This window comes from Streptomyces sp. NPDC051662 (assembly GCF_040681655.1).
Taxonomy (GTDB): domain Bacteria; phylum Actinomycetota; class Actinomycetes; order Streptomycetales; family Streptomycetaceae; genus Streptomyces.
Genome location: NZ_JBFAZD010000001.1, coordinates 459,640 through 516,474 on the forward strand (window position 1 = coordinate 459,640; position 56,835 = coordinate 516,474).

Genomic DNA, 56,835 nt, shown 5'->3' on the forward strand with positions numbered 1-56,835 from the left:
AGGATCACCAACAACCCCAAAAGGGGAGGCTTGCTGAATTTCCGTCAGATGCCAGAAACAGAGCAGAACGACATGGACGTCCCCCCATCGTGTGGTGATAAGATCGCCAAGCTTGCCAAGCGGTGCCAAACCCGCTATGGCATAAAGGAAAAGTCAGCGCATCGGCCCAGAATTCCGCCACCCCCCGGGGGAGAACTATGCCATCAGCCGGGACTTCAAGGCAGTCCGGCAGGCGAGCATGCGCCGACCTATCCCATAATCAGTGACCGCGATATGTCTGTGACCGCGAGATCACTCGAACGTACCCTCCAGACATTCAGTACCTGGTGGCCCAGTCGCCCGAAGAGAGTCTTATGACGCAATACTTCCAGGATCCAGCGCTTTGGGGTCTGATCGCTGGTACTCCTGTCGCCGCGACCGCGATCATTCGCGGAAGAAAATCGATCGCCGAGCTACGGAAGGAGAAGCAGGAGCTCAAGGCCCATTACGCCACCCTTGAGGACCACTACGCGGAGGCCGTGGAAGAGGCCAAGGACAGGGCGGAAGAAGCCACCAAGACCGCGCTGAAGTCCGCCATGCGGACACTTCAGGGTCTCGCCAGTGAACAGCAGCTGGCCATCACCAAACTTCAGGACAAGTACGGCGAACTCCAGATCCTCCAGGACCTCCTGGACATCGACCACATGAATTCGCAGTTCGCCCGGCGCGCGCAGTCCATCGCCGTGCTCTGCGACGGATGGCTCGGCCGTCAGCGCGATCCCGCGTCGCTGTACGACGTGGTCCGCAGCGCGAAGGGCCGAATTCGCCACTTCACCCGGGTCGAGATCCGGGCCCAGAGTAATTTCGCGATTGTCAGCCGGGCCGTCGAGCCGGTCGCGCTCACCCTCGCCGAACTGCTGGACAACGCGACCAGTTACTCGGCGCCGGAAACCGTGATCGAGATCAATATCCGGCCCGTGCCCAAGGGCGTCTGCATCATCGTCGATGACGCCGGTGTCGGCATGAACGAGGAAGAGAAGGCCAGGGCCGCCAAGCTCCTGTCGAGCGAACGCTCCCCCGGCGTCTCCGGTCTCGGCAATCCGCCGCAGTTCGGCTTCACCGTGATCGGTGTGCTCGCCGCTCGCTATGGCTTCACCGTGTCCGTGGATTCCACCTCCCCCTACGGCGGTGTGCGCGCGGTGGTGCTGCTCCCCGACGAGCTGCTCACCGCCATGCCAGAGCCCGCGCCCGAGCCCAAGCCCGAGCCCAAGGAGTTCCCCGCTGTGGCCGCGTCCTCCCCGATGCCGCCCGAGGAGAATCCGGTGGCTCCCCCGACCACATTCGGCGGTCTTCCGAAACGTCGGCGGAGAGGCGCGATATCCATCGTGCCGACCGCGGACAGTTCGGAAGCCCCGGCTCGCTCCAGCGAACAAGCCGCCTCCGTCATGGGCGCGTTCCAACGGGGTACGCAGTCCGGCCGCCGTTCCACCAACGTAAGCAGCGAAGGGCATGAGACTCAGTGAATTACGACCTGTCATGGATGCTTGACAGTGCCCTTGAAGTGCCCGAAGCACGGCACGCGATCCTCGTCTCGGCCGATGGCCTGCTCATGGCCCGCTCGAAGGATGTCGGCAAGGATCACGCCGACACCGTCGCGGCGGCGATGAGCGGAATGCAGTCGCTCAGCCGTACGGTCGCCGAGTTCTGCGGCGGACCGCCGAACACGCGGCCGCAGTGGCACCAGACGCTGGTGGAGTTCGACCACGGCTGGGTCTTTCTCATATCCGCCGGCGAGGGCGCCTATCTCGCCGTTTCCGCGTCGCCCGAAGTCGACATGGCCGAGATCACCTTCCGTATGCAGCAGCTCGTCGGCCAGCTCGGCAAATCCCTGACCAGTCCCCCTCGCGAGATTGCTGATACCAAGGCATGAGCACATCAGATGAGCCGGATCAGGAACCAATAGCCCCGACATTAGTGCGACCGTATGTCATCACCAACGGCCGCAGTCTGCTCGGTGACCACGAGTTCTCCTTGATCACTCTGGTCACAGCGGCCGAGGACATACCCAGGGCGGGGAATCTCGATCCTGAGAAGCGCCGTCTGCTCGACCTGTGTTCGGGAGGTTATCTCTCGGTCGCCGAAATAGTCGGACACTCTCATCTTCCCGTGGGTGTCGTCAAAATCCTGCTGTCCGACCTCACGGAGGAGGGGTATCTCTTCACACGCGCCCCCATACCTGCCGCGAAACTTGTCGACCGGCAAATACTTGAGGAGGTGCTGAATGGCCTTCAAGCCCGCTTTGGATGACGGTGTCTATCTGCGCGAATCAGTGCAGACCGCTGCGAAGATCCTGGTGGTCGGGCATTTCGCCGTGGGCAAGACGACATTCATCGGGACCATGTCCGAGATCCCACCGCTGCGCACCGAAGAACTGATGACGCAGGCCGGCGAGGGAATCGACGACCTCAAGGGCACGCCCGGTAAGACCACGACGACGGTGGCCATGGACTTCGGCCGCCTCACCCTCAGCGACAGGCTGGTCCTCTATCTCTTCGGCACACCCGGACAGCAGCGCTTCGTCCAGGTGTGGGAAGACATGTCCCGAGGCGCCCTCGGGGCATTGGTATTGGTGGATCCCGAGCGCCTCGAAGAGTCCTTCCCCGTGATGGACCTGGTCGAACACTACGGAATTCCCTACACCATAGCGGTAAACCGATTCGACGACACATCGACCCATCAGGACGAGGAAATACGAGAGGCTCTCGACCTGCTCCCCGAGACGCCCCTCGTCAATTGTGACGCACGGGACCAGCGGTCGTCAGCGAACGCGCTCATCGTCCTCGTCCGTTACCTCCAGTCACGCCTTCGCTAGGAGTTCGGCATGCAATCTCATTCGGAGTACCAGGCCCCGCCACCTGGCTGCCCGGCGCACAACAGCGGTATGCGCGTGCCCCTGCACGGTCCCGAATTCGCTGCCGACCCGGATGCCTTCTACGAACATATGCGGCACTACGGCCCAGCCGCGCCGGTGGAGTTGGCTCCCGGGGTGGATGCCTCGCTCGTCACGGACTACGCGGCGGCGCTCCATGTGCTCCAGAACCCCGAGGCGTTCGCACGGGACTCGCGCCGCTGGCGCGCGCTCAACGAGGGCCGGGTGCCGATGGACAGCCCCGTGCTGCCCATGATGATGTACCGGCCGAACCCGATGTTCACCGACGGCGCCGAGCACTTGAGGCTCCGTCAGGCCGTGACGGAGAGCCTGGCCAAGATCGACACGCACCGGGTGACCCGGCATGTCGAGCGGGTCGCCTCGTATCTCATCAGCCAGTTCAGCGGCCGGGGCAAGGCCGATCTGATCGGCGACTACGCGCAGGTGCTGCCGCTGCTGGTCTTCAACGACCTCTTCGGCTGCCCGGCCGAGATCGGTGACCGGCTGGTCTTCGGGCTCTCCGGCATCTTCGACGGCATCGACGCGGAGAAGGCGAACGAGGTCCTGACCGAGGCGCTGAGCGAACTGGTCGCGCTCAAGCGGGCCAGGCCGGGCGAGGACGTCACCTCCTGGCTGATGCAGCATCCGGTCGGGCTCACCGACGAGGAGATGATCCATCAGATCCTGCTGCTCATCGGCGCGGGCACGGAACCCCTGTCGAATCTGATCGCCAACTCCCTGCGGGTGCTGCTGTCCGACGACAGGTACGCCGACGGACCGCACTCGGCCGGCCTGCTGGTCGAGGACGCCATCAACGACGTCCTGTGGAACAGCACCCCCATAGCCAACTACGCGGCGCACTACCCGCTGTACGACGTCGACCTCAACGGCAGCAAGCTGGACGCCGGTGATCCGGTGCTCATCAGCTTCGCCGCCGCCAACACCGACCCGAGCCTGTCCATGAGCCGGCAGACGCTGAGCAAGCGGGCGCATCTGGCCTGGGGTGCCGGTCCGCACGCCTGCCCGGCGAAGGACCCGGCGCTGCTCATCTCCGTACTGGCCATCGAGAAGCTGCTCAACGGCCTGCCGGACATCGAGCTCGCGGTGCCCGCGGACACGCTGCTCTCCCGGCCTGGTCCGTTCCACCGGGCGCTCACCGCGCTGCCGGCCCGTTTCACCCCGGTACGGAAAGAGAAGTCGGAATCCGTACCGTATCCGGCCAACGGCGGTCGTACCGCCGGAAACGCCCCTGCTCCGGCCCATCAGGCCAAGCCGCAGAAGGGTAGCTTCTGGAGTGGATTCCTCGCCTGGTGGAAGGTGTGAGATCCGCAACAAAGCGGGGCCCTTTACCTTCGCATGAACGTTCAACCGTAGGGGTAGACAGGGTGGGCGAATCTTACGTGATCCCTTGATAAGGAGTCGCTGTGGAGCCCTCCCTGACTACTTCGTCAGTAGATCGACGCGCTGTAGTCTCGATATTTTCCCGTCTGCGTACATCCAATGGCCAGTCGAATCCGCTGCCTCTCTACGCAGAACTCAGAGCAATGGGAGATATCATCCCCGCTCCCTGGGGCGGGCATCTGGTGACCTCGTACCACCTCTGTGACCAGGTACTGAGGAACAAGACCTGGCAGGTGCCCGACAGTGAGTGGCGCGCCAGGCAGGGCGCGGCGACCCGCTGGAACGCCTCCTCCTCGCAGGAAATGGGAAAGACCCTGCCGGCCCTGAATCCGCCGCACCACACCAGGGTGCGGCGTTCGGTCGGCAATACTTTCGACCGGAAATCTCTCGCGAATTCCAAGGGTTCGATCGAGAAAACCACGGAACAATTGCTCGACCGGCTCACCGAGAAATTGCGGAGCGGCCGGGCCGATTTCAGTTCGCTGGTCAGCGATGAATTGCCCATCATGACGATCGGCGAATGGCTCGGCCTGCCGCCCTCCGATTATCACCTGCTCCGTTCGCTCACCCGCGATCAGGTGTTCTCGCAGGAATTGCTGCCGACGCCGAGCCAGCTCTCGCGGTCGGACGCCGCCACCGCCCAATTGCGCGAGTACTTCACAGCGGTGATACGCGAACGCCGCCGCGCGCCGGGCGACGATCCGATCTCGGAGTGGCTGCGGACCTGGGACGATCTTGAGGACGACCAGGAGACGGCCGACGAGGCCGTGTACTTCCTCTCGTTCCTCTTCCTCCTGGCCGCGCCGGAGACGACGGCGACCCTCCTCTCGAACATGGTGTGGCTCCTGCTGAAGCACCCGCGCCAACTGCGCTGGCTGCGCACGCATCCCGAGCACATACCGGGCGCCGTCGAGGAGGTGCTCCGCTATGACTCGCCGAACCATGTGATCAGCAGGGTCGCCGGCGAGGACACCACCCTGGGCGGCGCGTACATCCAGCGTGACCAGATGGTGCATCTCATGGTCGGTGCGGCCAACCACGACCCCCAAGAGCACGCCGAGCCGGAGCTCTTCGACGTACGGCGCAAGGCCGCGCACCTCAGCTTCAGCGGCGGAATCCACTACTGCCTCGGCGCACCCCTGGCCCGGCTGGAGGCGACGACCGTACTGACCTCGTTGCTGCGGAGGCTGCCCGATCTCCGTCTCGACGGCGACCCGATATGGGCGCCTCGCGTGGGCTTCCGACGGATCATGGAACTCCCGGTGACCAGGGGCTGACCTGGCGTCAGGGAAAATTGAGACGTGTTGGCACAGTGAGAACCGACATATACACAGGGAACGGCGTGGTGGAAGACTTCAAGGCGCTCCGGGTCATTCAGGAAGGGCCCGTGCTGACGGTGGAGCTGAACTCTCCCGAAACCGGCAATGCCGTCTCGGGGACGCTCCTGGACGAACTGCTCTCCGTGCTGAGTGCCCTTCAGGACGACCCGGGAATCCGGGTGTTGATCCTCTCCGGCGTGGGAAACGACTTCTGCCTCGGCGGAGACCGCGCGGAATTCGCCGAGTTCCTGGCCGCGGACCCCAGTGGGGCGAGCCTTCGCACCCTGGGCAAGAAGGCACGCCGGGTCTGCGACGCGCTCGCGACGGCCGACGCGGTCACCATCGCCCGGCTGCACGGCGGTGTCATAGGCGCGGGGCTCGCTCTCGCCGTGTTCTGCGATCTGCGGGCAGGGGCGGACGACTGCCGTTTCCGTATGCCCGAACTCGCCCTGGGTATGCCTCCGGCGTGGGGAGGTGCCCTGCCCCGGCTGATACAGGAGGCGGGCGCGGCCAGGGTCCGTGAGCTGCTGTTGACCGGTAACAACTTCGACGCGGCGACGGCGGCGGAGCTGTCCGTCCTGCACAAGGTCGTCCCGGTGGACGAGCTGGACAACGCTGTCCAGCAGTGGGTCAGGCCGATGGTCCGCAGATCCCCGGCGGCTCTGCGGACCGCCAAGATGATGCTGAACGCGTACGGGGGCGCGAGCCGTCTCGCGGACAGCACCCTTCTCGACCCGGATCTGATGACCTCGGCGCTGGCAGCGGCGGCGGCTGCCTCCCGCCATCGCTGACATCGACGCGCCGGTGACATCGACGCGCCGGTGAGGCCGGCGCGTTGGTGAGGCCGGCGCGTTGGTGAGGCCGGGGAATCAGCGCGGGTTCAGCCGGCCGAGCCCGTGAAGTGCTCCCTCATCAGCGACTGCACCACCGGCAGGTCCCGCGCCATCAACGCGTCGAGCAGCGCGGAGTGTTCGGCCGCGTCCGCGACCAGATCGGCACGGCGTACGGCCGGGGCGCTGACCAGCGGCCACTGCGAGCGGCGGTGCAAATCGTCGGCCGCCATGACCAGTTGCTGGTTGCCCGAGAGAGCGAGCAGCGCGCGATGGAAGGCACGGTCGCACTCCGCGTACGCCGCGCGGTCCCCGACCGCGGCGGCGGCGCCGGTCGCCTCCGCCAACGGGACCAGTGCCGCCCACTGTTCGGCGGACACGGTACGGGCCAGCCGCAGCATCACCGGCACTTCGAGCAGGGCGCGCACCTCGGCGAGCTCGGCCAGTTCACCCGCGCTGCGCGCGATGACCCGGAAGCCGCGGTTGAGCACGACCTCGACGGCGCCTTCCAGCACGAGCTGCTGCATGGCTTCCCGTACAGGGGTGGCGGAGACGCCGAAGCGCTCGCCGAGCACGGGGGCGGAGTAAACCTCGCCCGGGGCCAGCTCACCGCTGACGAGCGCGGTGCGCAGGGCGTCGAGGATCTGCCCGCGTACGGAGTGACGGCGTACCGGCGGGGACGAGGGCGGAGGCGGGGCCGAGGCCGGGGACCGCGTGGGGCAACCCGACCGGTCGGGCTCACTGTGCGTGTGCTCACCACGCGCCTGCTCGGGCACCCGCCGGGACCCGGAGGCGGACGCCTCGGACGCTCCCGACGCCTCCGCCGCTCTCAGCGCCTCCGGCGCGTCCGTCGCGTACGGCCGGGGTACGGCGGCGTCGCGCGCTCTGCCTCGCTCCACTCCGGCCCACCTCCTTATCCGTGCACGATAGGCCGACCGGGCCATAGTTCAAACCTCGATCACATCGGATAAGGTAAGGCTTACCTGCAAACGATCCCGATTCGGTGGTCCCCTGCATGACCCTGCCCACGCTGCTGCCCGGCCTCCCCGCCTCGCCCGTGACGGACGCGTACGCCCGTCTGGCCGAGGTGTTCCCCGCGCTGAGCATCGACCAGCTCACCGAGAGTGAGCGGCCCCCGATGGGTGGCGGCTGGGTGAGCGCGGCGGATCTGGCGGCCGGGGGCGCTGCCCTCGACACGTTCCTCGCCTGGGACGAGGCACAGGTGCGCCGGGACTACGGGCAGGAGGCGCGCCCCGATGTGATCGCCGGCTTCGCCTTCCACCGGTACGCCTGGCCGGCCTGTCTGCTGATCACCATGCCCTGGTTCCTGCGCCGCAGGGTGCCCCGGCTGCCCGTCGAGGCCGTCTCCTTCCAGCGGGCGCTGGGCCGGATGACCGTACGGATCGACGAGTTCGCCTGTCTGCCGGACGACCCCGCCGCGACACTGCCCGGCGCCCGGGTCGTCCCGGACGAGGAGGCACTGCGCGCCGAGGTGCGGGCGGCCGTCGCCGACCATCTCGCACCGGTCCTCGACGGCTTCGCCCCCCGGCTGCGACGCGGCCGGCGGGCGCTGTGGGGGATGGCCACCGACGAGATCGTCGAGGGGCTGTGGTACATCGCCCATCTGCTGGGCGAGGAGCGGTACGCGATGGCGGAGCTTGAGCGGCTGATGCCGGGCACGACCGCGCCGTACGTCGGTGCGGCGGGTTTCCGTGAGCTGACCGGACCGGACGGCGAATCTTTGCCGACCCGTGACCGGGCCAGTTGCTGCCTCTTCTACACGCTGCGCCCCGAGGACACCTGCGTGACCTGCCCGCGTACCTGCGACAACAAGCGGGTCCGGAAGCTCGCCGCGAGCGTCTGACCCCGCGTCACCCTCGCTCCCACGCCACCCGCAGGGGTGATATTAATCGAACATGACAGCCACCTGCCGAACGGCGGTGTCAGCCGTTCGTGCCTCTTCACGTGCTGCACCGCCTCGTTGGTGTTCTCTTGTCCCAAAACCCCCTGAGCGTCACCGTACTTCCGCCAAAATGGCGACCCAAACGCCCTACTGCGATGCAAGGAACACCGCATGCGACTGACAGACATATCGCTGAACTGGCTGCTTCCCGGCGTCGTCCTGCTCGTCGGAATCCTGGTGGCCGTGGCGGTGTTCGCGCGCGGCAAGCGCGCGGCGGCTGACAAGGCCGCACCCGTCGAGGATTCGTGGGAACGCAGCGAGGAGCGCCGCAGACGGAAGGAAGCCATCTACGGCATCGCCTCCTACGCACTCCTCTTCTGCTGCGCGGCGGTCGCCGCCGCGCTCTCGTTCAAGGGCCTGGTCGGCTTCGGCCAGGAGAATCTCGGTCTCAGCGGCGGCTGGGAGTATCTCGTCCCGTTCGGTCTCGACGGCGCGGCGATGTTCTGCTCCGTGCTCGCGGTGCGCGAGGCCAGCCACGGCGACGCGGCCCTGGGTTCGCGACTGCTGGTGTGGACGTTCGCCGGCGCCGCCGCCTGGTTCAACTGGGTGCACGCGCCCACGGGCATCGGTCACGAAGGCGCTCCGCAGTTCTTCTCCGGTATGTCCCTCTCGGCCGCGGTGCTGTTCGACCGCGCGCTGAAGCAGACCCGCCGTGCGGCGCTGCGTGAGCAGGGTCTTGTCCCCCGTCCGCTGCCGCAGATCCGGATCGTACGGTGGCTGCGGGCACCCCGCGAGACCTTCGGTGCCTGGTCGCTGATGCTGCTTGAGGGCGTCCGTACGCTGGACGAGGCGGTCGACGAGGTCCGCGAGGACCGTCGCCAGAAGGAGCAGAACCGGCACCGCAGGCGGGAGCAGGAGAAGCTGGACCGGGCGCAGATCAAGGCGCTCAACCGCCAGCACCGGGCCTGGGGCCGAGGCCGAGGCGGCCGTCAGGTGGCCCTTCCCGCGGCGAACTCGGGATCGGGATCGCCGCAGGCCGTCGAGGCCGCAGCGGAGCCTGCCATAGTGGAGCCCGGACAGCTGAACCAGCACTCCCGGCTCTCCCTTCAGCCCGTGAAGTCCCCTGAGACTCCTCGTACGGTGGACCTGACCGCGGAGGACGACACCATGGCGCTGCCCAGGCTCGACTCCCTGGAGCGCAAACTCAAGGATCTGGAGAAGCAGTTCGGCTGACGCGGACGGTTCTGCTGACGCGCGGTCGGCGGAGCACCACGGGGAACAGCACTCGGACCGGTGTGACGGACAGCCGTCACGCCGGTCCGCTGTTTCGTCCATCCCCGATCCCGCTGATCGCGCACCCTTCCTCACCGTCGTTACGCCGCCTCGCCGTTGAGCTCGAACCAGACCACCTTGCCCACCGGCCTCGCCCGTATCCCCCAGTCGTCCGCGAGGCTCCGGACCAGCGCGAGCCCCCTGCCGTGCGTGGCGTCGTCGGGCACCGGCCGCTCCGGCGCGGGCGGTGCCGGGACGCCCGCGACGAAGTCCCGTACCTCCACGCGCAGCCGGGAGTCCGCGACGGTCGCGGTGACCACGGCGCCGTCGTCCGTATGCACCAGCGCGTTCGTCACCAGCTCGCTGATCAGCAGCTCCGCCACCGCCGCGCTGTCCCGCTCCTGCCAGTGCCGCAGCATCTCCCGCAACGCGTGGCGTACTTCGGGGACGGCCGCGAGATCGGCGCCCCCGACTCTGCGCCGTAGACCTCTCATCACTCTGTCCCCCCGCTCATTGACGTCCCTCTCCTCGCCGGTCCTGACCCACCCCACGTTCGTACGCGTACAGGAGATGCATTCCCCACCCGGAATGGACCACTCATGGTGTTCATCACCTGATCGTCGCGGTGGGGGCAGACGGCGCGCGACCGGTGCGCGAGGACTGTCCGGGGATGTGAGGGGGGAGTGAAACCGTGCGAGCCGATCCCGAGGAGCGAGGAGCACCGATGCACGACGACCGATCCCTGGTGGAAGGGCGGCTGGAGCGGGCGCTGCGCCAGTTCATCCGTCCCGCGCAGTACGCGGCGCGGGAGCCGCTCTCGCTCTCCGTCTGGCACGCGCCGGGCGAGCCGGTGCCGGTGGAGCGTGCGCTCCGGGGCACATACGAGCCGTTCACCACGGGTACGGAGTGGGGCTCGCCCTGGTCCACCCACTGGTTCCGGCTGGAGGGCGTGGTCCCCGAGGCCTGGGCCGGGCTTCCGGTGGAGGTGGTCATCGACCCGGGGTTCACCGGCGAGGGGCCCGGTTTCCAGGCAGAGGGGCTGGTGTACGACGCCTCGGGCGTCCCGCTCAAGGGCATCCATCCGCGCAACCGGTATATCCCGGTCGCGTCGCCCGCGGCCGGTGGTGAACCCGTCCAGCTGCTGCTGGAGGCCGCCGCCAACCCGGCCGTCCTGCATGACTTCCAGCCGACGTCCCTGGGTGACGTACTGACCGCGGGCGACCGGCCGCTCTACCGCTTCGCCGCCGCCGAGCTGGCCGTTCTGGACGAGGAGGTCTGGCATCTGATCCTCGACATCGAGGTGCTCACGGAGCTGATGCGCGAGCTGCCCGTGGACCGCTCGCGGCGCCATGAGATCCTGCGCGCCCTTGAGTCCATGCTCGACGCGCTCGATCTGCACGATGTGGCGGGCACGGCCGCCGCCGCGCGCGGTGAGCTGACGGAGGCGCTCTCCCGGCCCGCGTCCCCGAGTGCCCACCGGATCTCGGCGGCGGGGCACGCCCACATCGACTCGGCCTGGCTCTGGCCGCTGCGCGAGACCGTACGGAAGGCATCGCGGACCTTCGCCAATGTCACGGCGCTCGCCGCCGACTACCCGGAGCTGGTCTTCGCGTGTTCGCAGGCGCAGCAGTACGCCTGGGTGCGGGACCATCAGCCGCGTATCTGGGAGCGGATCAAGCAGGCGGTGGCGGACGGGACATGGGCGCCGGTGGGCTCCATGTGGGTGGAGTCCGACGCCAATATGCCGGGGGGTGAGGCGCTGGCGCGGCAGATCGTGCACGGCAAGCGCTTCTTCCAGGAGGAGCTGGGCGTCGAGACGGAGGAGATCTGGCTGCCGGACTCCTTCGGCTACACGGCGGCCTTCCCGCAGTTGGCGAAGCTCGCCGGGGTGAGGTGGTTCCTCACCCAGAAGCTCTCGTGGAACCAGACCAACAAGATGCCGCACCACTCCTTCTGGTGGGAGGGCATCGACGGCACGCGCGTCTTCACCCACTTCCCGCCGGTCGACACCTACAACTCGCAGTTCCACGGCTCCGAACTGGCCCACGCGGAGCGGAACTTCGCGGAGAAGGGGCGGGCGTCCCGGTCACTGGTGCCGTTCGGCTGGGGCGACGGCGGTGGCGGCCCCACCCGGGAGATGATGGAGCGGGCACGGCGGCTGAAGTCCCTGGAGGGCTCGCCCCGGGTCGAGATCGAGCCCCCGGCGGCCTTCTTCGCGGCGGCCGAGGAGGAGTACGGCGCGCGGGCCCCGGTCTGGTCGGGCGAGCTGTATCTGGAGCTGCACCGCGCCACCTACACCACCCAGGCCAAGACCAAGCAGGGCAACCGTCGCGCCGAACATCTGCTGCGGGAGGCCGAGTTGTGGGCGACGGCGGCGGCGCTGCACTCGGGGGGCCGCGCCGCTCCGTACGCGTATCCGTACGAGGAGCTGGACCGGATCTGGAAGACGGTGCTGCTGCACCAGTTCCATGACATCCTGCCGGGCTCGTCGATCGCCTGGGTGCACCGTGAGGCGCGCGCGACCTATGCGGCGGTCCAGGACGAGCTGACGGGCATCATCGATGACGCGCTGGCCGCGCTGGGCGGCCACGACAGCGCGGTGGGGGTCTGGAACGCGGCCCCGTACCCTCGGCGCGACGTTGTCGCGGCGCGCGCCTCCGATGTGGCGCGGGGCGTGCCGACCCAGCCGCTCGCCGACGGTGAGGTGCTCGCTCCGGCCCTCGTCAGGGCGTTGGCGCCGGGCACGTTCAGCACGCTCGCCCCGGCCCCCGTGGCGGCCGTACCGGCCGACGGCGGTTTCACCCTGCGCAATCAGCGGTTGGAAGTGGTCATCGACGCCGACGGGCTGCTGTCCTCCGTACGCGATCTCGTCGCGGACCGCGAGGTGCTGGCGCCCGGCGGCCGGGGCAATCTGCTGCAACTGCACCCCGACCACCCCAATCAGTGGGACGCCTGGGACATCGACCGGCACTACCGGCGCCGGCACACCGATCTGACCGCCGCGGACTCCGTCGAGCTGATCGAGGAGGGTCCGCTGAGGGCGGCGGTACGGGTGGTGCGGACGTTCGGATCGTCCCGGATCACGCAGGAGATCCGGCTCACCGCCGACACCCGGCGGGTCGATATCGTCACCGAGGTCGACTGGCAGGAGTCGGAGAAGGTCCTCAAGGCCGCGTTCCCGCTCGACGTACACGCCGAACGGTCCACCGCCGAGGTGCAGTTCGGCCATGTGCACCGGGCCACGCACGACAACACCGGCTGGGACGCCGCCCGGTTCGAGATCTGTGCGCACCGCTGGCTGCGGGTCGCGGAGCCCGGCTACGGCGTCGCGGTGCTCAATGACTCGACCTACGGTCACGACGTGACGCGGGCACCACACCGGGACGGTCTCGGCACGACGGTACGGCTGACGCTGCTGCGCGCCCCGCACAGCCCGGACCCGGAGACCGATCTGGGCACGCACCGCTTCCAGTACGCCCTGCTGCCGGGCGGAACGGTGGAGGAGACCGTGGAGGAGGGCCTGGCGCTCAATCTGCCGCTGCGCGTGGCACCGGCGCCGGAGCAACTGCCGTTGGTGAATGTCGACAATCCGGCGGTGACCGTGGAGGCGGTCAAGCTCGCCGAGGACCGGAGCGGGGATGTGATCGTACGGCTCTACGAGTCGGCCGGCGGCCGGGCCGGGGCGACGCTGCGGGTCGGCTTCCCGGTGATCGGCGCGCGGGTGACGGATCTGCTGGAACGGCCGCTGCACGACGCTGAGACGGACGAGGAGGGACTGCGACTGCGGCTGCGGCCGTTCCAGATCCTGACGCTGCGGCTCACGCCCGCGTAGCACGTGTACGGGACGGGACGGAGCCGACGGCGGTGACGCGCGTCGGCCCTTTCCTTGCCGTGGGGACCTTCGGGAGCCGTGCGCGGTCCCGGTCCCGCACGGTCCGCGCCGGGCGCGCTCACTCCTCCCAGACGCCGACCGCCGTGCGGTCGTCGGCGTAGCCCTTCACCCTCAGCCCGGTGTCCGCGAGGAACCCGGCAAGACCCGGTGGGGTGGTCGGCCCCCACCGGTCGGCCAGTTCGCGGGCGAGCGCGGGTTCGGCGCGCAGTGGTTCCGACAGCCCGGGGCCGCACAGCAGGAGGGTGTCGCCGGGCCGGGCTACCGAGGCGCGGAACCGGAACGGCTCGGGCGGCGGCGCGAGCGGCCCTTCGGCGTACGGAGAGGTGGCATGCGGGGAGGTGGCATGCGGGGACGCGTCGCGCCGGGACGTGTCGTATACGGACGGGGGTTTCGTGATCTCCAGGTCCATCGTCAGCCGGTCGCCCTCGGGCGTCTCGGCGGGCGGGGAACCGAAGCCGGCCACGGGCGGGCCGGCTGAGGCGCCTGGCTCGGCCACCGGCGGTTCCAGGTCCTGCCACGCGCCGTCCCTGAGCCGGAAGAGGCCGCCGTCACCGACCCCGAAGAACACGCGCGTACGGCAGTCGGGGTCGGCGGAGAGCAGCAGACAGCGCAGGCCGGCGGTGTACTGCCCGGGGCGCAGCCCCAGTTCGGCCGCGCGGGCCCGGAGTTTGCCGAACCCCCGGTCGGTCAGCCGGTGCAGCCCGGACTTGAGGTCGTCCCTGCGGCCCGCTCTTATATCCGCGGAGAGGCTGCCGTGGCTGCGACCGACGGCGCCGGCGATCCACCGGCACACGTCCGCCGCGGCGCGATGGGAACCCTCGGTGGCGCGGGCGCCGCTGGCGACGGCGACAAGGACGAGCGCGTCGGCGCCGTCCCCGAAGCGGGCGGTCAGCAGGGCGTCGCGGCGGGGCTCGCCGCGGTGGCGCGCGTCGTCGCCCCGTACGGACACGGCGCGCAGGGTGTACGTCCCGTAGCGCGCGCCGTCGAGGACGGTGTCGGCGGCGATCTCGTCCAGCCGGTCCGCGTGCGCGGCGGGCAGGGCGGTCGGCTCGGGGTCGCCTGTGGGCGACCCGTCGCCCTCATACCGACGCGGGTCCGGAGGCCGGGGCGGAGGTGCGGGTGCGGATGCGGATGCGGGTGCGGGTTCGAGCGACTCCGTCGCGGCGGACGGCAGGGGGCGTGCGTCGCTGGGCGCGTACGGCGCGACGGGCTCCCACGGCGCCCCCACGACGGGGGCCTGGGGCTGAGGCCGCGATCGCTCCGGAGTCACGGCTTCCGGCTGGGTTCCGGACGCCTCCGACACCGCGTGGGCCGCCGAGTCGAAGCGGTCGTCGAGCGTGTCACCCGCCGCCGGCGCGGGGCCCGCGTCCGGCGTGGACTCGTCGTACAGCCGGTTCCACCAGTCGCCGTCGGGCGACCTCTCCCCCTGCTGGCTCATGACCCTATTGTCGACCGCGCCGGGCACGAGAAAACGGGACGCGGGGAAAAAGGCGCGGGGAGAAGGCGCGGAGACGCGAGGCGGGCTCTCAGCCTCGGAGCCCGCCGGGCGACCCCACCCCCCACGGGAAGGACGCCCGGCGGGCATTCACAGATTCGAGCAGAGCCCGGTCATGCATACCCAGGGGGAATATGACCGGGTCTGTTGCAGCTGTGATGGCGCCACCTTGGCAGACAGACGGCCTGTACAGGGATGATGGGGAGCGGCGGGTTTACGCCGTGGCCGGTTTCCGCCACGGCCCGTGGCGGAAAGGGTGCGGCCGGGGAGGCCGCGCGGGCGTCCAGGGAGGGGTTGGCAGGGATGCTGGGAGCGATAGGTCTCGACGAGAGACAGGAGTCCGCGTACCGCGCGCTGGTGGCGATCGGCGCCGCGGAGGTGGCGGATCTGGCCCATCGGCTCGCGCTCCCCGAGCCGGACACCGAACGGGCCCTGCGCCGGCTGGAGCGGCAGGGTCTGGCCGCGCAGTCCTCGTCCCGTACCGGACGGTGGGTCGCCGCGCCGCCCGCCGTCGCGCTCGGCGCGCTGCTCACTCAGCACCGCCATGAGCTGGAACAGGCCGAACTGGCCGCCGTACTGCTCGCGGAGGAGTACCGCGCGGAGGCCACCGAGCCGGCGGTGCACGATCTGATCGAGGTGGTGACGGGCGCGAGCGCGGTGGCCCACCGCTTCCACCAGTTGCAGCTGGGCGCGACCGATGAGGTCTGTGCCCTGGTCACCGGTCGGCCGGTGGCCGTGACCGGGATGGACAACGAGGCCGAGGAACGGGCGTCCACGCGCGGGGTCGCGTACCGGGTGGTGCTCGAACGCGAGGTGCTTTCGCTGCCCACCGGAATCACCGAACTGTCCGCCGCGCTCGGCCGCGACGAGCAGGTCCGGGTGACCGAGCGGGTACCGACCAAGCTGGTGGTGGCGGACCGGGCCCTGGCGATGGTCCCGCTGACGGGCCGTGGGGCCGGGCCCGCGGCGCTGGTCGTGCACGCCAGCGGACTGCTGGAGTCGCTGATGGGGCTCTTCGAGGCGGTGTGGCGCGAGGCGCTGCCACTACGGCTCGGTACGGACGGCACGGTCACGGAGCTGGGACTTCCCGGTCCTGACACGACCGACCTGGAGATCCTGTCCCTGCTGCTCGCCGGCATGACCGACGCGAGCGTGGCCAAACAGCTGGACCTGGGGCTGCGCACCGTTCAGCGCCGGGTGAAGGGGCTGATGGAGCTGAGCGGGGTGACGACCCGTCTCCAGCTGGGCTGGCACGCCTACGAGAAGGGCTGGGTGGCGCGCGACCTGCGGCCCTGAGCCCGATCCTGCACAGTGGGGCAGATGGAAGTGTGGCAACTCGTCCTGGTGGGTCTGGTCATGCTGCTCGGCCTGTTCGGTGTGCTCGTCCCCGGGGTGCCGGGACAGGCGATCGTATGGGCCGCGGTGCTCTGGTGGGCGCTGACCGACACGTCACGGCCGGCCTGGGCCATCCTGATCGGAGCATCGGCGCTGCTGCTGCTCAACCAGGCGCTCAGACCTCTCCTGCCGGCCCGCAGGACCCGCGGGACCGGAGCCCCGCGCCACACCCTGCTGGTGGGCGGGGTCTCCGGGATCGTCGGGTTCTTCGTGGTGCCCGTGCTGGGCGGGATCGCCGGGTACGTCGGGGGGATCTACGGCGCGGAGCGCGCACGGCTCGGCAGCCACCGGGACGGCTGGGCGTCGACCCGTACGGTCATGCGGGCGGCGGGCTGCTCGATCCTGGCGGAGCTGTTCGCGTGTCTGCTGGTGGTGGGCGCGTGGCTGGTCGTGGTGATCCGGGGGTAGCCCCGGGGACGGTCTGATCCGTATTCACCCCCGGAAGATCCACAGCTGGGGTCTCGACCGACCCGTCACGCGGAGCCCGGCTCCCCGCCCCTGCCAGTGGATACGACGCCGGTGGATACGGCACCGATGGGTACGGCGCCGATGGGTAGCGCCTGATCCGCGTCGAGGACTTCGAGACCTTCGAGACCGTCGAGTCGCAGATGCCGCGTCGCGTAGGACCGCCACGGCCGCCACACCTCGTCGTCCCGCTCCCCCTCGGGTGCCACATCGGGGTCGCCGAGCGCCCGCATCCGGATCAGCGCAGCCGTCCGCCGGGTCACCCCGGGCACGGTCAGCAGGGTCCGCTCGGCCTCGTCGCGGTCCGCTCCGGGGTCGAGCCGTACGGTCCCGTCCGCGAGCGCGGCGGCGAGGGGGCCCGCCACCGGGTCGTCACGCAGGGCCGCGGGCTCGGGGAACAGCCGGTCGAGCCGTCCGCAGGGGCGATCCACCGGCTCGCCGTATCTCTCGACGAGCCGGGCGGCAGCCGCGTGGCCGACGAGCGCGCGCAGGGCGTACTCCTCCGGTTCGGCGGCGCCGGGCGAGCGCAGCCCGGGGCGTGCCGCGACGAGCGGGGCGAGCCGCGGGTCGGCACCGAGGCGTTCGTCCACGGAGTACGGATCGGCGTCGAGGTCGAAGAGTCGGCGCAACCGCTGTACGGCGGTGGTGAGATCGCGCAGCTCGGTGAGATGGATCCGCGCCTCCAGCCAGCCGCTCCGGGTGTGTGGGTCGCGTGCGTCCCCCGCCGGCCGGGCCTCGTCCACCGAGACGAAACCGGGGCCGTGCGGCAGCCGTAGCGTACGGCGGTAGGTGCGGGCGCCGGCTTCACCGGTCACCTCTTCCGTGTGCGGGAGGGCTTCCCTGGCGAGGAGGTCGAAGACCTCACGCGCCGCGTAGGGGCCCCGGTAGGCGAGCCGCAGGGGGATGCCGGTGAGAAGAGGCACGTCGGTGCGGGGAGCCGGGTCCGCGGGGAACGCCCGCACCCTGGCCGGGGCGCGAGTGCCGGCCGCGGTCGTAGTGCCCGCCGCCGCCCTGGTCCCCGTCGCGGCCCCCACCGCCGTCCCGGTCCCCGACTCGACGCGCAGCGCGCTGGGGGTACGGGCGTAGATCTGCCGGATCGTGTCATTGAACTGGCGCACGCTCGCGAAGCCGGCCGCGAACGCGATCTCCGTGACCGGCAGCCCGGTCGTCTGGAGCAACATCCGTGCCGTATGGGCACGCTGGGCTCGGGCGAGGGCGACGGGTCCGGCGCCCAGCTCCGCGGTGAGCTGGCGCTGCACCTGCCGGGCGCTGTAGCCGAGGCGCCCGGCCAGCCCCGGCACCCCCTCCCGGTCCACGATCCCGTCGCCGATCATCCGCATCGCGCGGCCGACGACATCAGCGCGTACGTTCCACTCCGCCGACCCGGGCACGGCGTCCGGCCTGCACCGGCGGCAGGCACGGAAGCCATGGCCCTGGGCGGCGGCGGCGGTCGGGTAGAACCGCACGTTCTTCCGCTTCGGGGTCACGGCGGGGCAGCTCGGCCGGCAGTAGATCCCCGTCGTCTCGACGGCGAAGAAGAACGCGCCGTCGAAACGCGCGTCGCGACTGGCGACCGCCTCGTATCTCGTCTCCTCGTCCATCACGGTTCCCAGTGTGCGACGGCCCGCCCCACGGGGCTCGCGGATTTCGGACACCACGTTCCGCGAGCTCGACGGCGCGGCCGGATGCCCGGCGGCCCAGCAGCCCGTCCCCAGGCGGCCGGGCTGCCGGGCGCCCGGCCCGCCGCTACCGGATCCGTCCGCGCTTGGCCTCCATGGCCGCGCGGCCCTCCGCGCCCTTGCGCTTCCAGTCGCGCCGGATCTCGCCGCGCAGCCTGGCATCGGTCTTGGCGACGATGCGCTGGTTCTCGCGGAGCAGCTTGCGGTAGCTCTCCAGCCGCCGCACGGACAGCGAGCCGTCCTCGATCGCGGCGAGCACGGCGCATCCCGGCTCCGCCAGATGCGCGCAGTCATGGAACCGGCACTCCTCGGCGAACTCCTCGATCTCCGAGAAGACCTGTCCGACCCCGGTCTCGGCGTCCCACAGCCCGACCCCGCGCAGCCCTGGGGTGTCGATGAGCACGCCGCCCCCCGGCATGGCGAGGAGATTGCGGGTCGTGGTGGTGTGCCGGCCCTTCCCGTCCACGTCACGGGTGGCCCGCACATCCATCACGTCCTCCCCGAGCAGGGCGTTGGCGAGGGTCGACTTGCCGGCCCCGGAGATACCGAGGAGGACGCTGGTACCGCCCGACAGCACGGCGGAGAGCACATCGACGCCCTCCCCCGTGGCCGCGCTGACGGTCAGCACCTGGACTCCGGGCGCGGTGGTCCGTACGTCCTCGACCAGATGGCCGAGGACAGCGGGGTCGTTCACGAGATCGGCCTTGGTGAGCACGATGACCGGAAGCGCGCCGCTCTCCCAGCCGAGGGCGAGAAAGCGCTCGACCCGTCCGAGATCGAGTTCGACGGCGAGGGAGATCGCGATGACCGCGTGATCGACATTGGCCGCGAGGACCTGTCCCTCGGAGCGGGTGGAGGCGGTGGACCGTACGAACGCGGTACGCCGCGGCAGGTACTCCCGTACGAACCGGGGATCTCCGCCCGGGTCGACGGCGGCCCAGTCGCCGGTGCAGATCACCCGCAGCGGATCGCGCGGGGTCACGAACTCGGTGTCGGCCCGCACCGGACCGTCCGGGGTGACGACATCACACTGACCGCGGTCGACCCGCACCACACGGCCGGGCACCAGGCCGCGTTCGGCGTAAGGGGCGAACTCGGCTTCCCAGCCCTCGTCCCAGCCGTACGGAACGAGCGGGTGGGAGGAGGGGAAAGCCAGCAGAGAAGAGAGAGACAAGGGGGACCCTTCACAAGGGTGGCCCCGGCACGCGCGCGTGGGCGCGGGAGATGAGGTGGAAGGTCAGCCGGAGACCACGGGGGTGGGATTGATGAACTTCTGCTCCTGGGCAGCGCCCAGCGTGGTGACAGTCATCAATGTCCTCACCTCCTGATTCCTCGGTCCGGTCCGGTCCGTTCCGTGACGGCCGACGGCCGACAAGCGTCGGTCGGCTCTACGGCGCTCACCCTAGCGTCACCGGAAGAGATGGCGCGAGTTATTTATCCGGGCCGTCCGACCCCGCGGACGACCGCGTCAACGAGCGGCCCGGTGCCGGTACTTACGCGGTTATCCGCGCAGGCGGTCGGCCTCGACCGGCAGGCCGATCCGGTCCGCCGCCCCAGCGGGGGCCGCCGTATCCGGCGCCGCCACGGCCGCGGACGCCGCCGCGTGGCAGGCGCCGCGCCCGTCGGCGCGGGCGACGATACGGCCCGCCTCGACCCGTACGGCGGCCTCGGTCGCGTCGCTGACGGCGGGCAGGCCGGCCGCCGCCGCGAAAGCGCCCGACTCGTCGAACACCACTTGCAGCCGGGGCCAGGCCGAGGGCGGGAAGGCCTGGCGCAGGCAGTTGCAGAGTCCGGCGACGGTCAGCCGCGCCAGCGGCGCCAGTTCGGCGGGGTCGCCGGTGACCAGGACGGCGGTGATCCGGGCGCCGGGCGGTGCGGCCCGTACCGCCTCTTCGACGGCCTCGATGCGGTGCAGCCCGAGAATCGCCACCACGCCGTCGCCCGTGAGCCGCGCGGGCTCGCCGCGTACGGCGTCCCGCACCGGCGGCGGGTCCCACGGCTCGTCGGTCGGCCATGCCTGGGTGATCACATGCGGGGGCGGCCACCAGTCGTGGAGCGTGAGGCCGGCCAACTGCTCGACGGCGCTGACGACATTGAAGGGCTCCACGAAGCCGGGCGCGACGGCGGCGAGCCGGCTCGCGCCGTGCAGGGTGGTGAGCGCGGCCTCCGCGACCCGCACCTGACTGCCGGACCCGGCGTGCCCCGCGGGCGGCCGAAGGCGCTCCAGGGCCAGCCCGAGCAGAATCGCGTCCAGCTTCATCAACTGCGCGAAGGGCCGGCGGATCCGTCCCTCGGCGAGGACTTCCGGCACCACATACATATCGAGCCGGGCCGGGCCGTGTTCCTCGTCGCTGTCGGCGAGCGGCAGCCGGGCGACCCAGGCGCGGGCCAGCGCGCCGAGCGCGTCACGGGTGGTCCCGGACGAGGTCTCGTCAGGGGACTCGGACGCGGATATGGACTCGCGCTCGGCCAGACAGGCCAGGACCGCGAAGTAAAGTGCTCTTTTCCCGGGGAAGTTGGAGTAGACCGCCCCGCGTGTCAACCCGGCGCGCTCGGCGATACCGTCGACCTTGGCGTCCCTGAACCCGCGTTCGTCGAACTCGTCCCTGGCGGCGGCCAGTACCTTGGCGCGGTTGTGCTCCTGCAGCTCCGCCCTGCTGAGCCGGCCCATCGCCCTCACTCGTCCCCGCTTTGCTGTTCAGTGCCGCTTCAAGATACCGTGACCACTCAGATGGTGATGTCATATGGTCCAACCATGCGAATGCCGCACAACCGTTGAGGAGACGCTTCCCAGTGGCACACATCGGTGACGGCGGCGAACTGCTCAGATGTACTTTCTGCGGGAAGAACCAGAAGCAGGTCAGGAAGCTCATCGCGGGTCCGAGCCCGGTCTGCATCTGTGACGAATGCGTCGGACTCTGCAACGAGTTGATCGCGGAGGAGCTCGACGGCGCGCACGGGAACGGGTTACGGGAGCTGCCGAAGCCGCGCGAGATCCATGCCTTTCTCGACCAGTACGTCGTCGGGCAGACGAACGCCAAGATGGCCCTCTCGGTGGCGGTCTACAACCACTACAAGCGCATCAGCGGGGACGAGCGGGCGGAGACGGCGGACGGGGCCGAGCCGGTCGAACTCGGCAAGTCCAACATCCTGTTGATCGGTCCGACCGGCTGCGGCAAGACCTATCTGGTCCAGACGCTGGCCCGGATGCTCGACGTACCGTTCGCGATCGCCGACGCCACCGCGCTCACCGAGGCCGGATATGTGGGCGAGGACGTCGAGAACATTCTGCTGAAGCTGATCCAGGCGGCCGACTACGACGTCAGGAAGGCCGAGCGCGGGATCATCTACATCGACGAGATCGACAAGGTCGCCCGCAAGAGCGAGAATCCGTCGATCACCCGCGATGTCTCCGGCGAGGGCGTCCAGCAGGCCCTGCTGAAGATCCTGGAGGGCACCGTCGCCTCCGTACCGCCCCAGGGCGGCCGGAAACACCCGCAGCAGGAATTCCTCCAGATCGACACGTCCCATGTGCTGTTCATCGTCGGCGGCGCCTTCGCCGGCCTGGAGCGGATCGTCGAGCAGCGGGCCGACCGCGGGGGCATCGGCTTCGGCGCGACGATCGCCGGCAAGGAGGAGCGGGAGCGGCGCGATGTCTACGCCGAGGTGATGCCCGAGGATCTGCTGAAGTTCGGGCTGATCCCGGAGATCGTCGGCCGCCTCCCGATGGTGACGACTGTCCAGCCGCTGGACCGGGCGGCGTTGACGCGGATCCTCACCGAGCCGCGCAACGCGCTGATCCGGCAGTACCAGAGGCTCTTCGAGATCGACGGGGTGGAGCTGGAGTTCACCGCCGACGCCATCGGCGCGATCGCCGAACAGGCGCTGCTGCGCCGCACCGGCGCCCGCGCGGCCCGCGCGATCCTCGAAGAGGTACTGCTCAATGTGATGTACGAGGTACCGAGCCGGGACGATGTGGCGCGGGTCGTGGTCGACCGCGACACCGTGCTCGACAACGTCAACCCCACACTCGTACCGCGCGAGAAGCCAGTCCGCACCAGGGAACGCCGCGACCGCTCCGCGTAGAGCGCGTGGGCATGGCGCGCGGTCGGCATGGAACGCGGTCGGCCGGGTGGCTGGAAAATATGCCCGGCCGGGGCGCCTCTTGGGAACCGCTTTACCTCCTGGGGTAGTTCTGATGGCGTTCAACACCCCTATGAAGGAGTGGACGCCACGATGGTGTTCAAGAAACTGCTCGGAGCCGTCGGTGTCGGCGGACCGTCTGTCGACACCGTGCTGGACAACGTGGCCGCCGTGCCGGGCGGCCCGCTGTCGGGTCAGGTGCGGCTGCGAGGCGGCCGTACGGACCTGGAGATCGAGCAGATCACGCTGGACCTGGTCGCCCGGGTCGAGGCCGAGGGACACGACGAGGAGACCGAGGGCACGGTCGTCTTCGACCGGGTCACCGTCGCCGGTGGGTTCCGGCTGGCGGAGGAGTCGGAGCAGACGATTCCGTTCACGCTGACCCTGCCGTGGGAAACGCCCGTGACCGAGCTCTACGGCCAGCCGCTGGGCGTGGTACTCGGAGTACGGACCGAGCTGGCGGTGTCCGGGGCGCGGGACAAGGGCGATCTCGACCAGCTCAGCGTCTCTCCCCTGCCGGTCCAGGAGGCCGTTCTGGAGGCCCTGGGGCAGCTCGGCTGGGGCTTCAAATCGGCCGATCTGGAACTGGGCCGTATCAATGGCACCGATCAGCGGCTGCCCTTCTACCAAGAGCTCGAACTCACCCCGCCGGCGCACTACGCGCACGCGCTGAACGAGATCGAGGTCACCTTCCTCGCCACCGCCGGCGGGATGGACGTCGTCATCGAGGCCGACAAGCGCGGCGGGCTCTTCTCCGGCGGACACGACACGGTCAACCGATTCACGGTCTCGCATCACAACGTCCAGCACGTGGACTGGAACACCGAGGTCGACAGGTGGATCAAGCAACTTGTCGACAGCCGCGGCGCGCACCCGGGCCACTACGGCGAACATCACGGGGAGGGGCACTACGGGGAGCGGCATCACGGAGAGCACCACTCCGGCGGGCATCGGTCCGGCCCCAGTACGGGCGCGATGGTGGCCGGCGTAGCCGCGGGCGTGGCGGTCGGTGTGGTCGGCGGCATGGTGGCGGCCGAGGTCATCGACGAGATCGGTGACGCGTTCGAGGGCGAGGAGGACGAGGGCGGCGACGAGTAGCGGCCCGCCCGCCCTCGGCCCGGGCGGACGCGTGCGGGGCGGTGGCCGTCGGCCACCGCCCCGCGTGTCATCTCGTTCCGCGGTCCCGCGGTCCCGTCAGGCGCGCCAGGTGCACCAAGCACGCCGGGCGCGTCAGTCGCGGGAGTTGCCGAAGAGCAGCCGGTAGAGGATGAGCAGCACGAGCGAGCCACCGATCGCCGCGCCCCAGGTGGCCGCGTCGAAGAACTCGTTCTGCACCGGGCGGTCGAAGATCTTCGCGGAGAGCCAACCCCCCACGAAGGCACCGGCGATACCGATCAGCGTGGTGCCGACCAGCCCTCCGGGATCCCGTCCGGGCAGCAGGATTTTCGCGATCACCCCGGCCAGCAGCCCCAGAATGATCCAGCTGATGATGCCCACGTCGTTCTCCCCAGTCCGCGTACGTTGCTTAGTTGCGCAACTGTACGCATACCCCGGGATCGTGTCTTCACCGCCCGGACCGTCAGACCTCCTTGGATCCCCTTCCTCCCTGGAGCTCCCTCGTGTCCAGCCAGACCGCCGTGTCCGGCGGCAGCAGGGTGATGTCCTGCCCGGCGTCGGCGGTCAGTTCGCCGCTCGCCAGCAAGGGCCTCGCCCCGGCGGGCAGGGTCAACGGCACCGGCGCGTTGGAGAGATTGACCCGGCAGACCAGGCCCTCGCCCTTTCTGAAGGCCAGTTCACCCGGGGCCGACGGCAGCCACGCGAAGCTCTCGTCGCCGCGGAAGCCACGGCGCAGGGACAGCGCCGTACGGTACAGCTCCAGGAACGAGGCCGGCCGGCCGGACTGGCTCTCCACCGACCACACGCCCCACCCGTCGGGCTGCGGCAGCCAGCTGCCGCCGGGTCCGAAGCCGTACGAGGAGCCGGCCGTGGTCCACGGCAGCGGCACCCGGCAGCCGTCGCGGCCCTTGACCCGGTGCCCCGTGCGCTCCCACATCGGGTCGCGCAGCGCGTCCGCCGGCAGGTCGACGACCTCGGGGAGGCCCAGTTCCTCGCCCTGGTAGAGGTAGGTCGTACCGGGCAGCGCGAGGGTCAGCAGCGCGGCGGCCCGCGCCCGTCGGCCTCCCAGGGCGTCATCGGGCTCCGGATCCCGGCCGTCGGTCCGCAGCCAGGCACGGAGGTCCGTGCCCTCCGGCAGCCCGTACCGGCTGCGGTGGCGCACCACATCGTGGTTGGAGAGCACCCAGGTCGGCAGGGCCCCGGCCGAGGCCGCGCCGGTGAGTGAGGTGTCGATGACATCGCGGAAGGAACCGGCGTCCCACGGGCAGCGCAGATGGAAGAAGTTGAACGCCTGGTGCAGCTCGTCGGGCCGGGTGTAGAGCGGCAGCCTGGCGGCGCTCACCCCCGCCTCCGCGACCATGATCCGGGGCGGGGCGTACGAGTCGGTGATCTTCCGCCAGACGCGGTAGATGTCATGGACCTCGTCGCGGTCCCAGAAAGGGTGGTTCTCACCGCTCGGCGGGGAGTTGAGGGGCGCGGTGTCACCGCCCCGGGTGTCGCGCAGCGGCGCGGTGAGGTCCTTGCGCAGGCCATGCGCCACATCGATACGGAAGCCGTCGACCCCGAGGTCGAGCCAGAAGCGCAGGATGCTCTCGAACTCCGCCGTGACGTCGGGGTTCTCCCAGTTCAGATCGGGTTGCTCGGCCGCGAAGATATGCATGTACCACTGGCCGTCGGGCACCCGCGTCCAGGCGGGGCCGCCGAACTTCGACTGCCAGTCCGCGGGCGGCTCGGCGCCGTCGGGACCGCGTCCCTCCCGGAAGACGAAGCGGTCGCGGGCGGCCGAGCCGGGCTCGGACGCCAGCGCCTCGGCGAACCAGGGGTGCTGGTCGGAGCAGTGGTTCGGCACGATATCGACGATCGTGCGGAGTCCGAGCGCACGGGCCCGGCCGAGCAGCGCGCGGAAGTCGTCGAGGGTGCCGTGCCGCGGATCGACATCCCGGTAGTCGGCGACGTCATAGCCTCCGTCGGCCAGCGGGGAGCGGTAGAACGGCGTGAGCCAGACGGCGTCCGCGCCGAGTTCGGCGACATGGCCGAGCCGGTCGGTGATCCCGCGGAGGTCGCCCATTCCATCGCCGTCCGCGTCGGCGAAGCTGGGGACATAGATCTGGTAGACGACGGACTCCCGCCACCAGTCGCGCCCGTGGTCTCTTGCGCCGTCGCCGTCGCCGCCGCTGCCGCCATGGCCGTCGCCGCTGCCGCCGTAGCCGTTGCCGTCGCCATTGCCGTCCGGGAACGCGTGCTGAGTCACAGATACCTCTCGTGCCGAGCTGAGGGGGCGCTGAAACTGTAGTGGCGCGGTGCGATCATCCCTTCACCGCACCGGAGGTCGGACCGGAGCGGAAGGTCTCGACCCGAATTCCCGGCGTGCTGTACGGCTCGCCCAGCGGCGGCGCGTGCGGGAGTGACCCGCGTGACGACCCGGCGCCGCGCGAAAAGCATGGCGAGTCTGCGCCGTACGGTCGATCTCGGGTGGCCCGGCCGGGCGGCGATCCGGGCCGGGCGGTCTGCCGCGCGCCTCCGGGGCGACGATCATGGCGTCGTCCTGGGCATCGGCATGTGGTGGCCGTTCGGCGGCCGTTGGGGCGCCGGGCGCGGACATGGCCGGCGGCGGCCGGCGTACGCCCCGGGCCCCCCTCGGCCCCCCGGGTCCCGCCGGCCGCCTTGAGCGGGTCAGTGCCCCAGTTCGCGCTTCAGCTCGGCCTTGTTCATGGACGAGCGGCCATGCACCTTACGGCGCTGCGCCTCGGCGTACAGCTGGTCGTACGTGGGTCCCGCGGCCCCGCTGTGCGAGCGCTGCCCGCCGCGCCTGGAGGAGGCCATGTCCTGGGTGGACGACTTGCTCGCCGTACGGGACTCCCCCGCCCGGGCCCGCTCCTTGTTCACGGTGCGTGCGGCGATCTCCTCCGACCGCGCCGCGCTCTCGCCGCGCGCCCGCGCGCTGTCCTTGATGTGCTCGTACTGGCGCTCACGTTTGGGGCTGGAGCCTCGTGGCATGTGAATCACTCCTCATGGTCCGTTTCGTGGTGGATTGCACGCTAAGGCTCACCCTCCTACCCCCTTTCAGGACCGGCAACTTGATGCCGTCGCGCTCCGACAGGTGACCTGCCGCCATGTTGGTTCAACGATGAACCAACACGAATCGCGCCACACATCAGACGTTCCGTACGGCACCGTCCGACATCTTCCCGCCGGTCCGACCAGTCGGTACGTTTCCTGGCAACCGGATCCGCCAGCGGGCCGCCCGGCCCGCCCGGGGCGACGGAGGGGCCAGATGACATCACGCGTACCGCGGATACAGGGGCACTGCGACGAACGGTTCGCCGCCGTGCGCGCCGCGTTCGAGCGGAACTTCGACGAGCGCGGCGAACTGGGCGCGGCCGTCACCGTGCTCGCCGACGGCGAGCCGGTCGTCGACCTGTGGGCGGGGTGGGCGGACGGCGCGCGGACCCGGCCGTGGGAGCGCGAGACCCTCGTCAACGTGTGGTCGACGACCAAGGGTCCGACGGCCCTGTGCGCGCATCTGCTGATCGACCGCGGAGTGCTCGACCCGGACGCGCCGGTCGCCACGTACTGGCCCGAGTTCGCCGCGGCCGGCAAGGAGTCCGTGCTCGTACGGCACCTGCTCGCGCACCGCGCGGGGCTGGCCGGGCTGCGCGAACCGCACTCCGTCGAGCAGCTCTACGACTGGGAGTCGACCACGTCCCGGCTCGCCGCGACGGAGCCCTGGTGGGAGCCGGGCACCCGGTCCGGCTATCACGCGATCACCTACGGCTTCCTGGTCGGCGAGGTCGTCAGACGCGTCACGGGCCTGCTGCCCGGCGAGTTCCTGCACCGGGAGGTGACCGGGCCGCTCGGTATCGACTTCACCATCGGGCTGCCGGAGAAGGAGGCCGCGCGCGCCGCCGAGCTGGTGCATCCGCGCGCCCCGCTCACCGGTGAACAGGCCGCCGCCTTCGCGCGGATGGAGCCGGTCGCGCTGGCGGCCCTGGGCAACCCCGCGACCGGCGCCGCCGAGGCCAACACGCCCGCGTGGCGCGCCGCGGAGATCCCCGCGGCCAACGGTCACGGCACGGCACGCGCGGTCGCCGCGCTGTACGGGATCTGGGCCGGGCGGGGGCGCCTCGGCGTCCACCGCGTGCTCTCCCCGGAGGCGGTCGAGCGCGTCCGCGAGGGCCAGGGCGGCTGCCGGGACCTGGTGCTGGGCGCGGGCTTCGCCCACGACACGGAGATCGGCCTCGGGCTCTGGCTGAGCGGCCGGAACGGTTCGTACGGGCCCAACCCCAGGGCGGTCGGCCACGACGGCTTCGGCGGCTCCTGCGGACTCGCGGATCCGGAGGCGGGCATCAGCCTGGGTTATGTGATGAACCGGATGGGGTCGAACATCGCCGACGATCCACGCAAGATGGCGCTGATCGACGCGTTGTACAGCGCGCTGTAACCCCGCCAGGACCTCTTGACCGCCATGCGTCCGACGGACGGGGGCGGGCGGAGACGCTCGCCCCCGTCCGTCCGAGGGGCCGAACGGTCGTCCGCCCCGGCCCACTGGCAGCACACGTCACTCCGGTACGCAAGAGCGCTCCGCCGGTCGAATCAACGTACGGTCTCGGGCTGTTGCGTACCCGTTCCATGCCTCCACCGATGAAATTCAGCCATGATCAACACGAGGGCAATTCGGTGGTACGGCACCTAAACGGGCGGCGGACGCGCATAGATACGATCGATCAGCCATCTCTCCCCCGCCAGTTGAAGCCACTGCGTCATACATCCAGCACCCTCGGTGAAGCATGTGTGTTTGTGATGAATCTTCGCGTGGCCGAATGACGTCAGAACACAAACCCCCGCCTGGCGTGGGCTTTGAGGGATATTTGCCGGTGCTTTGCCGTCGGCACGGGCTTTGCAGCAGTTTATGTACGCACCCTCCGCCGGACTTACGGAGCCGGCCAACAGGGTTGTCAACCCCCTGACTTCGGGGGAACCCGGGCCGCCGTCGGCCGGTCCCCGCCGTCGGTCCAGAACTCGGCCTTGCTTCAAAAGCAAACGGAGTCAACGATTCGGAGCATGCGGTTGACAGGTCCACGGCTAAAACCGAATGGCCGTGGACGATCGCATCCCCAGCGGCCCGCTCACCCAACGGGCCACGCGGTTCCCCCACCAATGGAGGATTTTGTGACCTTCAAGCGCTTCTCCCCCCTCGGCGCGGTTTCCAGACGAGCTCGGCTTCTCGCCGTCACCTCCGGTCTGGTGACCGCCGTCGCGCTTGCCCCGGCGGCCGTCGCTGCCCCCGCGCCGGCCCCCCAGCCGACCGCGGCGCAGTTCGCCACCGCCAGCGCCGCCATCGCTGACGCGGACGTCGCCGGTACGGCCTGGTACACGGACAAGGCCTCCGGCAAGGTCGTCGTCACCGTCGACAGCACGGTCACGGACTCGGAGATAGCCACGATCAAGGACTCCGTGGGCGACGCCGCGGGCGTCACGATCAAGCACACCCCCGGCAAGATCAACAAGCTCATCGCCGGTGGCGAGGCCATCACCACGGGCGGCAGCCGCTGTTCCCTCGGCTTCAACGTCCGCAGCGGCTCGACGTACTACGCCGTGACCGCCGGACACTGCACCAACATCAGCAGCTCCTGGAGCATCGGCACCAGGGCCGGTACGAGCTTCCCGACCAATGACTACGGCCTGATCCGCCACTCCAACTCGGCCGCGGCCGACGGCCGGGTCTACCTGTACAACGGCTCGTACCAGGACATCACCTCCGCCGCGAACCCGTCGGTCGGCCAGAGCGTCCGGCGCAGCGGCTCGACCACCGGTGTCCACAGCGGTACGGTCACCGGCCTGAACGCGACCGTCAACTACGGTGGCGGCGACGTCGTCTACGGCATGATCCAGACCAACGTCTGCGCCGAGCCCGGTGACAGCGGTGGCGCGCTCTTCGCCGGCAGCACGGCGCTGGGCCTGACCTCGGGCGGCAGCGGCAACTGCTCCTCCGGCGGCACCACGTTCTTCCAGCCGGTCGTCGAGGCCCTCAACGCCTACGGCGTCAGCGTCTTCTAAGCGACACCTCCCTCGGACCGCCCGGCGGGCCGCGCACCTGGTGCGCGGCCCGTCGTGTCGTGTCCCGTCGTGCCGTTCCGTGTCCCGTCGTGCCGTGTCCCGTCGTGTCGTGTCCCGTCGTGTCCGGCCGCACAGACCCGTGCCGTGCCGGTGTCAGCCGGTGGCCGCCGCGGGGAGCGTGACCTCGAACCGGCAGCCGCCCGTCACATTGCGCACCTCGGCCCGCCCCTCATGCGCCTCCACGATGCCCCGGACAATCGCCAGACCGAGGCCCGCGCCCGCGGGCGGGGTGCGCGCCTGGGTGCCGCGCCAGCCCGTGTCGAAGACCCGCGGCAGATCCTCGGCCGGGATACCGCCGCAGCCGTCCGTCACGGAGAGGACGACGGAGTCCGCGCGCCGTTCCGCTGCCACCGCGACCGTGCCGTCCGCCGGGGTCCGGTGGATCGCGTTGACCAGGAGATTGGCGAGGACACGGGTCATCTCCTTGCCGTCCACCTCGACCGGCACGGCCTCCACCCGGCCACCGACCAGCCGTACCCCGTGCTCCCTGGCGAGCGGATCGACGCCCGCGAGCGCCTCGCCCACCAGGTCGTACACCGACATCCGGGTCGGGGCGAGCGCCAGCGCCCCGGCGTGGATCCGGGACAGTTCGAAGAGATCGCCGACCATCGAGTTCAGCCGCTCCACCTCCGCCCTGATCTGCCGGAAGTAGCGGTCCGGGTCCTGGACGACACCGTCCTCCAGCGCCTCCGACATGGCGCGCAGTCCGGCGAGGGGCGTCCGCAGATCGTGCGAGATCCACGCGACCAGCTCGCGCCTGGACGTCTCCAGCGCCCGTTCGCGCTCCCTGGAAGCGGTCAGTCTGGCGCTGGTGGCCGCCAGCTCGCGCCCCAGCGCGGCGAGTTCGGCGGTGGAGGCGCCGTCGGGCGCGGCGAAGCTGCCGCCGTCGCCGAACGAGCGGGCGGCCAGCGTCAGATCGCGACTGCGGGCGACCACCCAGCGCCCCAGCAGCAGCGCGGTGGCCAGCGAGACGACCGCGGCCATCGCCACGACCGTGGTGACGACGGAGAGGTCATGGGCGGACAGGAACATCGCCTGGGCGACGACGAGCGTGCCCGCGAGCATCGCGGTGACGGTGACCGCGGCGACGACGGTCAGGGCGACGGCCACCGAGCGGTCCCGCAGCAGCCGCAGCACCAGCGCGCCGAGCAGACCGGCGGCAGCCGCGCCGAGGAAGGCGAACAGCGCGATCAGCGCCATGTCACGCACGGCGCGTTCAGCTCCCGTCGGAGGGTACGGAGACGGGCGCGGGTACGGGTAGGGGCGCGGGTACGGAGACGGGCGCGGGTACGGGTACGGGCGCGACCTCCACCGGAACCGGCTCGGAGGCCGGGCCGTCGCCCGGGCCGTCCAACGGCCCGTCGGCCCCGTCCTCGGCCGGCACGTCGAAGCGGTAGCCGACACCCCAGACCGTCCGGATCAGCCGGGGCCTGGCCGGATCGTCCTCGATCTTGCCGCGCAGCCGCCGTACATGCACCGTGACGGTCGACAAGTCGCCGAACTCCCATCCCCAGACGTCGTGCATCAGCGTCTCCCGGCCGATCGCCAGCCCCGGATGGCGCATGAGGTGCGCGAGCAGATCGAACTCGCGCAGCGTGAGCGCGAGCGGCCGGCCGTCCTTGGTGGCGCGGCGGCCCGCCGGGTCGAGGGTGATACCGGCCCGGCGCAGTTCGGGATCCGCGGCCCCGGTCACACGCCGCTGGTCGCCGCCGTGCCGGCGCAGGACGGACTCGACGCGGAGGACCAGTTCCCGGGGGCTGAAGGGCTTGGTGACATAGTCGTCCGCCCCTATCTCCAGCCCGAGGATCCGGTCGTCCTCGTCACCCCGGGCGGTCAGCATGATCACCGGCACGGGCGCGGCGGCCCGCAGCCGCCGGCACACCTCCAGGCCGTCCATGCCGGGGAGCATCAGATCGAGCACCACCAGAGCGGGCGGGCGGGCGGCGGCCAGCCGCAGCGCCTCGGGGCCGTCGGCCGCCCGGTCCACGGAGAGACCGGCCCGTTCCAGATAGCCGGTGACGACCTCGGCGACGGTCGGATCGTCATCGACGACCAGGATGGTGTGCATACGTCCAGTCTCCTCGGGCGGTGGCCGGTGCATCGCCCCTCACCCCTTACGAAACCATGACGGCCGCCGGAGCCATGACGGCCATGGATCGGGCCCCGCACGTCAGAACCGCCACGTCCGGGCCGCCACGTCCGATTCGTTCAAGACCCGCCGGGCCCGCGGTCCTACGGTGACCGCATGACTACCGCTCCACGTACACCACGACTCGACGCCATCGGCCTGGTCGTCTCCGACATGGCCGCCTCGCTCGCCTTCTACCGTCTGCTCGGGGTGGCGGTCCCCGCCGACGCCGACGCCGCGCCCCACGCCGAGGCGACGCTGCCCAGCGGGCTCCGGATCCTCTGGGACACGGAGGAGACCGTCCGCTCCTACGATCCGGGGTGGACCCGGCCGCAGGGCGGCGAGCGGATCGGACTCGCTTTCCTCTGCGCCGGCCCCGCCGAGGTGGACACCACGTACGAGGCGCTGGTCGCGGCCGGGCACACCGGGCATCTGAGGCCCTGGGACGCGGTCTGGGGACAGCGTTACGCGGTGGTACTCGACCCGGACGGCTGCGCGGTCTCCCTCTTCGCGAGCGCCGCGTAGGCACCGAGGGTGAGCCCGGCCAGCTCGCGGGTCTCCCGGGCGAGATGCGCCTGGTCGGCGCAGCCCGCGGCGAGCGCAGCGTCGGTGAAGGGCACCCCTTCCCGTACGAGCGTCAGCGCGCGCTGGAGCCGGAGCACCCGGGCCAGGGTCTTGGGCCCGTAGCCGAAGGCGTCCAGCGAGCGGCGGTGCAGTTGCCGGGCGCCGAGGCCGACGGCGTCCGCGCTGGCGGCGACCGTACGGCCCGCTTCCAGAGCGTCGACGACCGCCCGGAGCCGCGGGTCCGGCGGTCCCGTCACGGCGGCCCGGCGCAGTGCCACGGCTTCCAGGGCCGCCGCCGGGTCCGGGGCCGCCGCCAGCCGGGCGGTGAGCAGGCGTACCTCGGCCGGGGACCACAGGTCGGCCAGCTCCACCCGCCGGTCGCGCAGTTCGTGCGCCGGTACGCCGAGCAGCGCCGGGGCGGTCCCGGGCGCGAAGCGCACTCCGGCGCAGTACAGCCCGGCGATCCCCTCGGGGGCGTACGCGCGGGTGTCGGGGCCCGCGACGAGCAGTCTGCCGCCGATCCACAGCAGGTCCATACAGCCGTCCGGCAGCACGGGATAGGGAGGGGCGCCGTCGTCGGCCCGCGCCGTCCGCGTCCAGACCATCGCGCCGTCCAGCCGCGATGTCCGTTCCTCGTACATACGGATCAGGTTAGTACCCCTCGTCCGGATCTCGGCTGGCTCGTGTGCCCCGGCACCGCGCCTCGCGGTCCGATCCGAACGAAAGGGCTCAAAGCCTCGCCGGGGAGAGGGCCATTGATCCAGAATGGGCGTCCGGCGGGTCCGGCAGGACGTGGGATGTTCCGATCGCGGGGGCGATGATGACGGCACTGATGGAGTTCACCACCGACAGCGGTGCCACCGTCGTGGTGGAGGTCGACCGTGACACACCGGGCGCCAGACCGGTGGCGCGCGGCAACTCCCTCGCGCAGGCGGGGCATACCTTCGGCGAGGCGCTCCAGGGGATCCGGTCGGCCGCGGAATCCGCCCTCGCGGTGTTCCGGGACGGCTCGCTCAAACCGGACGGTGTGGAGCTGGAGTTCGGGGTGAAGCTGATGGCGGAGGCGGGGGCGGTGATCGCCAAGACCTCGGCCGAGGGCCATATGACGGTCAAGCTCTCCTGGAACCCGGGCGCGGTCGACGGCCCGGCCCCCACCGGGGACCCCGGATCGGCGGGGAGTCCGGGAACGGCGGGCCGGTGACGCGCTCCCCGGCCTGGCACGCCAGGATCGACGCCGGCGGGGCGGTGGGCTCCGGCTTCCTCATCTCCGACCGTACGGTGCTGACCTGCGCCCATGTGGTGGCCGGCGACCGGGCCTCGGTGGTCTTCCCCGGTGCCCCGGGGCTCGCCCCCGTACCGGCCAGGGTCGTCGTACGGGGAGACGCCTGGGCGGGCGGGGACCGCGATCCGGGCGATCTGGCCGTGCTGGAGCTGGACCGGCCGCCGGCCCTCGCCCCCGCGGCCTTCGCCCCGCTCGACGCGCCGTACGCCTCGCCCGCGCCGAGACTGGTGGCGTACGGCTTCCCCTACGGGTACGGCGAAGAGGGCGTGCAGAGCGAATTACGCGCCGTCTCCAGCCAGTTGATCCGCGACGAATGGGCACAGCTGGGGGGCTGGCGCGGCTACGGGCAGGAGACCGACCACGGGTTCAGCGGCGCCGCCGTGATGCTGGAGGGCACCGGCACGGTGGCCGGCATGGTCGTCTCGCACGACCCGGTGAGCCACACCAGCCGGATGATCCCCGCGCGGATCCTCGCCCGGCACTGGGCGCCACTCGCCGATCTCGTCCCCACCCCCGGCTATCCGGCGGAGGAGAAGCGGCGGTTGCGCGAACTGGTGGCCCGCGTCGGCTTCCCCGCGCGCGCCGGGGCCCTCGGCGGACTGCTGCGCGCCGCCGCGGGACCGCTGGGCGTCGAGCCGCCGCCCGGTGAGCCGGGCAGCCTCTGGGAGGCGGTCTGGTTTCTGCTGTCGGAGACGCGGCGGCCCGACCCGGGAGCGCTGCCGCTCGCCGAACTCACGGTACGGCTGGCCGGGCTGGTCGATGACGAGACGCTGGGCGCGGAGCTTCGCGACTGGTCCCGGGCGCACCGCGCGCGGCACGACCCACCGCCCGTGGCGCCGCCCGTCCAAAACCACACGGCCATGGGCCTGCTGAGCCACGCGGCACCGGCGCCGTCGTACACGGACGAGCACACGGCGGCGCACACCGCTCCGCACGCGGCGGCGCACGCCGTACCCCTCGCGGCCGAGCACGCCGCACCGTACGCGCCCGCCCCGGCCGTGGCTCCGGTCCCGGGACCTGCCGTCGGGACGCCGCCCGTTCACCCCGCCACCCGCCGCTGGTCGCCGATCCTCGTCGAGATCAAGCGCAGCGGGGCCGACCGCGGCGCGCTGCTGGTCGAGGTGTCCGCGTACCGCGACGGCGGCCGGCGGCTGGTCGCGGAAGAGCGGCTGGCGGAGCGCGAGGTCCGGGCTTGGGTGCTGGACCGTATCGACGACGCGTTCGCCGAGATCGACACCGAGGGCAGGGAGCTGATCGCGTTCGCCCTGCCGCGCCGCTGGCTCAACAAACCGGTCGACCAGTGGAGCGCGCGCAAGGGGATGGGCACACCGCTGGGGTGTGTCGCGCCGGTGGTGGTGATGGATCACGACCGGCGGGCCAACAAGCGGCTCCAGTTCAGGCTGAAGAAGATGTGGGACGTACTCGACCGGCAGCCGGGCTCGGCCGTCTACGGGGTCAACTGCGCGGGCACGGCCAGGCCCGAGTGGCTGACCGTACAACTCCAGGACGTGGTGGGCCCGGTGGGGCTGACCAGACCGCCCAAGGGCCCGCGCGACCGGCTGCACACCGCGGTGCTGGACGCCCCGGCCCCGATCGTGCTGTGGCCGCGCACGGGCTGCGCCGACGGCGCGGCGTGCGGTGGGTCCTGCCGGGGCGCCGCGTTCCTGAACACGCTGGCCGACCAGCTCTCCGTGCTGCCGCCCGGCGATCTGCCCGAGCTGATCTTCGAACTGCGCAAGAGCGCCTTCGGCCATGACGGGCCCGAGCCGCACTGGGCCGCCGACCTCTCCTTCGTCTGGGAGGATCCGCGGTGGTTCCCCGATGTCCCCCCGCTGAGCACGATGCCGGTCGGCTGAGCCTCGGCCGGACAGAGAGCCCGACGCCGCCGAAGCCGAGACCTGGAGAACACGATGCCCCTGTGGCCGGTCTACACCGGAGCCGATGAACCCCACGACGGCATCGGGCGGTTGCCCGAGCCGCCGCCCTGGCGCGCCTTCAACGGCGGTCCCGTGATCGAGCCGCCGCGGGACGACCCGGCGCCCTCGCCGGACCGGGTGCACCGCGCGCAGGCGTACCGCGCGACGCAGGAGAGCGTCCAACTGGTCAATGCCGCCCTGTACTTGCGGCGGCCCCTGCTGGTGACGGGCCCTCCGGGCAGCGGTAAGTCGAGCCTCGCGTACGCGGTGGCACGGGAGTTGGGGCTCGGTCCCGTACTGCGCTGGAACATCACCAGCCGGAGCGCGCTCGGCGACGGCCTCTACCAGTACGACCCGCTCTCCCGGCTCTACGCGGCGGGCCGGGGCCCGGAGGGCGGCGATCCCGAGCACACCAACATCGAGGACCATCTGCGGCTCGGCCCGCTGGGCACGGCGCTGCTGCCGTACGAGCGGCCCCGGGCGCTGCTGATCGACGAGATCGACAAGAGCGATCTCGATCTGCCGAACGATCTGCTGAACGTCCTGGAGGAGGGCCAGTACGAGATCCCCGAGCTGGTGCGCGCCGCGCGGACCCGCTCCACCGCGGAGGTGCTGGTCGCCGACGCGGACCGGCTGGTGGCGCTGGAACGGGGCCGGGTGCGCTGCCGCGCGTTCCCGTTCACCGTCCTGACCAGCAACGGGGAGCGGGAGTTCCCGCCGGCGTTTCTGCGGCGCTGCGTCACGCTGGAGCTGAAGCAGCCCGAGGCGGCGCATCTGGAGGCCATCGTCCGGGCGCATCTGGGCCCGCTCGACGGGCAGGCACGGGAGCTCGTCCAGCGCTTCCTGGAACGGGGCAGCGGCGGTGAGCTGGCGACGGACCAGCTGCTCAACGCCATCTATCTGGCGCGGACTTCGGGGCTCGAAGCGCCCACTCGCGACGAACTCGCGGACCGGCTGATGAGCTATCTGAGCCGGACGCCGGAACCCGATGACTTCTGACCGGGCGCTCTCCGGACCGGCCGCGCTGCGCGAGGTGCTGATGGCGGCGGGCGGTGACCCGCCGACCGGCAGGGAACTGGCCGAGGTGCTGTGGCTGGCGTCTCATGTACGGCCCGAGCCGGACGCCGAGCCCGAAGCCGCCGCCGAGCCCGAGGACGTTCCTCCGCCGCCCGTTGTGGGTGCCGCCCAGCGTAGGCCTATGTTCTCCGACGCCTTTCGGGGCCCGAACCCCGGGGGGATCGCGATGAGCGGGGGGATTCCCCCGGGAGGGGCCGTGCCGGACCCGCCTTCCGGTGCTCCCCGTTCCCCGCACGACTCGGACGACATGTTCGCCCTGTTCAGCCGGGCGGTGCCCCTCCGGCCCCGACCGGCTTCACCGTCCCCGGCTCCGGACGCGCGGACCGAAGTGCTCGCCCCCGCCCCGCCGATGATCTCCCATCCGCTCGCGGTCCAGCGGGCGTTGCGTCCGCTGCGCAGGACCGTGCCGTCGCCGCGCGAACGGGAGCTGGACGAGACGGGCACCGCGCACCGCATCGCCTCGCTCGGCGCCCGGCGCGGGCGGTGGCTGCCCGAGCTGCGGCCCGCACCGGAGCGCTGGCTCCATCTGCGGCTCGTCCTGGACTGCGGCCCGACGATGGCCATGTGGCAGCCGCTCGCGCGCGATCTGTACACGGCCTTCGGGCAGACGGGCGCGTTCCGTACGGTGGAGCTGGTACGGCTCGGCGCGGACGGTTCCGTACCCCCTCGGCAGTGGACCCCCGGGCGGACGATCGTGCTGGTCCTCAGCGACATGATGGGCCCGCAGTGGCGGCCGGAGCTGTTCGGAGCGGCGGGGGACGCGGGACGGCGGTGGTACCCGACGCTGCGCCGCTGGACCCGTGAACTGCCGGTGGCCGTGGTCCAGCCGCTGCCGGAGCGGATGTGGCGGCACACCCCGCCGGAGCCGGTGCCTGGGCTGTTCACGGCGGCCGGTCCCGGCGCCCCCACCACCGCGCTGCGCTTCACACCGTACGACGGCGAGGCACGGGGCATTCCCGTGCCGGTACTCGAACCGACAGCGGAGTGGCTCGGCCACTGGGCCGGGTTGGTGGCCTCCCCCGCCGGAGCCGAATTCCCCGGAGCGGCGGCCCTGTTGCCCGCCGGACCAACGGCCGGTCGTTCCGTAACGCTCCCGGAGGAGGACGGGGAGGACGGGGAGGCCGAGGCCGGCGTGATGTATCTGAACCCGTCGGCCAGGGAGTTGGTGCTGCGCTTCCGCTCGGTCGCCTCCCCGCAGGCGGTCCGGCTGGCGGCCCATCTTGCGGTGGGCCCACCGCACTTGCCGGTGATGCGACTCGTACAGGCGGCCATCGAGGAGCGTCCGCAGCCGCAGCATCTGGCGGAGGTGGTGCTGAGCGGCATGCTCACGGCCGTACCGGGCCCCGCGGGCTCCTACGACTTCCGCCCCGGCGTGCGGGAACTGCTGCTCGGCGCGCTGCCGCGTACGGGACTGGCCCACACGGTCGGCCTGCTCGAACGGGTGGGGGCCGTGATCGAGTCGCGCGCGGGGTCGGCGCGCGGAGAGTTCCGGGCGCTGCTGGCCGGCGGCGGCCCGGCGGGGTACGGCCGGGTGGCGGGCGAGCCGTTCGCGCTGGTGAGCCGCGAGAGCGTACGGCTGCTCCGGGGGGCCGAGCCGGAACCCACGCGGGAGCGCGGTGAAAGGCTGTTGAGCGGGCGGTACCGAGTGGTGGATGTCATCGGACGCGGTACGCGCGGCTTTCTCTGTTGGGCACAGGACCGGGACCGTACCGTCGCCCTCAAGATCTTCGACGGGCCGAGGACGTCACTCGATTCCCAGCTGGCGATGGCGTGGTCGGAGTACGCGTCCACCGCCGAGCTGCGGCACCCCGGTGTCGTGAAGGTCCAGGAGCCCGGCGTGGACGGCGGCGTCGTCTACCTGGTCAGCGAGCCCCTGGAGGGGAGCACTCTCGGCGAACTGCTGGCGGAGAACGGGCACCTTCCGCTCGCCGTGACCGAGATCATCGGTATCGCGTCACAGGTGCTCGACGTTCTCTCCCATGCCGGGGAGAAAGGCGTCCGGCCGGAGCCACCCTCCCTGACGAACATCGTCCGGCTGTCTGACGGCGCGGTGAAGTTCCTCGGGTTCGGGGTCGCACCCCCGGACGACGGAGCCCACCACGAACTCCATGCCTTGGGCCGGGTGCTGCACGAACTCGCCACCGGCTTCGGGTTCGTTGACGCCATGCACGCCCGGATGACGCCGCGTGGGCTGCTGCCCCCCTCACTGGAGGCGCCGATCCTGGATCTCCTCTCCGACGCCCCCGAGACCCGCCGACGCGGCGCCGACGCGCTGAGGTCGCGCGTACCGGGGAGCACCTGGCGGTACGGCGTACTGGGGCCGCTGAGGGCGGTACACGGCGGGCGCGACCGTACGCCCGCCTCGCCCACGGGGCGGGTCGTCCTCAGCAGGCTGCTGCTGGCGAGCGGCGAGCCGGTGTCCCAGGAGGAGTTGGCCCTCGCCCTGGGGATCGAGCGATCGCCGTGGGACGGGACCATTGTCACGGACGCCCTCGATGTCCTGCTGCACGACGGGCATGCCGTGGAGGGACCCGACGGGGCCTACCGTCTCCGGCTCGAAACCGAGTTGGACCTCTCCGTCACGGAACGGCTGGCCGCCGACGCCCGTCTCGCGGCCGAGGCGGGCGATACACAGCGCGCGGCCGGGCTGTACGAGGCGGCTCTCGGGCACTGGTACGGCGAGCCGCTGGCCGGCGTCGACGGCGCGTGGGCGAAGCGGGAGCGCGAGCGGCTGCGCGTATGGCGGCGCTCGTTGGAGGCCGCCCGCGCCGCGCTGCCGGAGCCGGGCACGGCGTGGCCGCAGGCCATGCCCCCGCAACAGGCCTGGGGGTGGCCGCAGCAAGCCGGGGCGTGGCCGCAGCAGGCCGGAGGGTGGCCGCAGGCCATGCCCCCGCAGCAGGCCCCGCAACAGGCCGGGACGTGGCCGCCGGCCATGCGGCAGGCCCCGCCCGAGACCGTCCGGGGCGACGATGTCCACCTCGCCATCGGTGGCGCCGAGTTGTTCGGCATCCCCCGGGACACCCGGACCGAAGCCTCGCTGTTCTTCATCCCCCGGCTCCGGCAGGCGTGCCGGGAGGCGTTCGGCGACCCGGGCGTCTTCGAGGAGCGTGGCACCGCCATGGTGCCCGACACCCTGCTCCGGGTCACCGCCGCACCGGAATACACCCTGGCCCAGGTGCTCGACCGGCTCACCGACCCGTTCGCCCCGATCCTGACCGAGGGGATGTCGCGTCTGCTCTTCCCGCTGCCGGTGGCGCTGACCATCCATCTCCACTCGGGGCCGCCGGACCCCCTGGCGCTGGAACTGGAGCGAAAGTCCCCGGCTCTGGGATCGCTGGGCGGCCTGGGGTTCGGGAAGATCGCCATGACGCTGGGGCTACGGGACGACCTGTACCGGCGCGCCGGCGCGCCGGCGGATTTCCTTCCCTTCGACATCGAGACCGAGGACGGCAGCACGCATGTCGTCTGGTACCGGGTCATTCACTACGCGCCGCCCAAGCCCGCCTCGCGGCCCTCCTGGCTGCGCCGCCTGTTCGGCGGTGGTACCGCCGAGGACGAGGACCCGGAGAGCCGGGGGAATACCGAGAGGCCGCCGGACGGGCGCTGACTCAGACCCGACTCCGGCGCTAACTCCCCTGGCCGTCCCCGCCCTTGTCGCGGCTGTCCCGTGTCCCGTGCAGCCCCGATCTCATCCGCGACTTGAGATCGTCCGGCGGCAGGAACCTGGACCATCGCTCCGGGAACTCCGAGGGCATGTCCGGGTCGGTCACATCGTCGTCCTGCGGCCCGTCCGGCGCCTCCACCCCGGCCGAGCGGGCCACCAGCTCCGCCGCCTGGGCGGCGCGCAGCCGCTCGTTGGCCGCCCGCGCCGCCGCGGTGGCGACCGACGGCCAGACCCGGTCGATGGCGGCGTTGACCGCCGCGCCCACCAGTACCGCGAACGCTGAGACGCCGATCCAGAGCAGCACGGCGATGGGGGCGGCGAGGGAACCGTAGATGGTGGGCCCCTCGACCGCGTTGGAGAGATAGATCCGGAGCAGGAAGCTGCCGAGCACCCACATCCCCAGCGCGACCAGACCGCCGGGAAGGTCCTCGATCCAGCGTGAGCGTGCCGGTACGGACACGTGGTACAGCGTGGTGAGGAAGACGATGGAGAGCAGGATCACCACCGGCCAGTAGAGGACGCTGACGACCTCCGTGCCCCAGGGGATCAGCTCGACGACCCGGTCGGGGCCGACCACCGCGAGCGGCAGCACCACCGCGCCGATCACGATCGCCACGAGATAGAGCAGAAAGGCGAGCAGCCGGGTCGCGACGATGCCGCGCCGGCCGTCGAGCCCGTACATCACGGTGATGGTGTCGACGAAGACATTGACCGCGCGCGAGCCGGACCAGAGGGCGATCGCGAAGCCGAGCGAGATCACATCGGGCCGCCCGCCGTGCGTGATGTCCTTCAGCAGGGGTTTGGCGATCTCGTCGACGCCCCGCTCCGAGAGCACCGTGCCGGCCGCCGAGAGGATGTTCTTCTCGATGGAGGCGACCGTGGTGGTGTTGGTCCAGTCGTCCACATAGCCGAGCAGCCCGATGAGTCCGAGCAGCAACGGGGGCAGCGAGAGCAGTGTGAAGAACGCCGCCTCGGCCGCGAGCCCCAGGATGCGGTACTCGATGCACGAGTTGACGGTGTCCTTCAGCAGCAGCCAGGCCATCTTCCGTTTGGATACGTCGCGATAGAGGACTCGGGCCCGGTGGAGTCGACCCGCTGGTCGCTCGGGTGTTTCTTTTGCTGCCTGCACCTCCTTACCGTATCGGCATGGCAGCGAGCACCCACACAGTGACCAACCAGGTTCCGCCCCTGGTGGGGTACGACGTCTTCAGCGCCGACCGTGCCCTGACCGAGGGCGTGGAGCGGCACAGCGCGCCCGCACTCCTCGACGAGACCCGCGCGGAGCTGACGGCCCTCGGCCGGGCCGCCGGAACCGCCGAGGTCCAGGAGTGGGGTGCGCTGGCCAATGAGAATCCCCCGAAGCTGCGCACCCATGACCGCTACGGGAACCGGATCGACGAGGTGGACTTCCATCCGGCCTGGCATCAGCTGCTGGGGCGCTCGGTCGGCGCGGGGCTGACGGACGCCTGGGGCCGGCCCGGTGGCCATCTGCGCCGTGCGGCCGGCTTCTTCGTCTGGACGCAGGTGGAGGCCGGGAACGGCTGTCCGGTGTCGATGACGCACGCCGCGGTGCCCGCGCTGCGTACGGAGCCCGCGCTGGCCGCCGAGTGGGAGCCGAGGCTGACCTCCCACCGGTACGAGCCGGGGCTGCGGCCCGCGGGTGAGAAGGCCGGCGCGCTCTTCGGGATGGGCATGACGGAGAAGCAGGGAGGCAGCGACGTACGGGCCAACGCGACGCGGGCGGTGCCGCTCGACACGGCCGGGGAGTATCTGCTCACCGGGCACAAGTGGTTCTGTTCGGCGCCGATGTGCGACGGGTTTCTCGTGCTGGCGCAGGCGCCCGGCGGTCTGACCTGCTTCCTCGTACCGCGTGTGCTGGCCGACGGCACCCGCAATGTGTTCCGTGTCCAGCGGCTCAAGGACAAGCTGGGCAACCGCTCCAACGCGTCCGCCGAGGTCGAGTTCGACGGGACGTGGGCGCGCCGGGTCGGCGAGGAGGGCCGCGGGGTGCGCACCATCATCGAGATGGTGGCGGCGACCCGGCTGGACTGTGTGGTGGGCTCGGCCGCGCTGATGCGGCAGGCCCTGGCGCAGGCGGTGCATCACACCACGTATCGCAGCGCGTTCGGCGGTGAGTTGATCGACAAGCCGCTGATGCGCAACGTACTGGCCGATCTGGCGCTGGAGTCGGAGGCGGCGACGACGCTCGCGCTGCGGCTGGCTTCCGCGTACGACACCGTCCAGAACGGCGGCGACGGCGCGGACCGGGAGCGGGCCTTTCTGCGGCTCGCGGTGCCCGCGGCCAAGTACTGGGTGACCAAGCGCTGTACGCCGGTCGTGGCCGAGGCCCTGGAGTGCCTGGGCGGCAACGGCTATGTGGAGGAGTCGGGTATGCCCCGGCTGCTGCGCGAGTCGCCGCTCAACTCGATCTGGGAGGGCTCGGGGAATGTGCAGGCCCTCGACGTACTGCGGGCCCTCCAGCGCGAGCCCGAGGCGCTGAACGCGGTGCTCCGGGAGGTCGGCGAGGCGCGGGGGGCCGATCACCGGCTGGACGGCGCGATCAAGGGGCTGCTGACCGAACTGGCCGACCTGTCCGGCATCGAGGCGCGGGCCCGGCGGCTGGTGGAGCGGCTGGCGCTGGTGCTCCAGGGCTCGCTGCTGGTGCGGTGGGCGCCGCCGGAGGTGGCCGACGCGTTCTGTGCCTCACGGCTGGGCGGGGACTGGGGCGCGGCCTTCGGCACGCTGCCCCACACGCTCGATCTGGCGTCGGTCGTGGACCGGGCACGGCCGGCCGGCTGACGCGGCCCGCCGGACAGGGCTGACGCGCTGTCCGGCGGCAAGCCGGGGTGGCGCCGCGCCGACACGGCACCACCCCTGACTTGTTCTCACTTTCACGTACTCGCCGGTGGTCCGCCAGAGTTGCAGGCCGTTGCAAGCGGGTGCGCTGGATATCCGTAGCGCCGCAGCTGACCCGGGGGCCCGATGAAGGACGTACCGCTGAAGGACATACCGCTGAAGGAGGGGCCGCTCGATCTGACGCGCCTCATGGCCATGGACGGTGCGCGGGCCGCCCGGCTGCTGCATCGCGTACGGGAGGCCGCGCTCGCGGGTGAGCCGCCGCCGGTGGCTCCCCGGCAGGTGATCGAGGCGTCCTGGCGGCGGATGCTCGGGATCGGTCTCGACCCCGACCGGGCCGCTTACGGTGTGCTGCTGGGGCCGGACGAACTGGAGCGGCGCAGACGTGCCTCCGTGCTGAGCGGGGCGATGGACACGCTCAGCGGCGCCCTCCGCGAGATCGTCCACTCCTCGCACCAGGTGATGGTGGTGACGGACGACGAGGGACGGGTGCTGTGGCGGGAGGGCGGTCCCGCCATGCTGCGGCAGGCGAACGGCATCTGTCTGGAAGAGGGCGCCGCCTGGTCCGAGCGGGCCATGGGGACCAACGCGATAGGCACGGCGCTGGCGATGCGCCGGCCGGTACAGGTCCACGCGGCCGAGCACTTCGTGCACGATCTGCACACCTGGACCTGCGCGGCGTCGCCGGTGCACGATCCGCGCGACGGGCGGCTGCTGGGGGTCGTGGATATGAGCGGCCCGGCCACGGGCTTCCATCCGACGACGCTGGCGCTGGTCAGTTCCGTCGCCCGGCTCGCCGAGAGCGAGCTGCGCCAGCGGCACGGCAGGGCCGTGGAGCGGTTACGTTCGGTGGCGGCGCCGATCCTGTGCCGGCTGGGGGGCCGCGCCGTGGCGGTCGACCCCCATGGCTGGACGGCGGCCGTGACGGGCATGCCGCCGGTGGACCGGCTGCCGCTGCCGAAGACGCTGCGGGCCGGCCGGCTGTGGCAGCCCTCGCTGGGCATGTGCACCGTGGAGCCGCTGCCGGGCGGCTGGCTCATACAGGTGGACGAGGAGCGTCCGCCCAGCGAGACGATCAGCCGGGTGGTGCTGGACCTGAGCCGCCCCCGGCGCTGGTCGGTCGCGGTCTCCGGGGCGGCGGGCGGCTGGGCGCAGGAGCTGACCCCGCGCCATGCCGAGCTGCTGTACATCCTGGCGGTGCACAGGACCGGCCGCAGCGCGGCGGAACTGGCCGGCGATGTCTTCGGCGACCCCACCAGGACGGTGACCGTACGGGCCGAGATGTCGCGGGTGCGGCGCCATCTGTCGGGTGTGCTGGCGCACCGGCCCTACCGCTTCAGCGAGGAGGTCGAGGTGGAGGTCGTACGGCCGGCGGACCCCGCCGATCTGCTGCCGCACTCGACGGCCCCCGCGGTGCTCGGCGCACGGCGGCTGCCCTGTCCGTGAGGGGCCGGGTGGTGGCGGGTACGGGGCCGCGTCCCGGGGCGTTACGGCGGCGTGGTTCGCTGGCCGGTATGAGCATCTCTGTGACCACCTGGTCCCTGGAACAGACCTCGCCCGACGATCTGCGGCCCGCCGCGGAGCCCCCGGGCGAGGTGCGGATCGTACGGGCGGAGGTGCCGTCGGCGGAGTTCAGCCGGTTCCTGTACACGGCCGTCGGCGACGATGTGAGCTGGCACGACCGGCTCTCGCTGACGCGGGAGCGGTGGCAGGAGATCGTCGCGGCGCCCGGTGTGGAGACATGGGTGGCGTACGAGCGGGGCACCCCGGCGGGGTATATCGAGCTGGCGGCGCAGGACGGGGCCACGGTCGAGATCGTGTACTTCGGGCTGATCCCGGCCTTCCGGGGCCGACGGATCGGCGGTCATCTGCTGTCGTACGGGGTCGCCAGGGCCTGGGACCTGGCCGAGCGGTGGCCGGGGACGGAACCGACGAAGCGGGTCTGGCTGCACACCTGTTCCAAGGACGGGCCGTATGCCATGGACAACTATCTGCGCCGGGGCTTCAGGCTCTTCGACACCAAGGTCGAGGAGGAGTCCCCGGCCAGTGCGTAAACCCCGGGGGCCCGTGATGGGCGCCACATTGTCTCGCGATATGGGACGACTGAATCCACATAATGGATAGCAGTGGACTGCCCGGAGATCTGCGTGCCACGCTTCCGTCATGTCCCGAGCTGGAATTGCCTTGGTGAGTCGGCTGCACGTCGACCTCGGCCGCATGTCCAGCGCCATCTGTCCGGCGGGCTGAGAGTCCCAGCACCGCCGCGATCCGGAGCGCTCCCGCTCTCTCGTACTTCTCGATTTTCTCGATTTCCTCTCTGAACCATGCCGCGCACCGCCGCGCCCACGCGCGAGTGTGCGGCTCAGAGCCGCCCTCCTGCATGTCTCGAAGGACGTATCCGCCATGGCCGCCACCCCGGAAAAGCCCGCCAGCGCCACGCCACGCCGCAAGGTGAGCCGTCACCGCGGCGAGGGCCAGTGGGCCGTGGGTCACTTCACTCCGCTCAACGGCAATGAGCAGTTCAAGAAGGACGACGACGGCCTCAATGTGCGGGCGCGCATCGAGAACGTCTACTCCAAGGCCGGGTTCGACTCGATCGACCCGAATGATCTGCGCGGCCGGATGCGCTGGTGGGGTCTGTACACCCAGCGCAAGCCCGGGATCGACGGCGGCAAGACCGCGATCCTGGAGCCGGAGGAGCTGGACGACGAGTACTTCATGCTGCGGGTACGGATCGACGGCGGCCGGCTGACCACCGAGCAGCTGCGGGTCATCGGTGAGATCTCGCAGGAGTTCGCGCGCGGGACGGCCGACATCACCGACCGGCAGAACATCCAGTACCACTGGATCCGGATCGAGGACGTGCCGGAGATCTGGAACCGGCTCGAAGCGGTGGGGCTCTCCACGACCGAGGCCTGCGGTGACACCCCCCGGGTGATCCTCGGTTCGCCCGTGGCCGGTATCGCCGAGGACGAGATCATCGACGGCACCCCGGCGATCGACGAGATCCAGCGCCGGATCATCGGCAACCCCGACTTCTCCAATCTGCCGCGCAAGTTCAAGTCCGCGATCTCCGGATCGCCGTCGCTCGACGTGGCGCACGAGATCAACGACATCGCGTTCGTCGGGGTGAACCACCCGGAGCACGGCCCCGGTTTCGACCTCTGGGTCGGCGGCGGGCTCTCCACCAACCCCAAGATCGGCCAGCGGCTCGGTGCCTGGGTGCCGCTCGACGAGATCCCGGACGTCTACACCGGTGTCATCTCGGTCTTCCGTGACTACGGCTACCGCCGGCTGCGCACCCGCGCCCGGCTGAAGTTCCTGCTCGCCGACTGGGGCGCGGAGAAGTTCCGCCGGATCCTGGAGGAGGAGTACCTCAAGCGCGCGCTGGTCGACGGCCCCGCGCCCGAGCAGCCCGTACACCGCTGGCGTGACCATGTCGGTGTGCACCGGCAGCGGGACGGCCGCTTCTACGTCGGGTTCGCGCCGCGCGTCGGCCGGGTCGACGGCGCCACGCTGACGAAGATCGCCGAGCTGGCGGCGGCGCACGGCTCGGGCCGGCTGCGTACCACCGCCGAGCAGAAGATGATCGTCCTCGATGTGGCGGAGGACCGGATCGACTCGCTGGTGACCGGTCTTGAGGCGCTGGACCTGCGGGTCAGTCCGTCACCGTTCCGGCGCGGCACGATGGCCTGCACCGGTATCGAGTTCTGCAAGCTGGCGATCGTCGAGACCAAGCGGCGCGGTGCCACGCTCATCGATGAACTGGAGCGCCGTATCCCGGAGTTCGACGAGCCGATCACGATCAACGTCAATGGCTGCCCGAACGCCTGTGCCCGTATCCAGACCGCGGACATCGGTCTCAAGGGCCAGTTGGTGCTGGACAAGGACGGCAATCAGGTCGAGGGCTTCCAGGTGCATCTGGGCGGCGCGCTGGGCCTGGAGGCCGGATTCGGCCGGAAGGTCCGCGGTCTGAAGGTCACCTCCGAGGAGCTGCCCGACTATGTCGAGCGGGTGCTCGGGCGGTTCCAGAAGGAGCGCGAGGACGGCGAGCGTTTCGCCAGCTGGGCGGCGCGCGCGTCCGAGGAGGCGCTGTCATGAGTGAGCGCGCGGCACCCTTCTACTGCCCGTACTGCGGCGACGAGGACCTCCGTCCGAATGAGCAGGGGCATGGCGCCTGGGAATGCGCGGCATGCAATCGCGCCTTCCAGTTGAAGTTCCTCGGGTTGCTGTCCCGTGGACTCCAACGGAGCGACGGAGGCGAAGAGATATGACGGCACGAACGGAGACCGACGATCCCCGGGCCCTGGCCGAGCGCGCGGGCCGCGAGCTCGAAGACGCCCCGGCCCTGGAGATCCTGACCTGGGCCGTCGACACCTTCGGCGCGCGGTTCTGTGTGACGTCCTCGATGGAGGACGCGGTGGTCGCCCATCTCGCCTCCCGGGTGCGGCCCGGGGTCGATGTGGTCTTCCTCGACACCGGTTACCACTTCCCCGAGACCATCGGCACCCGGGACGCGGTGGACGCCGTGATGGACGTCCGGGTCATCACGCTCACCCCGCACAGGACCGTCGCCGAGCAGGACGCCGAGCACGGCCCCCGGCTGCATGACCGCGACCCCGATCTGTGCTGCGCCCTGCGCAAGGTCGCGCCCCTTGAGGAGGGCCTGGCGGGATACGACGCCTGGGCGACCGGACTGCGCCGCGACGAGTCCCCGACCCGGGCCAACACCCCGGTCGTGGGCTGGGACGAGAAGCGCGGCAAGGTCAAGGTCTCCCCGATCGCCCGGTGGACGCAGGCCGATGTCGACGCCTATGTCACCGAGCACGGGGTGCTCACCAACCCGCTGCTGCTGGACGGTTACGCCTCGGTGGGGTGCGCCCCCTGCACCCGCCGGGTGCTGGAGGGCGAGGACGCGCGCGCCGGCCGCTGGGCCGGACGTGGCAAGACCGAGTGCGGGCTGCACGGATGACGGACCTTCAGGAGGGGCGTGTGAGCACGACGGAGCAGGGCGCGACGGTCTGGCTCACCGGACTGCCGAGCGCGGGCAAGACGACCATCGCGAACGCGCTGGCGGACCGGCTCCGCGCCGAGGGCCACCGCGTCGAGGTGCTGGACGGCGACGAGATCCGGGAGTTCCTCTCCGCGGGCCTCGGCTTCGGCCGCGAGGACCGGCACACCAATGTGCGGCGCGTCGGCTTCGTCGCCGAGCTGCTCGCGTCGAACGGCGTCAAGGCGCTGGTGCCGGTGATCGCGCCGTACGCCGACAGCCGTGAGGCGGTGCGCGAGCACCATCAGGCCGAGGGCACCGGGTATCTGGAGGTGCATGTGGCCACGCCGGTCGAGGTGTGCTCCGTACGCGATGTGAAGGGGCTGTACGCCAAGCAGGCGGCCGGCGAGATCTCCGGGCTGACCGGGGTGGACGACCCCTACGAGGCGCCGGACTCGCCCGATCTGCGAATCGAGTCGCACACCCAGTCCGTTGGGGAGTCCGCCGCCGCGCTCCACGCACTGCTCACCGAGAGGGGTCTCGCGTGACCACCACCGTCGCCGCCGTCACCGAGGGCACGGACGCCCCGTACGCGCTGAGCCATCTGGACGCCCTGGAGTCCGAGGCGGTCCATATCTTCCGCGAGGTGGCGGGCGAGTTCGAGCGGCCGGTGATCCTCTTCTCCGGCGGCAAGGACTCGATCGTCATGCTGCATCTGGCGCTGAAGGCGTTCGCGCCCGCGCCGGTGCCGTTCTCACTGCTCCATGTCGACACCGGGCACAACTTCCCCGAGGTGCTGGACTACCGCGACCGTACGGTGGCCGCTCATGGACTGCGGCTCCATGTCGCGTCCGTCCAGGAGTACATCGACGCGGGGAAGCTGCGCGAGCGGCCCGACGGCACCCGTAATCCGCTCCAGACCGTGCCGCTCACCGAGAAGATCCAGGCCGAGCGGTTCGACGCGGTCTTCGGCGGTGGCCGGCGCGACGAGGAGAAGGCCCGCGCCAAGGAGCGGGTGTTCTCGCTGCGTGACGAGTTCTCGCAGTGGGACCCGCGCCGTCAGCGGCCCGAGCTGTGGCAGCTCTACAACGGCCGGCACGCCCCCGGCGAGCATGTCCGGGTCTTCCCGCTCTCCAACTGGACCGAGCTGGACGTCTGGCAGTACATCGCCCGCGAGGGGATCGAACTCCCGGAGATCTACTTCGCGCACGAGCGCGAGGTCTTCAAGCGCACCGGCATGTGGCTGACCGCCGGGGAGTGGGGCGGCCCCAAGGAGTCCGAGACCGTCGAGAAGCGCCTGGTGCGCTACCGCACGGTCGGTGACATGTCCTGCACCGGCGCCGTCGACTCCGATGCCACCACGCTCGACGCGGTGATCGCCGAGATCGCCGCCTCCCGGCTCACCGAGCGCGGCGCGACCCGCGCCGACGACAAGCTGTCCGAGGCCGCCATGGAAGACCGTAAGCGCGAGGGGTACTTCTAGCCATGACGAGCACGAGCACCAGCGACAGCGCCGCGGAGCGGTTCACGGAACGGCTGTCGGAGACCACCCTGCTGCGGTTCGCCACCGCTGGCTCCGTCGACGACGGCAAGTCCACGCTCGTCGGCCGGCTGCTGCACGACTCCAAGTCGGTGCTGACCGATCAGCTGGAGGCCGTCGAGCACGCCTCCCGCAACCGCGGCCAGGAGACACCCGATCTGGCGCTGCTCACCGACGGGCTGCGGGCCGAGCGCGAACAGGGCATCACGATCGATGTCGCCTACCGCTACTTCGCCACGCCCCGGCGGCGGTTCATCCTCGCCGACACCCCCGGGCATGTGCAGTACACCCGCAACATGGTCACCGGAGCCTCCACCGCCGAACTGGCCGTGGTCCTCGTCGACGCCCGGAACGGCGTGGTCGAGCAGACCCGCCGCCATGCCGCGGTCGCCGCGCTGCTGCGGGTCCCGCATGTGGTCCTGGCCGTCAACAAGATGGACCTCGTCGCGTACGCGGAGCCCGTGTTCGCCGCGATCGCCGAGGAGTTCACGGCCTACGCGGCCTCCTTGGGCGTCCCGGAGATCACGACGATCCCGATCTCCGCGCTGGCCGGTGACAATGTCGTGGAGCCGTCCGCGCACATGGACTGGTACGGCGGCCCGACCGTGCTGGAGTATCTGGAGACCGTCCCGGTCAGCCATGATCTGGCCGACTGCCCCGCGCGCTTCCCGGTGCAGTACGTGATCCGCCCGCAGAGCGCCGAGCACCCCGACTACCGCGGCTACGCGGGCCAGATCGCCTCCGGGGTGCTGCGTGTCGGCGACCCGGTGACCGTCCTGCCCTCGGGCCGTACGAGCACGATCGAGGGCATCGACGCGCTGGGCGTCGGCGTGGGCGCGGGCACCACCGTGGACGCCGCGTGGGCGCCGCAGTCCGTGACGGTCCGGCTCGCCGACGACATCGACATCTCGCGCGGCGATCTGATCGCGCCCACCGCGCAGCTGCCCGCCACGACCCAGGAGGTCGAGGCGACGGTCTGCCATGTCGCCGACCAGCCGCTGACCGTGGGCCGGCGGGTGCTGCTGAAGCACACCACCCGTACGGTCAAGGCGATCGTGAAGGACATCCCGTCCCGGCTGACGCTGGACGATCTCTCCCAGCATCCGGCGCCGGGACAGCTCGTGGCCAATGACATCGGGCGGGTGAGGGTCCGTACCGCCGAGCCGATCGCGCTCGACAGCTACGCCGACTCCCGGCACACCGGCTCCTTCCTGCTGATCGACCCCGCCGACGGTACGACGCTGAGCGCCGGTATGGCGGGCGACGCCTTCGCGGCGGCGGCCACCGCGCGCGACGGCGCCACCACCGGCGCCACCACCGACGACGAGGGCTGGGACTTCTGATGCCTGCGGTCGAAGACGTCTTCGCGACGTTCGCGAAGGAGGGCGGCCGGGTCGGCAGCGGCGCCCTCGGCGCGGGAACGGGCGGGGTGGCGCGATGTGCGCGATGACGTACGCGCACCGCACGCGCGCCCGCACCCCCCACCCGCAGTACCCGTACGACCCGTTCCGCCGAAGACCTGCCGACTTCCCGGCCGCGCCCCTGACGTAGAGAAGAGGGCGTGAGCACCGGGCCAACGAGAGGAACCCCTCCCGTGCCTGTCTCCCGCACCACCGCCCGCCGCGGACTCACCCTCGTGGCCGCACTGCCGCTGCTCGCCGTCGCGGTCACCTCCTGCGGCTACGGCGCCGAGTCCGACAAGAGCGACAACGCCGCCCCGGCCGCCGAGGGCAAGGCGCTCTCCGCCGACACGGTGAAGATCGGCTACTTCCCGAACCTCACCCACGCGACCGCCCTGATCGGGATCCTGGACGGTCACTTCCAGAAGGAGCTGGGCGGTACGAAGGTGGCGCCCTCGACCTTCAACGCGGGCCCCTCCGAGATCGAGGCCCTCAACGCGGGCAGCATCGACATCGGCTTCATCGGCCCCTCGCCGGCCATCAACGGCTACACCCAGACCGATGGCAAGAGCCTGCGTATCATCGGCGGCTCCGCCTCGGGCGGGGTGAAGCTCGTGGTCAACCCGGCGAAGATCAAGACCCTGGACGATGTCAAGGGCAAGAAGATCGCCACCCCGCAGCTGGGCAACACGCAGGACGTGGCGTTCCTCAACTGGATCTCCGAGAAGGGCTGGAAGGTCGACGCCCAGTCCGGCAAGGGCGATGTCTCCGTCGTCCGTACGGACAACAAGATCACCCCGGACGCCTACGCATCCGGTTCCATCGACGGCGCGTGGGTGCCGGAGCCGACCGCGTCCAAGCTGGTCGCGGAGGGCGCCAAGGTGCTGCTCGACGAGTCGGACCTGTGGCCGGACAAGAAGTTCGTGATCACGAACATCATCGTGTCGCAGAAGTTCCTCAGCGAGCACCCGGACGTGGTCGAGGCCGTGCTGCGCGGCTCGGTGAAGACCAACGACTGGATCAACGCCAACGAGGACAAGGCGAAGGTGTCCGCCAACGAGGCGCTGAAGAGGCTCTCCGGCAAGGCGCTGCCGCCCGAGGTCCTGGACCCCGCGTGGCAGTCCATCGAGATCACCAATGACCCGCTGGCCGCGACGCTCCAGGCGGAGGCCGATCACGCGGTCAAGGCCGGGCTGCTCAAGAAGCCGGACCTGAAGGGCATCTACGACCTGGGGCCCCTCAACAAGGTGCTCAAGGCCGCCGGCCGGCCCGAGGTGGCCGACGCCGGTCTCGGCGCCGAATAAGCCGGCATCCGGACCGTATCCAGCCGTTCCCAGGAGGTGACGACCATGGCCACAACCTTCGTCAAGGCCGCCGAGAGCACCCCGGCGGTGGACCACGCCGCCCGTATCGCGCACGTCTCGAAGTCCTTCGTGACACCGGCCGGGCAGCAGCTCGTGCTGGACGACATCACGCTCGATGTCGCACCGGGCGAGTTCGTCACCCTCCTGGGAGCCTCAGGATGCGGTAAGTCGACCCTGCTCAATCTGGTCGCCGGGCTCGACCGGCCGTCCGCCGGGTCCATCGAGACCCCCGGCGGCCGGCCCGCCCTGATGTTCCAGGAGCACGCGCTGTTCCCGTGGCTGACCGCGGGCAAGAACATCGAACTGGCGCTGCGGCTGCGCGGCGTGCCCAAGCAGGAGCGGCGCGACGAGGCGGAGCGGCTGCTCGGTCTCGTACGGCTGGGGGGCTCCTACGGCAAGCGTGTGCACGAGCTGTCCGGCGGGATGCGGCAGCGGGTCGCGCTGGCCCGCGCGCTCGCCCAGGACAGTCAACTCCTGCTGATGGACGAGCCGTTCGCGGCGCTGGACGCGATCACCCGGGACGTCCTGCACGACGAGCTCACCCGTATCTGGCGGGAGACGAGTCTGTCGGTCCTCTTCGTCACCCACAACGTGCGCGAGGCGGTACGGCTCGCGCAGCGCGTCGTGCTGCTGTCGTCACGCCCCGGCCGGGTGGCCCGTGAGTGGCGGGTGGACATCCCGCAGCCGCGCCGTATCGAGGACAGCGCCGTCGCGGAGCTGTCCGTCGAGATCACCGAAGAACTGCGTGGGGAGATCCGCCGCCATGGCCAGCACTGAGACGACGCGGAAGGGCACGTCGCCGAAGGACATACCGGCGGAGGACTCCTCGTCGGAAGGCGCCTCGCCGGAGGACGCGTCGCGGCATGGCGACATGGCCGGTCTTGAGGCCGGACTCGACGCGCTGGACACCGTACAGACCGGGCGTCCACCGCTGCGCCAGACGCTCGTCCAGAAGGTGCTGCCGCCGGTCGTCGCCGTCGCGCTGGTGCTGGTGGTGTGGCAGGTCCTGGTCTGGGCCGAGGTCACCGACGGCTACAAGCTCCCCTCGCCCGGCGCGGTGTGGGGAGAGGTGTCCGACGCCTGGGCGCAGGGCACACTGCTCGGCTATATCTGGACCAGTGTGTCGCGCGGTCTGCTGGGCTTCCTGCTGGCGCTGGTGATCGGCACACCGCTCGGACTGCTGGTCGCCCGGGTGAAGTTCGTCCGCGCGGCCATCGGCCCGATCCTCTCCGGACTCCAGTCGCTGCCGTCGGTGGCCTGGGTGCCGCCGGCCGTGATCTGGCTGGGGCTCAACGACTCGATGATGTACGCGGTCATCCTGCTCGGCGCGGTCCCCTCGATCGCCAACGGCCTGGTCTCCGGGGTCGATCAGGTACCTCCGCTCTTCCTGCGGGCCGGGCGTACGCTCGGCGCCACCGGGCTGCGCGGCACCTGGCACATCGTCATGCCGGCCGCGCTGCCCGGCTATCTGGCCGGACTGAAGCAGGGCTGGGCGTTCTCCTGGCGCTCGCTGATGGCCGCGGAGATCATCGCGTCCTCGCCCGATCTCGGCGTGGGTCTCGGGCAGCTGCTGGAGAACGGCCGTACGGTAGGCAGTATGCCGATGGTGTTCCTCGCCATCTTCCTGATCCTGATCGTCGGTATCGCCATCGACCTGCTGATCTTCAGTCCGCTGGAGCGACGGGTGCTGCGGGGCCGCGGTCTTCTGGTGAAGAGCTGATTCCCATGCACCACAGACATCCCGGGCACCACGGAGAGCCCGCGCGCCACGCGCGCCCTCCCGTACTGCTGGTCATCGCCCACGGCAGCCGCGACCCCCGGCATGCCGCGACCGTGCACGCCCTCACCGGACGGCTGCGGTCGCTGCGGCCGGGGCTGCGCGTGGAAACCGGGTTCCTGGACTTCAACGCGCCGTCCGTGCCCCAGCTGCTCGATCGGCTGGCGCTGGAGGACGTACGGGACGTGATCGCCCTGCCGCTGCTGCTGACGCGCGCCTTCCACGCCACGTCCGACATCCCGGCGGTGCTGCGCGAGGCGTCGGCGCGCCACCCGCGGCTGCGGATCCGGCAGGCCGAGGTGCTCGGTCCCTCGCCGCTGCTGATGGACGCGCTGGAGCGGCGGCTGTACGAGGCGGGGCTCACCCCCGCCGACAAGGGCTCGACCGGGGTCGTCCTGGCCGCGGCGGGCTCCTCGGACCCGGAGGCGATCGCGGTGATCGCTGAAATCGCGCGGGAGTGGCGGCACACCGGTTGGTGCGCCGTGCGGCCCGCGTTCGCCTCCGCATCACTGCCCCGCACCGAGGACGCGGTGCGGGCACTGCGCGCGGAGGGCGCCCGACGGGTCGCCGTGGCCCCGTACGTCATCGCCCCCGGCTTTCTGCCCGACCGCATCGCGGCCGGCGCCCGGGAGGGCGGCGCGCAGGTGCTGGCCGGGGTGCTCGGCGCCGCCCCCGAGCTGGCGCGACTGCTGCTGCGCCGCTACGACGAGAGGGCGTCGGCCCCGGAACACTTCACCACGCTGGCCCGCCCCGCGTAGCCACGTCACGGAGTCACGCCGTCCCTGTCTGTCATGGGCCGGCCCATACCCGGCGGTACCGTTCGGCCCTATGCGTGGCGCTCATCTGTGCGGAGACTCGGAAGAGCGGAAGGGTGATAGCCATGGAATCCAAGGAATGGACCGTGCGAATCCACATCACGGAAGAGGGCAACGAGACCAAGGCCGATGCCGTCCTGACCACCCGGGACACCTCACGCATCGCGGGCAGAGGCATGGCACGGCGCAATCCGATCGACCGGACCGTACCCGAGATAGGCGACGAACTCGCCGCCAGCCGCGCGCTGGAGGATCTGGCCATCCGGCTGCATGACGTGGCCTCCGACGACATCGTCGACCTCGCCGGCCCCGCGGAGTCCTCCCAGAGGTGACGAGGCCCGGCCGACTGTCCGCGCCACGCGGTGAGCGGGCGCGGACGGAGCGGCCGGGGGCCGGCCACCGGCCGGTGGACGGCGCGCGCCGAACGGGCCGGCCGCACCGCGCCGGGCCCCACCCCTCATGAACCGGAACAGGTCCCCGACCTAGTCGAACAGCGTGCCCTGGTGGAAGAAGAGCAGCCAGCCGTCGTCGGTCAGCCGCCACAGTGAACTGCGGTGCGCCCGGCGGCCGTTGGAGTCGCTGTCGTAGGTCAGCTGCACCACGTCGGGCGCGAGCCGCACCCCCCGCATCTTGGAGGTGGTGATCGGCGGGGGCGCCGGGGATCCGCCCTCCGTGAGCAGGGCGATGACCGAGGCACGGTTCCACTCCCGGCCGGAGGCGCCGAACTCCCTGAACTCCGGGTGGAGAAGCTCCGCGAGAAGGGCGGGCGAGGACCGTACCGCCCGGTCGAGCAGCCGCAGTTCGGCCCGGATGGCGGCGGAGATCGCGGACGTTCTGTCAGCCACGGGTGAGCTCCACCAGTTTGAGGACGGTGTTCCAGTTCCGGCTGGTGGCGATGACGCCCTTGAACAGGCCCGGCCTGGCCAGCGCCGCGGCGAGCTTCGAGCGGCCGAGGCCGTCCGGCGCGTAGAGATACAGCGCGCGGTCGCCCAGCCGGAATTCCTCGGGGAGGTACGCGGCCGGCTGGAGCGACGCGAGCCGCTCGGGGCCCACCGGTTCGGAGAAGCAGGTGAGATGGAGCTGCCTGCCCTCCAGCGTGTGCGCCGGGAAGGGGCAGGCCTCGGTGACGGCCCGCAGATACGGGGCGCCGCGCACCAGACAGTCGACGGTGAACCCGAAGCGCTGCTCGATGGCGCGCTCCAGAGCGGCGCCGAGAGCGCTCTCGTCATCCGATTCGCTGGTGAAGACGGCGTTGCCGCTCTGGAGGTAGGTACGGACATCACCGTGGCCCAGCTCCGAGAGCAGCTCGCGGAGGTCGGCCATCGGGACCCGTCTGTGGCCGCTCACATTGATCCCGCGCAGGAGGGCGGCGTACGTCGTGGTCATGAGCACACGATAGGACGGGAGACCGCGCGTGGGGCTCCCGGCGCGAGCGGGTCGCGGCGGGCTGCGCGCGACGTGTGCGGCGGGGGGCGCGACGGCCGCCGCACTCCGTGGGGGAGAGCGCGACGGCCGCCGGAGGTGCTG

General features: G+C 71.0%; 51 protein-coding genes. 36 read left to right on the top strand and 15 right to left on the bottom strand.

The window, feature by feature from the left end:
- Window positions 1–353: 353 nt before the first annotated feature.
- From AB0M67_RS01985 to AB0M67_RS02015, 7 genes are all read left to right on the top strand, one after another.
- Entirely contained in the window at window positions 354–1,502 is a 1,149-nt protein-coding gene (locus AB0M67_RS01985; protein WP_365741554.1) for an ATP-binding protein, read from the top strand.
- Window positions 1,499–1,909, top strand: a complete 411-nt coding sequence (locus AB0M67_RS01990; protein WP_249947755.1) for a roadblock/LC7 domain-containing protein — start codon at window positions 1,499–1,501, stop codon at window positions 1,907–1,909. Before AB0M67_RS01985 ends, AB0M67_RS01990 begins: the two co-directional genes overlap by 4 nt.
- A complete protein-coding gene (locus AB0M67_RS01995; RefSeq protein ID WP_365741557.1) occupies window positions 1,906–2,286 on the top strand; it encodes a DUF742 domain-containing protein in 381 nt (126 codons plus the stop codon). The genes AB0M67_RS01990 and AB0M67_RS01995 overlap by 4 nt, the downstream gene beginning before the upstream one ends.
- Window positions 2,261–2,851 carry an ATP/GTP-binding protein gene (locus AB0M67_RS02000; protein ID WP_365741560.1) on the top strand — a complete coding sequence of 197 codons (591 nt, stop codon included), beginning with the start codon at window positions 2,261–2,263 and terminating at the stop codon, window positions 2,849–2,851. Before AB0M67_RS01995 ends, AB0M67_RS02000 begins: the two co-directional genes overlap by 26 nt.
- A gap of 9 nt (window positions 2,852–2,860) precedes the next feature.
- Window positions 2,861–4,231: a cytochrome P450 gene (locus AB0M67_RS02005; RefSeq protein ID WP_365741562.1), complete on the top strand. Its 1,371-nt coding sequence runs from the start codon at window positions 2,861–2,863 to the stop codon at window positions 4,229–4,231.
- A 221-nt stretch (window positions 4,232–4,452) separates the two neighbouring features.
- The gene (locus tag AB0M67_RS02010) at window positions 4,453–5,586 is read left to right on the top strand and encodes a cytochrome P450 (RefSeq protein ID WP_365741564.1); all 1,134 of its coding nucleotides are present in this window, start codon (window positions 4,453–4,455) and stop codon (window positions 5,584–5,586) included.
- Between the two features lie 65 nt (window positions 5,587–5,651).
- Window positions 5,652–6,419 carry an enoyl-CoA hydratase/isomerase family protein gene (locus AB0M67_RS02015; protein ID WP_365741566.1) on the top strand — a complete coding sequence of 256 codons (768 nt, stop codon included), beginning with the start codon at window positions 5,652–5,654 and terminating at the stop codon, window positions 6,417–6,419.
- An 89-nt stretch (window positions 6,420–6,508) separates the two neighbouring features.
- On the opposite strand, the gene AB0M67_RS02020 is transcribed toward AB0M67_RS02015, so the two are convergent.
- Window positions 6,509–7,357 (bottom strand): GntR family transcriptional regulator, encoded by an 849-nt coding sequence (locus tag AB0M67_RS02020; protein WP_365741568.1) that lies wholly within the window; start codon window positions 7,355–7,357, stop codon window positions 6,509–6,511.
- A 116-nt stretch (window positions 7,358–7,473) separates the two neighbouring features.
- On the opposite strand from AB0M67_RS02020, the gene AB0M67_RS02025 reads away from it, so the two are divergent.
- The gene (locus tag AB0M67_RS02025; RefSeq protein WP_365741570.1) at window positions 7,474–8,322 is read left to right on the top strand and encodes a (2Fe-2S)-binding protein; all 849 of its coding nucleotides are present in this window, start codon (window positions 7,474–7,476) and stop codon (window positions 8,320–8,322) included.
- A 210-nt stretch (window positions 8,323–8,532) separates the two neighbouring features.
- Window positions 8,533–9,594 carry a DUF2637 domain-containing protein gene (locus AB0M67_RS02030; RefSeq protein WP_365741572.1) on the top strand — a complete coding sequence of 354 codons (1,062 nt, stop codon included), beginning with the start codon at window positions 8,533–8,535 and terminating at the stop codon, window positions 9,592–9,594.
- A 140-nt stretch (window positions 9,595–9,734) separates the two neighbouring features.
- Here AB0M67_RS02030 and AB0M67_RS02035 read toward each other — a convergent pair whose 3' ends face one another.
- Window positions 9,735–10,127, bottom strand: a complete 393-nt coding sequence (locus AB0M67_RS02035) for an ATP-binding protein (RefSeq protein ID WP_365741574.1) — start codon at window positions 10,125–10,127, stop codon at window positions 9,735–9,737.
- A gap of 230 nt (window positions 10,128–10,357) precedes the next feature.
- Here AB0M67_RS02035 and AB0M67_RS02040 point away from each other — a divergent pair, with 230 nt between their 5' ends.
- On the top strand, window positions 10,358–13,465 hold the full coding sequence (locus AB0M67_RS02040) for a glycoside hydrolase family 38 C-terminal domain-containing protein (protein ID WP_365741576.1): 3,108 nt from the start codon (window positions 10,358–10,360) through the stop codon (window positions 13,463–13,465).
- 118 nt (window positions 13,466–13,583) lie between these two features.
- On the opposite strand, the gene AB0M67_RS02045 is transcribed toward AB0M67_RS02040, so the two are convergent.
- The gene (locus AB0M67_RS02045; protein ID WP_365741578.1) at window positions 13,584–14,963 is read right to left on the bottom strand and encodes a protein phosphatase 2C domain-containing protein; all 1,380 of its coding nucleotides are present in this window, start codon (window positions 14,961–14,963) and stop codon (window positions 13,584–13,586) included.
- Window positions 14,964–15,323: 360 nt separating this feature from the next.
- Between AB0M67_RS02045 and AB0M67_RS02050 the strand changes: the two genes are divergently transcribed.
- Window positions 15,324–16,316, top strand: a complete 993-nt coding sequence (locus AB0M67_RS02050; RefSeq protein ID WP_365741580.1) for a helix-turn-helix domain-containing protein — start codon at window positions 15,324–15,326, stop codon at window positions 16,314–16,316.
- A 24-nt stretch (window positions 16,317–16,340) separates the two neighbouring features.
- A complete protein-coding gene (locus AB0M67_RS02055) occupies window positions 16,341–16,823 on the top strand; it encodes a DUF456 domain-containing protein (RefSeq protein ID WP_365741582.1) in 483 nt (160 codons plus the stop codon).
- A gap of 65 nt (window positions 16,824–16,888) precedes the next feature.
- On the opposite strand, the gene AB0M67_RS02060 is transcribed toward AB0M67_RS02055, so the two are convergent.
- The 3 genes from AB0M67_RS02060 to AB0M67_RS02070 form a co-directional block, all read right to left on the bottom strand.
- Window positions 16,889–18,481 (bottom strand): AlkA N-terminal domain-containing protein, encoded by a 1,593-nt coding sequence (locus AB0M67_RS02060; RefSeq protein ID WP_365741846.1) that lies wholly within the window; start codon window positions 18,479–18,481, stop codon window positions 16,889–16,891.
- Window positions 18,482–18,626: 145 nt separating this feature from the next.
- Complete coding sequence (gene rsgA / locus AB0M67_RS02065) at window positions 18,627–19,733, bottom strand: ribosome small subunit-dependent GTPase A (protein WP_365741584.1); 1,107 nt, start codon at window positions 19,731–19,733, stop codon at window positions 18,627–18,629.
- 327 nt (window positions 19,734–20,060) lie between these two features.
- Window positions 20,061–21,230, bottom strand: a complete 1,170-nt coding sequence (locus AB0M67_RS02070) for a helix-turn-helix domain-containing protein (RefSeq protein WP_365741586.1) — start codon at window positions 21,228–21,230, stop codon at window positions 20,061–20,063.
- A gap of 122 nt (window positions 21,231–21,352) precedes the next feature.
- On the opposite strand from AB0M67_RS02070, the gene clpX reads away from it, so the two are divergent.
- Together clpX and AB0M67_RS02080 are read left to right on the top strand one after the other, a co-directional pair.
- The gene (gene clpX, locus AB0M67_RS02075) at window positions 21,353–22,645 is read left to right on the top strand and encodes an ATP-dependent Clp protease ATP-binding subunit ClpX (protein WP_365741588.1); all 1,293 of its coding nucleotides are present in this window, start codon (window positions 21,353–21,355) and stop codon (window positions 22,643–22,645) included.
- Between the two features lie 150 nt (window positions 22,646–22,795).
- Entirely contained in the window at window positions 22,796–23,800 is a 1,005-nt protein-coding gene (locus tag AB0M67_RS02080; RefSeq protein ID WP_365741590.1) for a sporulation protein, read from the top strand.
- Between the two features lie 132 nt (window positions 23,801–23,932).
- On the opposite strand, the gene AB0M67_RS02085 is transcribed toward AB0M67_RS02080, so the two are convergent.
- The 3 genes from AB0M67_RS02085 to AB0M67_RS02095 form a co-directional block, all read right to left on the bottom strand.
- A complete protein-coding gene (locus tag AB0M67_RS02085; protein ID WP_365741592.1) occupies window positions 23,933–24,199 on the bottom strand; it encodes a GlsB/YeaQ/YmgE family stress response membrane protein in 267 nt (88 codons plus the stop codon).
- 82 nt (window positions 24,200–24,281) lie between these two features.
- Window positions 24,282–26,069: a glycoside hydrolase family 13 protein gene (locus AB0M67_RS02090; protein WP_365741594.1), complete on the bottom strand. Its 1,788-nt coding sequence runs from the start codon at window positions 26,067–26,069 to the stop codon at window positions 24,282–24,284.
- Between the two features lie 422 nt (window positions 26,070–26,491).
- Entirely contained in the window at window positions 26,492–26,815 is a 324-nt protein-coding gene (locus AB0M67_RS02095) for a plasmid stabilization protein (RefSeq protein ID WP_365741597.1), read from the bottom strand.
- A 277-nt stretch (window positions 26,816–27,092) separates the two neighbouring features.
- On the opposite strand from AB0M67_RS02095, the gene AB0M67_RS02100 reads away from it, so the two are divergent.
- Both AB0M67_RS02100 and AB0M67_RS02105 read left to right on the top strand, forming a co-directional pair.
- Window positions 27,093–28,259: a serine hydrolase domain-containing protein gene (locus AB0M67_RS02100; protein ID WP_365741599.1), complete on the top strand. Its 1,167-nt coding sequence runs from the start codon at window positions 27,093–27,095 to the stop codon at window positions 28,257–28,259.
- Window positions 28,260–28,987: 728 nt separating this feature from the next.
- Window positions 28,988–29,875, top strand: a complete 888-nt coding sequence (locus AB0M67_RS02105; protein WP_365741601.1) for a S1 family peptidase — start codon at window positions 28,988–28,990, stop codon at window positions 29,873–29,875.
- A 153-nt stretch (window positions 29,876–30,028) separates the two neighbouring features.
- On the opposite strand, the gene AB0M67_RS02110 is transcribed toward AB0M67_RS02105, so the two are convergent.
- Window positions 30,029–31,144, bottom strand: coding sequence for a HAMP domain-containing sensor histidine kinase (locus AB0M67_RS02110; protein WP_365741603.1), 1,116 nt, complete (start codon window positions 31,142–31,144; stop codon window positions 30,029–30,031).
- Between the two features lie 7 nt (window positions 31,145–31,151).
- Window positions 31,152–32,036: a response regulator transcription factor gene (locus AB0M67_RS02115; protein WP_365741605.1), complete on the bottom strand. Its 885-nt coding sequence runs from the start codon at window positions 32,034–32,036 to the stop codon at window positions 31,152–31,154.
- Between the two features lie 144 nt (window positions 32,037–32,180).
- Between AB0M67_RS02115 and AB0M67_RS02120 the strand changes: the two genes are divergently transcribed.
- Complete coding sequence (locus tag AB0M67_RS02120; protein ID WP_365741606.1) at window positions 32,181–32,588, top strand: VOC family protein; 408 nt, start codon at window positions 32,181–32,183, stop codon at window positions 32,586–32,588.
- On the opposite strand, the gene AB0M67_RS02125 is transcribed toward AB0M67_RS02120, so the two are convergent.
- Window positions 32,528–33,268: a helix-turn-helix domain-containing protein gene (locus AB0M67_RS02125; protein ID WP_365741608.1), complete on the bottom strand. Its 741-nt coding sequence runs from the start codon at window positions 33,266–33,268 to the stop codon at window positions 32,528–32,530. The two genes, AB0M67_RS02120 and AB0M67_RS02125, sit on opposite strands and share 61 nt — an antisense overlap.
- A 179-nt stretch (window positions 33,269–33,447) precedes the next feature.
- Between AB0M67_RS02125 and AB0M67_RS02130 the strand changes: the two genes are divergently transcribed.
- Genes AB0M67_RS02130 through AB0M67_RS02145 form a run of 4 tightly spaced genes read left to right on the top strand, consistent with a single transcriptional unit; the run spans window position 33,448 to window position 40,509 of the window.
- A complete protein-coding gene (locus AB0M67_RS02130; RefSeq protein ID WP_365741848.1) occupies window positions 33,448–33,828 on the top strand; it encodes a CU044_2847 family protein in 381 nt (126 codons plus the stop codon).
- Window positions 33,825–35,765: a trypsin-like peptidase domain-containing protein gene (locus tag AB0M67_RS02135; protein ID WP_365741610.1), complete on the top strand. Its 1,941-nt coding sequence runs from the start codon at window positions 33,825–33,827 to the stop codon at window positions 35,763–35,765. Before AB0M67_RS02130 ends, AB0M67_RS02135 begins: the two co-directional genes overlap by 4 nt.
- Window positions 35,766–35,819: 54 nt before the next feature.
- Window positions 35,820–36,824, top strand: a complete 1,005-nt coding sequence (locus AB0M67_RS02140) for a MoxR family ATPase (protein ID WP_365741613.1) — start codon at window positions 35,820–35,822, stop codon at window positions 36,822–36,824.
- The gene (locus AB0M67_RS02145; protein ID WP_365741615.1) at window positions 36,814–40,509 is read left to right on the top strand and encodes an SAV_2336 N-terminal domain-related protein; all 3,696 of its coding nucleotides are present in this window, start codon (window positions 36,814–36,816) and stop codon (window positions 40,507–40,509) included. Before AB0M67_RS02140 ends, AB0M67_RS02145 begins: the two co-directional genes overlap by 11 nt.
- A gap of 19 nt (window positions 40,510–40,528) precedes the next feature.
- On the opposite strand, the gene AB0M67_RS02150 is transcribed toward AB0M67_RS02145, so the two are convergent.
- Window positions 40,529–41,695, bottom strand: coding sequence for a YihY/virulence factor BrkB family protein (locus tag AB0M67_RS02150; RefSeq protein WP_365741617.1), 1,167 nt, complete (start codon window positions 41,693–41,695; stop codon window positions 40,529–40,531).
- Between the two features lie 17 nt (window positions 41,696–41,712).
- On the opposite strand from AB0M67_RS02150, the gene AB0M67_RS02155 reads away from it, so the two are divergent.
- The 15 genes from AB0M67_RS02155 to AB0M67_RS02225 all read left to right on the top strand — a co-directional run bounded on the left by AB0M67_RS02155 (window position 41,713) and on the right by AB0M67_RS02225 (window position 55,640).
- Entirely contained in the window at window positions 41,713–43,365 is a 1,653-nt protein-coding gene (locus AB0M67_RS02155; protein ID WP_365741619.1) for an acyl-CoA dehydrogenase family protein, read from the top strand.
- A 183-nt stretch (window positions 43,366–43,548) separates the two neighbouring features.
- A complete protein-coding gene (locus tag AB0M67_RS02160; RefSeq protein WP_365741622.1) occupies window positions 43,549–44,868 on the top strand; it encodes a GAF domain-containing protein in 1,320 nt (439 codons plus the stop codon).
- A gap of 68 nt (window positions 44,869–44,936) precedes the next feature.
- Window positions 44,937–45,476, top strand: coding sequence for a GNAT family N-acetyltransferase (locus AB0M67_RS02165; RefSeq protein WP_365741624.1), 540 nt, complete (start codon window positions 44,937–44,939; stop codon window positions 45,474–45,476).
- 109 nt (window positions 45,477–45,585) lie between these two features.
- Window positions 45,586–45,669, top strand: coding sequence for a putative leader peptide (locus AB0M67_RS02170; RefSeq protein ID WP_326614601.1), 84 nt, complete (start codon window positions 45,586–45,588; stop codon window positions 45,667–45,669).
- Between the two features lie 156 nt (window positions 45,670–45,825).
- Complete coding sequence (locus AB0M67_RS02175) at window positions 45,826–47,523, top strand: nitrite/sulfite reductase (RefSeq protein ID WP_365741626.1); 1,698 nt, start codon at window positions 45,826–45,828, stop codon at window positions 47,521–47,523.
- Entirely contained in the window at window positions 47,520–47,696 is a 177-nt protein-coding gene (locus tag AB0M67_RS02180) for a hypothetical protein (RefSeq protein WP_165371890.1), read from the top strand. Before AB0M67_RS02175 ends, AB0M67_RS02180 begins: the two co-directional genes overlap by 4 nt.
- The gene (locus tag AB0M67_RS02185; RefSeq protein ID WP_365741628.1) at window positions 47,693–48,394 is read left to right on the top strand and encodes a phosphoadenylyl-sulfate reductase; all 702 of its coding nucleotides are present in this window, start codon (window positions 47,693–47,695) and stop codon (window positions 48,392–48,394) included. The genes AB0M67_RS02180 and AB0M67_RS02185 overlap by 4 nt, the downstream gene beginning before the upstream one ends.
- 20 nt (window positions 48,395–48,414) lie before the next feature.
- On the top strand, window positions 48,415–48,960 hold the full coding sequence (gene cysC / locus AB0M67_RS02190; RefSeq protein WP_365741630.1) for an adenylyl-sulfate kinase: 546 nt from the start codon (window positions 48,415–48,417) through the stop codon (window positions 48,958–48,960).
- Complete coding sequence (gene cysD, locus AB0M67_RS02195; protein ID WP_365741632.1) at window positions 48,957–49,895, top strand: sulfate adenylyltransferase subunit CysD; 939 nt, start codon at window positions 48,957–48,959, stop codon at window positions 49,893–49,895. Before cysC ends, cysD begins: the two co-directional genes overlap by 4 nt.
- A gap of 2 nt (window positions 49,896–49,897) precedes the next feature.
- Window positions 49,898–51,295, top strand: coding sequence for a GTP-binding protein (locus AB0M67_RS02200; protein WP_365741634.1), 1,398 nt, complete (start codon window positions 49,898–49,900; stop codon window positions 51,293–51,295).
- Between the two features lie 251 nt (window positions 51,296–51,546).
- Window positions 51,547–52,656: an aliphatic sulfonate ABC transporter substrate-binding protein gene (locus AB0M67_RS02205; protein ID WP_365741636.1), complete on the top strand. Its 1,110-nt coding sequence runs from the start codon at window positions 51,547–51,549 to the stop codon at window positions 52,654–52,656.
- A gap of 45 nt (window positions 52,657–52,701) precedes the next feature.
- Entirely contained in the window at window positions 52,702–53,493 is a 792-nt protein-coding gene (locus AB0M67_RS02210) for an ABC transporter ATP-binding protein (protein ID WP_365741638.1), read from the top strand.
- On the top strand, window positions 53,480–54,436 hold the full coding sequence (locus AB0M67_RS02215) for an ABC transporter permease (RefSeq protein WP_365741640.1): 957 nt from the start codon (window positions 53,480–53,482) through the stop codon (window positions 54,434–54,436). Before AB0M67_RS02210 ends, AB0M67_RS02215 begins: the two co-directional genes overlap by 14 nt.
- 5 nt (window positions 54,437–54,441) lie before the next feature.
- Window positions 54,442–55,251, top strand: a complete 810-nt coding sequence (locus AB0M67_RS02220; RefSeq protein WP_365741642.1) for a sirohydrochlorin chelatase — start codon at window positions 54,442–54,444, stop codon at window positions 55,249–55,251.
- A 143-nt stretch (window positions 55,252–55,394) separates the two neighbouring features.
- Window positions 55,395–55,640, top strand: coding sequence for a dsRBD fold-containing protein (locus tag AB0M67_RS02225; RefSeq protein ID WP_365741644.1), 246 nt, complete (start codon window positions 55,395–55,397; stop codon window positions 55,638–55,640).
- Window positions 55,641–55,790: 150 nt separating this feature from the next.
- Here AB0M67_RS02225 and AB0M67_RS02230 read toward each other — a convergent pair whose 3' ends face one another.
- Both AB0M67_RS02230 and AB0M67_RS02235 read right to left on the bottom strand, forming a co-directional pair.
- The gene (locus AB0M67_RS02230; protein ID WP_365741646.1) at window positions 55,791–56,153 is read right to left on the bottom strand and encodes a nuclear transport factor 2 family protein; all 363 of its coding nucleotides are present in this window, start codon (window positions 56,151–56,153) and stop codon (window positions 55,791–55,793) included.
- Complete coding sequence (locus tag AB0M67_RS02235) at window positions 56,146–56,694, bottom strand: DUF1697 domain-containing protein (RefSeq protein WP_365741648.1); 549 nt, start codon at window positions 56,692–56,694, stop codon at window positions 56,146–56,148. Before AB0M67_RS02235 ends, AB0M67_RS02230 begins: the two co-directional genes overlap by 8 nt.
- Window positions 56,695–56,835 lie beyond the last annotated feature (141 nt).

Excerpts from the sequence above, each read along its gene's own strand:
- AB0M67_RS02030 (WP_365741572.1), top strand. The coding sequence starts at position 8,533 with ATGCGACTGACAGACATATCGCTGAACTGGCTGCTTCCCGGCGTCGTC.
- AB0M67_RS02080 (WP_365741590.1), top strand. The coding sequence starts at position 22,796 with ATGGTGTTCAAGAAACTGCTCGGAGCCGTCGGTGTCGGCGGACCGTCT.
- AB0M67_RS02070 (WP_365741586.1), bottom strand. The coding sequence starts at position 21,230 with ATGGGCCGGCTCAGCAGGGCGGAGCTGCAGGAGCACAACCGCGCCAAG.
- AB0M67_RS02160 (WP_365741622.1), top strand. The coding sequence starts at position 43,549 with ATGAAGGACGTACCGCTGAAGGACATACCGCTGAAGGAGGGGCCGCTC.
- AB0M67_RS02115 (WP_365741605.1), bottom strand. The coding sequence starts at position 32,036 with ATGCACCGGCCACCGCCCGAGGAGACTGGACGTATGCACACCATCCTG.
- AB0M67_RS02125 (WP_365741608.1), bottom strand. The coding sequence starts at position 33,268 with ATGTACGAGGAACGGACATCGCGGCTGGACGGCGCGATGGTCTGGACG.
- AB0M67_RS02100 (WP_365741599.1), top strand. The coding sequence starts at position 27,093 with ATGACATCACGCGTACCGCGGATACAGGGGCACTGCGACGAACGGTTC.
- AB0M67_RS02215 (WP_365741640.1), top strand. The coding sequence starts at position 53,480 with ATGGCCAGCACTGAGACGACGCGGAAGGGCACGTCGCCGAAGGACATA.
- AB0M67_RS02220 (WP_365741642.1), top strand. The coding sequence starts at position 54,442 with ATGCACCACAGACATCCCGGGCACCACGGAGAGCCCGCGCGCCACGCG.
- AB0M67_RS02040 (WP_365741576.1), top strand. The coding sequence starts at position 10,358 with ATGCACGACGACCGATCCCTGGTGGAAGGGCGGCTGGAGCGGGCGCTG.
- AB0M67_RS02095 (WP_365741597.1), bottom strand. The coding sequence starts at position 26,815 with ATGCCACGAGGCTCCAGCCCCAAACGTGAGCGCCAGTACGAGCACATC.
- AB0M67_RS02210 (WP_365741638.1), top strand. The coding sequence starts at position 52,702 with ATGGCCACAACCTTCGTCAAGGCCGCCGAGAGCACCCCGGCGGTGGAC.
- AB0M67_RS01985 (WP_365741554.1), top strand. The coding sequence starts at position 354 with ATGACGCAATACTTCCAGGATCCAGCGCTTTGGGGTCTGATCGCTGGT.
- AB0M67_RS02055 (WP_365741582.1), top strand. The coding sequence starts at position 16,341 with ATGGAAGTGTGGCAACTCGTCCTGGTGGGTCTGGTCATGCTGCTCGGC.
- AB0M67_RS02180 (WP_165371890.1), top strand. The coding sequence starts at position 47,520 with ATGAGTGAGCGCGCGGCACCCTTCTACTGCCCGTACTGCGGCGACGAG.
- AB0M67_RS02235 (WP_365741648.1), bottom strand. The coding sequence starts at position 56,694 with ATGACCACGACGTACGCCGCCCTCCTGCGCGGGATCAATGTGAGCGGC.
- AB0M67_RS02185 (WP_365741628.1), top strand. The coding sequence starts at position 47,693 with ATGACGGCACGAACGGAGACCGACGATCCCCGGGCCCTGGCCGAGCGC.
- AB0M67_RS02155 (WP_365741619.1), top strand. The coding sequence starts at position 41,713 with ATGGCAGCGAGCACCCACACAGTGACCAACCAGGTTCCGCCCCTGGTG.
- AB0M67_RS02005 (WP_365741562.1), top strand. The coding sequence starts at position 2,861 with ATGCAATCTCATTCGGAGTACCAGGCCCCGCCACCTGGCTGCCCGGCG.
- AB0M67_RS02140 (WP_365741613.1), top strand. The coding sequence starts at position 35,820 with ATGCCCCTGTGGCCGGTCTACACCGGAGCCGATGAACCCCACGACGGC.
- AB0M67_RS02060 (WP_365741846.1), bottom strand. The coding sequence starts at position 18,481 with ATGGACGAGGAGACGAGATACGAGGCGGTCGCCAGTCGCGACGCGCGT.
- AB0M67_RS01995 (WP_365741557.1), top strand. The coding sequence starts at position 1,906 with ATGAGCACATCAGATGAGCCGGATCAGGAACCAATAGCCCCGACATTA.
- AB0M67_RS02010 (WP_365741564.1), top strand. The coding sequence starts at position 4,453 with ATGGGAGATATCATCCCCGCTCCCTGGGGCGGGCATCTGGTGACCTCG.
- AB0M67_RS02130 (WP_365741848.1), top strand. The coding sequence starts at position 33,448 with ATGACGGCACTGATGGAGTTCACCACCGACAGCGGTGCCACCGTCGTG.
- AB0M67_RS02050 (WP_365741580.1), top strand. The coding sequence starts at position 15,324 with ATGCTGGGAGCGATAGGTCTCGACGAGAGACAGGAGTCCGCGTACCGC.
- AB0M67_RS02035 (WP_365741574.1), bottom strand. The coding sequence starts at position 10,127 with ATGAGAGGTCTACGGCGCAGAGTCGGGGGCGCCGATCTCGCGGCCGTC.
- AB0M67_RS02200 (WP_365741634.1), top strand. The coding sequence starts at position 49,898 with ATGACGAGCACGAGCACCAGCGACAGCGCCGCGGAGCGGTTCACGGAA.
- AB0M67_RS02000 (WP_365741560.1), top strand. The coding sequence starts at position 2,261 with ATGGCCTTCAAGCCCGCTTTGGATGACGGTGTCTATCTGCGCGAATCA.
- AB0M67_RS02120 (WP_365741606.1), top strand. The coding sequence starts at position 32,181 with ATGACTACCGCTCCACGTACACCACGACTCGACGCCATCGGCCTGGTC.
- AB0M67_RS02175 (WP_365741626.1), top strand. The coding sequence starts at position 45,826 with ATGGCCGCCACCCCGGAAAAGCCCGCCAGCGCCACGCCACGCCGCAAG.
- AB0M67_RS02045 (WP_365741578.1), bottom strand. The coding sequence starts at position 14,963 with ATGAGCCAGCAGGGGGAGAGGTCGCCCGACGGCGACTGGTGGAACCGG.
- AB0M67_RS02025 (WP_365741570.1), top strand. The coding sequence starts at position 7,474 with ATGACCCTGCCCACGCTGCTGCCCGGCCTCCCCGCCTCGCCCGTGACG.
- AB0M67_RS02170 (WP_326614601.1), top strand. The coding sequence starts at position 45,586 with ATGTCCCGAGCTGGAATTGCCTTGGTGAGTCGGCTGCACGTCGACCTC.
- AB0M67_RS02165 (WP_365741624.1), top strand. The coding sequence starts at position 44,937 with ATGAGCATCTCTGTGACCACCTGGTCCCTGGAACAGACCTCGCCCGAC.
- AB0M67_RS02145 (WP_365741615.1), top strand. The coding sequence starts at position 36,814 with ATGACTTCTGACCGGGCGCTCTCCGGACCGGCCGCGCTGCGCGAGGTG.